This is a genomic window from Pseudonocardia spirodelae (assembly GCF_037727765.1).
GTDB lineage: Bacteria > Actinomycetota > Actinomycetes > Mycobacteriales > Pseudonocardiaceae > Pseudonocardia > Pseudonocardia spirodelae.
The window spans coordinates 57,075-108,173 of sequence record NZ_JBBJUP010000020.1 but is presented as its reverse complement, the minus strand read 5'-3'; the positions used below and the strand labels follow the sequence as shown (position 1 = coordinate 108,173).

Genomic DNA, 51,099 nt, shown 5'->3' with positions numbered 1-51,099 from the left:
AGGAGGCACCGGGGGCGGTGACCGCTCCGCCGCCCGGACCGGGGCCCGCCCCGGAGCCCGTGCCGGTGCCGGTGCCGGTGTCCACGGGGCCCGTGCCGTCCCCGGGGAGCCCGCCCCCGCCCGGTGCCGCGGTGCCCGGACCGCCGTCGGCACCGGCGGCAGCGGGGTGCCCGGGGGCCGCCGGGGCCACCGGCCGGGACCCGGCCGATCCCGCTCCGTCCGGTGCACCGTGCCCGCTGGGGGCCCGGGTCCCGCTGGTCGTCGCGTCGCCGGAGGGCGGCCGGTGCTCGGCGCCGCTGGTGGCGCCGGTGCTGTCGTCGGTGCTGTCGCCGGTGGTGCCGTCCGTCCCGTGGGGCCCGTCGCTGACGGGTGGGCCGTCGGGGACCCGCCCGCGCCGCCGCTCGCCGCGCACCGTCGCCCCGATCAGCACCCCGGACCCGAGCAGGGCCCCGCCCGCGAGCACCCCGGCCGTCACGGCGATCCCGGCGCCGTCCGGCCCGGAGCCCGTCGCGACGACCGCACCGACGCCGGCCCCGACGCCGCCGGGACCCGCGCCCGGCACCGGGCCGGGGTCCCCCGCCGGGGAGGGCCCGCCGGCTGCGGGTACGCCGGCACCGGGGTCGTCCGGCCCCGGCGGCGACCCGCCGGGGGCCCGCACGTCCGGCCCGCCGACGTCCACCGGGCGCGCCCCGGGCACCCCGGCCGGTCCGCCACCGCTCAGGACGGCCGCGGCGACCCCGCCGAGCCCGAGCCCGCCGAAGGCGACGACCGCGCCCGCACCCGTCGCCGCGCCGGGCGCGTCCCCGGCGGGGACCGGGCCGGGGCCGCCGGGTGGTGGCCCGCCGTCGCCGTCGCGGGTCACGACCGGCGCCGCGGCCCAGCCGGTCCACGGGGCACCCGTGGCGCGGGTGTCGTCGTCGTAGCGGGCCATCAGCTCGGCGGCCCGGCCGGCCGCGTTCCCTCCCGCGGCGTCGGCGGCGGCCCAGTCGTCGAGCAGCGCGGCCCCGGCCGGTGCGGTCTCCGGCGGCCCGGCCGCCGGCGCGGTGGGCATCCGCGCCCGCAGGTCCGCGGCGAGCCCGGCCTGCGCGGCCAGCGCGTCGGCGGTACGCCCGGCGTCGGCGGCGGCGCCGGCGACCCAGCCGCCGAGCGCGCCCAGCGCCCCCGCGACCCCGTCGGCGCCGGTCCCCGTCCAGCCGCCGGGCAGCGCGCGGACCTGCCCGGTGAGCTCGCGGTGGGCGTCGGTGAGGGCCGCGGCGGTGTCGCGCCAGGCCCGCTCCGCGCCCGCCGACGCCGACGGGCCCGGCCCCGCCGCCACCCTCGCGACGATCTCGGCGTGGCTGCGCCCCGCCCAGCGCGGCGTGCTCACCGGACGTCCAGCGACGCGGTGACCGACTCCTCGGTCCCGCGGTAGGCCCGCCCGGCGGCCCCGGCCGCGTCGCGCGCCCGCAGCAGCTCGGCGTGCAGGGCGCGCAGGCGTTCGATCGCGGCGTCCGGCCCGTCGGCGGCGTGCGCGGCGTAGCGGGCGGCGGCCTCGGCGCTGGCGGGGTCGCCGAGCCAGGGCTCGACCCGGCGGGCGTCGGCGTCGAGGGTGCGCAGCGCGGCCGCCAGCCGCGTCGCGGCGCGGTCGAGCGCCCCGGCCGCCCCGGGCGGTGCGGACGGGTCGACGCGCAGGTCCGGGTGGGTGTCGGGCACGGCGGCCTCCGGTGCGGCGGGCGGTCACGGACGCGCGCACGCTAGGACGGCCCCGCGCCGCCGCGCGGGCGTTCCGCGCGGGCCCGTCGCGATCGCGAACCTCCCCGACGACGACACCCCCGCCCGCGCCGGGCGTGCCGGTGCGGACGGGGGTGCGCGTCGCGGGTCAGGCCGCCGGGGCCCGGACCCCGGCCCCGGCCGGGGCGCACCCGCGGAGCGGGCACGGCGGCGGGGCCCAGGGCGTGGCTGCTCCGACGGTCGCGGGAACGGTCCCCGCGAACGGCCACCGGCCTGCGAAACGCTGCAGGTACCAGTAGCAGAACAGGTGGTCCGGCTCCTCCGGGTCGGCGACGAACAGCGTCCGCGGGCCCAGGTCGGTGACCCAGGCTGCGTAGTCGTTCGCGACCTGTCCGGGCGGGCGCGAGGCCCGCCGCGTCAGGAGCCAGTCCTCGGCCCGGGTGCGCCAGCCGGCCAGCGCGGTCGGGTGCAGGGTGGCCCCCGGGAGCTCCCGGAGGTTGGCGGAGAAGGTGCCGATCAGGACCCCGCCCGCGCCGTACGCGGAGGAGGTCAGGGTGAGCAGGGAGTGCGGGCCCGGGATCGGGCCGTCGGTGTGGACGTGCGTCGTGACGTGGATCGACGACGCGGTGTGGGACTCGGGGGGCATGACGGATCCTGTGACGTCTCGGTCGAACTGGGACGGCTCACGGCGCGGCAGGGCCGGCGTGGTGAGGGGATCCGCGGCGCGGTACTCCGCGTGGCGGCAGTTCCGGGCCCCGTGGATCGGGCACACGGGTCGGCTGTGGAGTTGTGACGTGCGTGCCGCGGGCGCCGTTCGACGTGCGCGACAGCACGAACGCTAGGCCGCCGGGGCCCGGCCGGTCAACGGTCCGTGAGCGGACCGCCGCCCGGAGCCACGGCGCGGACCGGGTCGGTCGCGAGCCGCCCCAGTACGAGGACGTCGACGCGGGTGCCGTCGACCGGCCAGGCCTGTCGCAGCCGTCCCTCCGGGGTGAACCCCAGCGCCGCGGCGACGGCGGCGGACGCCCGGTTCGGCTCGGCGTGCAGCCAGGTGACGCGGTGCAGCCCGAGCCCGCCGAACGCGAAGCGGACCACCGCCCCGGCCGCGGTGCCCGCCAGGCCGCGGCCCCGGGCCCCGGGCAGCGTCCAGCAGCGCAGCTCCGCGGTGCCGTGGACGAGGTCCAGCTGCTCCAGGGTGACCTCGCCGAGCATCTCGCCGGTCGTCGGCTCGGCGACGGCCCAGGCGCAGCGGGTGCCGCGGGCCCAGCCGTCGATCCGGTCCGCGACGTGCGCGCTCACCTGCTCGTCGAAGTCCGGGGCGGCCGGGTCCGGACGGTTGCGCCAGCGCCGGATCTCACCGTCCCGGCAGGACGCCGCGACGGCCGGGCGGTCGTCCACCCGGCCGTCGAGGCGCGGTCCGCGCAGGTACCAGGCCCCGGCGTTGATCTCGACGGGGTCCAGCGGGCTCAGTCCTTGATCTCGCAGATCACGGTGCCCTGGGTGACCGAGGCGCCCTGCTCGGCGTCCAGGCCGGTCACGGTGCCGGCCTTGGTCGCGGTGACCGGGTTCTCCATCTTCATCGCCTCCAGGACGACGATCAGGTCCCCGGCCTCGACCGTGTCGCCCTCGGAGACGGCGACCTTGATGATCGTGCCCTGCATGGGCGCGGTGACGGCGTCGCCGGAGGCCTTCGTCCCGCCGCCGCCCTTGCCGCCGCGCTTGCGCGGGGCCGCCTTGGCCGCGCCGCCGCCGGAGCCGCCCCCGCCGAGGGCGAGGTCACCGGGCAGCGAGACCTCCAGGCGTCGCCCGCCGACCTCGACGACGACGGTCTGCCGCTCGCCGGACTCCTCGTCCGCGCCCGCGCCGCCCTCGAACGGGGCGACGGTGTTGTCCCACTCGGTCTCGATCCAGCGGGTGTGCACGGTGAAGTCCTCGAGGGTCTCCGCGGCGTAGGCCGGGTCCTCGACGACCAGACGGTGGAACTCCAGGACGGTCGCCATGCCCTCGACCGTGAACTCGCCGAGCGCGCGCCGCGCCCGCTGCAGGGCCTGCTGCCGGTCGCTGCCCCACACGATCAGCTTCGCCAGCAGCGAGTCGAACTGCCCGCCGATGACCGAGCCGTCCTCGACGCCGGCGTCCATCCGGACACCCGGGCCGGCCGGGTACCAGATCCGCTCGACGGTGCCCGGGGCCGGCAGGAAGTTGCGCCCGGCGTCCTCGCCGTTGATCCGGAACTCGATCGCGTGGCCGCGCGGCTCCGGGTCGCCGTCGAAGTCCAGCTCCTGGCCCTCGGCGATGCGGAACATCTGGCGGACCAGGTCGATCCCGGTGGTCTCCTCCGAGACCGGGTGCTCGACCTGCAGGCGGGTGTTCACCTCGAGGAAGGTGATCATGCCGTCCTGGCCGATGAGGAACTCGACGGTGCCGGCGCCGTAGTAGCCGGCCTCCGTGCAGATGGCCTTCGACGCGTCGTACAGCGTCTTCTTCTGCTCGTCGGTCAGGAACGGCGCGGGCGCCTCCTCGACGAGCTTCTGGAAGCGGCGCTGCAGCGAGCAGTCCCGGGTGCCGACGACGACCACGTTGCCGTGCTGGTCGGCGAGCACCTGGGTCTCGACGTGACGCGGCTTGTCCAGGTAGCGCTCGACGAAGCACTCGCCGCGACCGAACGCGGCGGTGGCCTCGCGGACCGCGGACTCGTAGAGCTCGGCGATCTCCGAGCGCTCGCGGGCGACCTTCATGCCGCGCCCGCCACCGCCGAAGGCGGCCTTGATGGCGACCGGCAGGCCGTGCTCGTCGGCGAAGGCGATGACCTCGTCGGCGTCCTTCACCGGGTCCTTGGTGCCCGGGACCAGCGGGGCGCCGGCCTTCAGGGCGATGTGGCGGGCGGTCACCTTGTCGCCGAGGTCGCGGATCGACTGCGGGGACGGCCCGATCCAGGTGATGCCGGCGTCGATCACGGCCTGGGCGAAGTCGGCGTTCTCCGACAGGAAGCCGTAGCCGGGGTGGATCGCGTCGGCGCCGGCCTGCGTCGCGGCGCCGATGACCTTCTCGATGTCGAGGTAGGACTCGGCGGCGGTGGAGCCGCCCAGCGCGAAGGCCTCGTCGGCGAGCCGGACGAACATGGCGTCGCGGTCCGGGTCGGCGTAGACGGCGACGCTGGCGAGCCCCGCGTCCTTGGCCGCGCGGATCACGCGGACGGCGATCTCTCCCCGGTTGGCGACGAGCACTTTGCGCAGTGCGGGCACGGTGGAACTCCTCCGGTCGCGCGCGCCGGCCCGATGCTCCGGCGCAGGGTTACCGGGGAGTGTAGAAGTCGGGCCCGGCAGAAACCCGGGGAGGGACTGTGGCGATGGCAACGTCTGACCCCATCGGGTGCCGCATGATCGATTCGGAAACGAGACCGCCGTCACCGCGGACGTCCGCGCCACCACCGCGCGAGCACCGGTCGCGGCCGTGGGGCGGTGCGCCCGTCGTAGCGCGACGCGGCCTCGCGGGCGGCGAGCTCGCGCAGCGCCCCGGGGCCGAGCCGCCCGGCCGCGGCCAGCTCACGGGCCAGGTCCCAGCCCTCCCGCTCGGCCCCGTACGGCGCGACACCGGCGAATCGGGCGTCGAACAGCTCCTGCCAGGCCGGGCCCGCACCCGCGGCCAGCAGCGGCCAGGCCGCCGCGACCAGGCCGGCGCGCTTGCGCAGCAGCGCCCGCCGCGTCGCGGCCAGGCGCTGCGGGTCGAACCCGGCCGGGGTCGCGCCGCCCGCGACGAGCGCGGCGACCAGCGCCGCCTGCCGCCGGGCCAGGTCCCCGCCGGACGGGGGCGCGCTCACCGCGGACCGCCCGCCGGCAGCGGCGGGCGGTGCCCGGCCGCCGCCGCGACCGCGTCCAGCTCGGCGCGCAGCCGGGCGGCCGGCGGGTAGCGGCCGTCGCGCTCCAGCATCACCGCGGGCGGCCCGGGCAGTTGCGCGACGGTGTGCGCGAGCAGGTCCAGGACGGCGCCGGGCACCGGGTCGGTGTGGGTGTCGTGGAGCAGCCCGTCGTGCACGGCGCTGCCCGCGACGTGGCAGTACGCGACGGCGCCCGGCGGCAGCCCGGCCAGCAGCGCGTCGATCTCCGCGCGCGGGTCCCGGCCGCGGTTGACCGCGTTGACGTGCACGTTCGCCACGTCGAGCAGCAGCGGCGCGCCGGTGCGGTCGTGCAGCCGGTGCAGGAAGCCGGCCTCGTCGAACTCGTCGTCGGGCCAGTCGAACAGCGCCGCGATCGGCTCCAGTGCCAGCGGTACGGCCAGCTCGGCGCGGGTGCGGGCGACGTTGGCCGCGAGCACGTCGAGGGCCTCGCGGGTGCGCGGCAGCGGCAGCAGGTGCCCGGTCTCGATCCCGCCCGCGCGGGTGAAGGCGATGTGCTCGCTCACCAGCACCGCACCGGTCGCCTCGGCGCAGGCGGCCAGGTGCGCGACCCGGTCCGGGGCGACGCCGTCGGGCGAGCCCGGCGAGAGCCGCACCCCGTGCACGACGACCGGGCGGCGCCGCAGCGACCCCGGGACCGCGCCGGGGTGCAGCGACTCGGCGATCACCTCGTGGAAGCCGAGGCCGTCCAGGTCGTCGAGGACGGCGGCGATGCCCGTCCGCCACCCGACCCCGGTGCCCCGCGGGCCACCGTCCATGCCGACCTCCGGTGAGCGGGCCGTCCCCGCAGCTCTGCACCCCCCTCGGCGGAGCTGCGGGGACGGCGGCCCCGGATCCCCCCGGGGCAGTCCTGTTCCGGCCGTCCGGCCGGCTCTCAGCCGCCGCAGCCGCCCCCGCCGCCGCAGCCGCCGCCCCCGCCGCCGCAGCTGCTGCCGCCGTCGGCGGAGACGCTGCCGCCGGACCCGCCGGTGGCGGGCACCCCGCCGAGGGTGGCCGCCTTCTGCGCGGCGATCTCCTCGGCGAACGCGGGCTCCGCGGCGAGCAGGGCGCCGACCCCGAACGCGCCGACCGACAGCGCCGCCGCGGCCGGCCCGACCGCCGTCCAGTCCGGGCGCATCGACGGGGCGAGCGCGGCGTGCCGGTCGCGCACGACGCCCAGGGCGGCGTCCCCGGCGCGGGTCCGCGCCGGCACCCGGCCGGCGAGCACGACGGCCACCACCGCGGCGATCACGACCAGGACCAGCAGGAAGCCGACCGGGCGGTCGTTGCCGAGGCCGGCGACGACGCGGACCGCGCCCGCGGCGGCGACGAGCGCGATCGGCCAGGCGGCGGCCCGGTGGCGCGAGCGCTCGTCCGGGGACAGCAGCAGCCCCGCGGTCTCGAGCCGCTGCGCGATGCGCACCAGCTCGGTGCGGACCGGCTCGTGGGTGTGCAGCATCCGGCCGGGCGTCAGGCGCTGCGCGGCGCGGTGGATCGCCCGCTGCAGCGGTGTCGCCCCGTGGCCGGGCGGGCGGCCCGCGCGGACCTGGCCGGTCGTCCGGCCGGAGGTGAGCAGGCTGCCGTCGACGTGCATCGCCGACAGCGCGGCGTAGACGGCCAGCTCCGGTCCGCCGTTGAGGTACGCGACGTCCTCGGGGCGACCGTCGAGCGACTGGGCGCCGCGGGGGTCGCCGTGGGCGATCCGCGCGCGCCGGTGCACCCCGGCGGCCACCGTGACCGTCAGCACGACGACGTAGAGGACCAGGAACGTGGACCCCGGGATGCCCCAGGTGTCCCCGGTGAGGTTCGTGCCCATCTCGACCACCCCCTGCGGTGAGGCGACACTTCGTCGTTCGAAGCAGTGTGCGCCCCTTCACTCGTCCGAGTCCCCGATTTGAGCCGGACTTGAGGTTGGGGCGCACACGACGACGGCCGGGGTCACCCAGGGTGACCCCGGCCGTCGCGGGGAGTGGCGATCGGGGGTCAGGCCGTGGCGGCCCGGACCTGGTTCTTGATGCGCGCCAGCATCGCCGCGATGCCGCGCAGCCGCAGCGGGCTGACGGCCTCGGCGAGGCCGAGGTCGGTGTAGAAGTCGTCCGGCACGGCGAGCACGGTCGCGGCCGGCTGCCCGTCGAGCCCGGTCACCATGATCGAGGCGAACCCGCGCGTGGTGGGGGCCTCCTTCGGTGCCGAGAAGAACAGGTGCACCGGCCGGTCGTCGCCGTCCTCCACCTCGACGGCGAGGAACAGCGGCGACTGGCACTCGTGGACCTGCTCCATGGTGTCCGCCGCGTCGGCGTAGCGCTCCGGCAGGTCGGGCAGCTCCTGGGACAGCTCCAGCAGCAGCTGCAGCCGGTCCTTCGGCCCGACCGCGCCGAAGTCGTCGACGAGCTCGGCGAGCTCGGGCGGCAGGCTCACCCGCGCTCCTCGCCCTGGGCGATCGGCACGCGCACCGCGTTGCCCCACTCGGTCCAGCTGCCGTCGTAGTTGCGGACGTGGTCGAAGCCGAGCAGGTGGGTCAGGACGAACCAGGTGTGGCTGGAGCGCTCGCCGATGCGGCAGTACGCGACGACCTCGTCGGAGCCCGACAGGCCCTGCTCCTGCTCGTAGATGGCCGACAGCTCCGCGCGGGTCCGGAACGAGCCGTCCTCGGCGGCGGCACGGGCCCACGGCACGCTCGCGGCGCCGGGGATGTGCCCGCCGCGCACGGCGCCCTCCTGCGGATAGTCGGGCATGTGCAGCTTCTCGCCGGTGTACTCCTGCGGGGAGCGCACGTCGACCAGGGGCTTGCCCAGGTGGGCGAGCACGTCGTCCTTGAAGGCGCGGATCGCGGTGTCGTCGCGCTCGACGACGGGGTAGTCGGCCCGCTCCGGGGCCGGGGCGTCGGTCACCATCTCGCGGCCCTCGGCGACCCACTTGGAACGGCCGCCGTCGAGCAGGCGGACGTCGGCGTGGCCGAACAGGGAGAACACCCACAGCGCGTAGGCGGCCCACCAGTTGTTCTTGTCGCCGTAGACGACGATCGTGGTGTCCCGGCCGATGCCGCGCTCGGACATGATCTCGGCGAAGCGGGTGCCGTCGACGTAGTCGCGGGTGACGGGGTCGTTGAGCTCGGTGTGCCAGTCGACCTTCACCGCGCCGGGGACGTGCCCGGTCTCGTAGAGCAGCACGTCCTCGTCGGACTCCACGACCACCAGGCCGGGGTCCTTGAGATGGTCCGCCAGCCAGGCGGTGGTGACCAGGCGCTCCGGGTGGGCGTACTCGGCGAGCTTCGGGTCGGGGTCGTGTCCGACAGTCATGGCCGCAGGGTAACCACGCGGGCCGGCACTCACACGGGGATGTCGGTCGTGTCCCCGTCGGCGCGCGGTCCGTGGATCCGGCGCTCGGCCTCGGTGATCAGCAGGTCGTTGATGCTGGCCTCCCGGCGGCGCATGAGCCCGTTCTCCGCGAACTCCCAGTTCTCGTTGCCGTAGCTGCGCCACCACCGGCCGTCGGCGTCGCGGCACTCGTACTGGAAGCGGACCGCGATCCGGTCGCCGCCGAAGGTCCACAGCGACTTGCGCAGCGCGTAGTCGCGCTCGCGCTCCCACTTGGCGGTGAGGAAGGCGACGACCTCGGCGCGGCCGTGCAGCCAGGTGTCGCGGTTGCGCCACACGGTGTCCGGTGTGTACGCGAGCGCCACCTTCTCCGGGTCGCGGGTGTTCCAGGCGGCCTCGGCGGCGAGGACCTTGCGCCGGGCCGCGGCCTCGTCGAAGGGCGGGAACGGGGGACGGGACCCGTCAGGCACCGGGGCTCCTCCAGAGGTCGACCACGGACACGCCGACCCCGGCCAGCAGGCGGCGCAGCAGCGGGAGGCTGATCCCGATGACGTTCGACGGGTCGCCGTCGATGCCCTCCACGAACCAGCCGCCCAGCCCGTCGAGGGTGAACGCGCCGGCGACCTTCAGCGGCTCGCCGGTCGCGAGGTAGGCGTCGAGCTCGGCGTCGGTCGGCTCGGCGAAGCGCACCCCGGTGGCGGCGTGCCCCTCGGCCTCCGCCGCGACGGCGCCGCCGGACAGCCGCAGCACCGCGTGCCCGGTCAGCAGCTCACCGGTGCGCCCGGCCATCGCCTTCCAGCGGCGCCGCGCGGTCTCGGGGTCGTGCGGCTTGCCGACCAGCTCGCCGTCGACGAGCAGCATCGAGTCGCAGCCCACGACCACGTGGTCCCCGTCCAGCCGGGTGGCGACGGCCGCGGCCTTGGCCGCGGCCAGCAGGGTCACCTTCGAGGCCGGGTCGGCGTCGGGGTGGGCGTCGAGCAGGGCGTCCTCGTCGACGTCGGAGACCTCGACGGCCGGGTCGGCCCCGGCGGCGCGCAGCACGGACAGGCGGGCGGGGGAGGCGGACGCGAGAACCAGTCGCACGGTCCGACGCTACCGGCCCGTCGCGTGCTCCGGCGACACGCGGCCCGCGTCGGCCGTCGCGTCCCGGCTCACCCGGTGCAGGCGCAGGGCGAGGTGGAGGTGGAAGCGGCCCTCCGGCGTCCGCCACGCCCCACCGAGCAGGTCGTCGACCCGTTCGAGGCGCTGCCGCACGGTGTTCGGGTGCACCGAGAGCGCCTCGGCGGCCGGGGCGAGCAGCTCCCCGGCGGTGAACCAGTGCCAGAGCGTGTCGGCGAGACGGGTGCGCCGCCGCCGGTCGTAGTCGAGCACCGGGCCGAGGTGGCGGCGCACGATCTCCCGCGACGTCGTCCCGGTCCGGTCCCGCACGACCGCCCCGACCGCGCCGAGGGAGGCGAAGTCCGCGTGCCCGGTCCGCCTGCCCAGCGCCCGCGCCGCGGCGGCGACGTCGGCGGCCTCGGCGTGCGCGCGCCGCAGGTCCGACGGGCTCCCGCTCGCGCTGCGCGCGGAGCCGACCAGCGCGGGCGCCCCGGCCGCGGCCAGGCCGTCGGAGACCACGGCGGCCGGGTCGCCCCCGCGGGGACCCGCCGCGATCACGCACACGTGCCCGTCGTGCACCGAGACCAGCCAGCGGAGGGCCCCGTCCAGGGCCCGCACGGCGCGGGCGACCGTCACCGTGTCGACCGGCGGGGCGCCGTCGCGGCCGGTGCCCGGGTCGGTGTCGACGACCAGGACGGTCGCCGGCGCCACGGGGGAGACGCCGTAGGGGGCCAGCCGCGCGCCCAGCGTCGGCCGCGGTGGCACCCGGCTGTCGACGAGCTCCTCGACCAGCGAGGTCTGGGCGGCCTCGTCGGCCTCGGCCAGCGCGCGCTCGACGAGCAGCGCCACCGTCACGAACGCCGAGGCGTGCGCGAGCCGCGCGACGGCGTCGTCGTCGGCCCCCTCCATCACCAGGGTCGCGAGGTGCTCCCCGGCGGTGGTGATGGCGAGCAGGGCGTAGGTCCCGCCGTCGGGCAGGTGCGCGATCGCGACCCCGCCGCCCTGCTGGGAGGTGCGGACCGCGGCCCGCAGCCGGTCGCCGGACAGCTGGTCGGGGGTGAGCAGCCGCCGTCCGGTCCGCAGGGCGCCGGACGGGTCGTGCAGCGACAGCGGGTGGCCGAGCGACTCGGCCAGGACCGAGAACACCCCCGCGGCCTCGGCGGTGGACCCGGCCATGGCCCCCATCAGGCGCTCGTCGAGGTGGACGAGGTGCTCCAGGCGCAGCCGGGCGCCGGGGTCGGAGCCGTCGTCGCGGGTGGTCCGCAGCCGGCGGATCTCCTCGCCGCGCCGGGTCTGCTCGAGCGCGAGTGCGGCCTGCACGGCCATGTGCTCCAGGGCGGCGCGGGCGGCCGGGCCCAGGAGGCGGGGCGTGCGGTGCGCGACCAGCAGCGCGCCGACGACCCGCCCGCCGAGCCGCATGGGGGCGCCCGCGATCGCCCGGACGCCCTCGCCGCGCACGATCGTGTCGATCGCCGCGAGATGGTTCAGGGCCCGGTCGGCCAGGTAGTCCGCGGTCGCGACCGTCTCCGCGCCGGCGGCGGCCCGGCCGAGCACACCGGTGCCGAACGGCATCCGGATCGCCCGGTACTCCGGGGTGCGCACGCCGTCGGTCAGCTCGATCCAGGTGGTGCCGGAGTGCAGCTCGTTGAGGCTGAGGTAGGCCATGTCGGCGTCCAGCAGGGCCCGGGTGCGGCGCAGCACCGCGCCGAGCATGACCTCGCGTTCCCCGACGTTGGCCAGGTCCACCGCGGTGTCGCCGACGGCGGTGAGGACCGCGTCCGGGCTCGGCTCGGGGAACGACGGGACCTGCCGCATGGCGGTGATCCTATGTGTCCGGCTGCCATGTCCTGCGATCAAGACAGGCGCATACGACCATGGACGGTGGGCCCGGGCTTCCCGAGACTGGCCCGGCAACGAGCTGCCAGCACCCCTCCAGTGACGAAGGGACTCCTCATGGCCACGGCGAACAAGCTGAGCGTCATCCCCTGCGGGGCGATGCACGCCAACCTCCCGTTCCTGCTCCTCAAGCCCGGTGTCAGCATCAAGCCACGCGCGGAGAAGGACGCCCCGATCGACTGGGTCGAGGTGCCGACGCACTGCGTCCTGGTCGAGACCGACGAGGGCAAGCTGCTGTGGGACACCAGCTGCCCGTCGGACTGGGAGACCCGCTGGGCGCCGACGGGCCTGCAGGAGTTCTTCCCCTACGACCAGGTCGCCGACGACGAGTACCTCGACAAGCAGCTGCACAAGATGGGCGTGGGTCTCGACGAGATCGACTACGTCGTGCTGTCGCACCTGCACTTCGACCACGCCGGCAACGCCCAGATGTTCAAGAACACGAACGCGAAGATGATCTGCTCGGACAAGGAGAAGGAGTTCGCGCTCGGCTTCGAGGGCCCGTTCAACGGTGCCCACCTCAAGGCCGACTACGAGGGCATCGACTGGGAGATCGTCTCCGGCGACGTCGAGCTGCTCCCCGGGGTCAGCATGATCCAGACCCCGGGCCACACGCCCGGCTGCATGTCGATGCGCGTCGACCTCCCCGACACCGGGACGATGATCTTCACCTCCGACGCGGTGTACATGGGCGAGAGCTACGGCCCGCCCGCCGCGCCCGCCGCGATCGTCAACAACCTCGAGGACTGGTTCTCCTCGGTGGAGAAGCTGCGCGGCATCCAGGAGCAGACGAACGCGCAGATGGTCTTCGGCCACGACGCCGAGCAGATCCACCAGCTGCGCAAGGCACCGGAGGGGTCGTACACCTGATGACGTTCGAGGTTCCCGAGCTCACCGAGGAGACGATCTTCACCTGGGGCGCGCCCCCGCTGAAGTTCGGCGCCGGGGCGATCGACGAGGTCGGTTTCGAGATGTCGGCCTACGACGTGTCGCGGGTCCTGATCGTCACCGACCCGGGGGTGAACGCGCTCGGCGCCCCGCAGCGCCTGGCCGACAACCTGTCCCGCTACGGCATCGAGTCCGAGATCTTCGACGGCGTGCACGTCGAGCCGACCGACGACTCGATGAACAAGGCCACCGAGTACGCCCGCGCGCAGGGCCCGTGGGACGGCTTCGTCGCCGTCGGCGGCGGGTCGGCGATCGACACCGCCAAGGCCATCAACCTGCTCACCAGCCACCCGGGCGAGCTGATGGACTACATCAACAAGCCGATCGGCGGTGCGAAGGTGCCGCCCGGGCAGCTCAAGCCGCTGATCGCCGTCCCGACGACGGCGGGCACCGGCTCGGAGTCCACCGCGATGTGCGTGCTGGACATCCTGTCGATGAAGGTCAAGACCGGGATCAGCCACTGGCGGCTGCGCCCGACCCTGGCCGTCATCGACCCGCTGCTGACGATGACGCTGCCGCCGCAGGTCACCGCGGCGGCCGGGATGGACATCACCTGCCACGCGGTGGAGAGCTACACCGCGCGGTACTACACGACCTTCGACCGCAAGAAGCCCGAGGAGCGGGTGACCTACTGCGGGTCGAACCCGGTCTCGGACCTGTGGTGCGAGAAGGCGATGTCGCTGCTGGCGAAGTCGTTCCGGACGGCCGTCGAGCGCGGCGCCGAGGACGTCGGGGCCCGCTCGGACATGATGATGGCCGCGACGTTCGCCGGGATGGGCTTCGGCAACTCCGGCGTGCACATCCCGCACGCCAACGCCTACCCGATCGCCGGCATGGTCAAGGACTACCGGCCGCAGGGCTACCCGCAGGACGAGGCGATGGTCCCGCACGGGGAGTCGGTGTCGCTGACGGCGCCGGAGGCGTTCCGGTTCTCCTTCGACTCCGCCCCCGAGCGGCACCTGCGGGCGGCGGAGCTGATGGACCCGCGGGCGGACAAGGTGAACGACCCGCGCGAGCAGCTGCCGGGCGTGCTGACCCGGCTGATGCGCGACATCGGCATCCCGAACGGCATCGGCGGCGTCGGGTACACCGAGGCCGACGTCCCCGACCTGGTGCCGGGCACGATGAAGCAGCAGCGGCTGCTCGCGACGTGCCCGCGCACCCCCACCGAGGACGACATCGCCGACATCCTCACGAAGTCCGTCGAGAACTGGTGACCCCCGCGCCCGCCGGTGGACCCGTACGGGGCCACCGGCGGGCGCCGAGGAGAGAGCAGCAGATGCCGATCTACGTCTTCCGGTGCACGTGCGGATCCCGCTTCGAGCACCTCGCGTCCATGTCGGACGACCACACCCCGCCGTGCCCGGTCTGCGGGGGCGGCGAGACCACCAAGGTCCCGGCCGGGTTCGCGCTCGGCGGGCAGGCCAGCCCCGGCCTGTCCAAGGACGAGATGCCGCAGACCTGGAAGGGCGTCTACAACGGCAACAGCGAGTACATCGACTCGATGCGCCGCACCTGGGACCAGCGGCGCCGGCTGGAGGAGAAGTACCCGGAGATCGCCGGGGACCAGCGGCCGATCCTGGCGCACGAGGGCAAGTACCACGACGCCCCGCTGCGGGCCGGGGACATCCGGATCGGCGGCACCGCCCCCATGCCCGGCGCGGGCGTGGCGGCCAAGCAGGGCCACGGCCACGGCCACGGCCACGGCCACGGGCACGGGCACGGCCACACCTCCGCACCGACACCCCCCGCCACCGGCACCACCACCGACTGACCCGCCGGATCCACACCCCCCGGCCGGTCCCCACACCCGTCACGACAGGTGTGGGGACCGGCCAGGGGTGTGGACGCCGGGCCGCGCCGCGCGAGACGGCGTCAGCGGCCGGCGAGGCCGTGCCGGTAGGCGTAGCCGACGGCCTGGGCCCGGTCGCGCAGCCCGGTCTTGGCGAACAGGTGGTTGACGTGGGTCTTCACCGTCGCCTCGCCGACGACGAGCCGCCGGGCGATCTCGGTGTTGGACAGGCCCTCGGCGATCAGGCCGAGGACCTCCACCTCGCGCGGGGTGAGCCCGTCCGGGGGCTCGGCCGGGGTGGCCGGTGCGGACCCGGCGCGGGCGGCGACGAGCCGCGACAGCACGGCGGCGTCGACGGTGGACACGCCGTCCGCGGCCGAGCGCAGGGCGCGGGCGATGGCCTCGGCGTCGGCGTCCTTGGACAGCCAGCCCGAGGCCCCGGCGGCGATGGCGTCGACGACGGCGTCGTCGTCGACGTAGGTGGTGAGCACGACCACCGCGGTGCCCGGGTGCTCCGCGCGCACCCGGCGGGTGGCGGCGACGCCGTCCCCCGCGGGCATCCGCAGGTCGGTGAGCAGCACGTCCGGGGCCAGCCCGGCGACCAGGCCGACGGCCTCGTCACCGCCGGCGGCGGTGCCGACGACCTCGATGCCCTCGAGCAGGCCCAGGACGGTGGCCAGGCCGTCCCGGACGATCCGCTGGTCGTCGGCCAGCACCACCCGCAGCGCGCTCACGGTGCGATCCTGCCGTGTGCGGGCAGCAGCAGGCGCACCCGCCAGCCGTCCGGGGTGGGGCCGGTCTCCAGCTCGGCGCCGACGAGCGCGGCCCGCTCGGCCATCCCGGTCAGGCCGGACCCCGCGCCGTCGCCGGGCGGGGGCGGGGCGCCGGCGACGTCGACGACCTCCAGCTCGGCGCCGTCGCCGTCCTGGCGCAGGGACACCGTGACGGGCGCGCCGGGGGCGTGCTTGCGGGCGTTGGACAGCGCCTCCTGCGCGGTCCGCAGCACGGTCTCGCCCTCGCGGGCGCCCAGCCGCAGTCCCTCGTCGACGTCCACGGTCGCGCCCGGGTGGGCGCGGCCGAGCTCGCGCAGCTCCCCGGCGACGTCCACCGGGCCGGGTCCCTCGCGCAGCGCCCGCACGGCGCGGCGGGCCTCGGTGATGCCGTCGGAGGCGAGCCGCTGGGCCCGCTCGATCTGGGCGACGGTGTCGGGGGCGGCACCGTCGCGCAGCGCCATCAGCCGGGCGCCCTGCAGCTGCACGGCCAGCGCCGACAGCGAGTGGGCGAGCACGTCGTGGACGTCGCGGGCGACCCGGGCGCGGTCGGCGATCGCCTCGGCGCGGGCGTGCTCCTCGCGGGCCCGCGCGTCGGCGACCAGCGCCTTCTCGTGCTCCTCGGCGCGGCGGCGGGCGTCGCGCCGGCCGAAGCCGAACAGCACCATCGCGGTCAGCGCGGCCACCACGAGCAGGACGTCCCACACCGAGCCGTAGGGCCCGACGACGATCGTGGTCACCGCGATCAGCGGCACGTCGACGAGCAGCGCGGCCCGGTAGGGCAGCCGCATCGCCGCGACGAACACGGCCATCATCGGGAACGCCGCCGACGTCGTCCACCCGTCGGACCCGGCCAGCAGCACGATGCCCCCGCCGGCGAGGAACACGCTGGTCAGCACGGTCGCCGGCGGCGAGAGCTCGCGGCGCAGGGCGAACAGCAGCCAGCCGCCGACCGCGGGCACCAGCCCGGCCCAGAGCCAGGCCGGGGCCACGCCCTGCCCGGGTGTGAGGAACAGCAGGGCGAGCACGATCGGCAGCCAGATCAGCGAGACCAGCCGGCGCGGCACCCCGAACAGCGGGGACCGGTCGACGTCCGAGCGGGTGCTCACGGTGTCACTCTGGCACAGCGGGCGCGGTGGCCGGGGCGCTCAGACCGCGGCCCGGGCGCGACGCCCGCGGCCGGGGTGCAGGGGCAGCCCGGCGGCGGCCACCCGGTGGCGCAGCACCAGGCTCTGCACGAGCAGGCTGCCCCCGAAGACCAGCGCGGACGTCGTCGACAGCAGCAGACCGGCCCCGGCGGCCGCGCCGAGGAACCCGGCACCGAGCCGCACCGCGATCGTCAGGGCCCATGCGGCCAGCAGCGCGGCCGAGCCGCTGCGGTACGCCCAGCCGTCGCGGGTGCCGAGCCGGAAGGCGTAGCCGCGCACCGCGCCCAGCCCGGCGACGAGCACGAGCTCCGCGGCGAGCAGGGCGACCCCGGCCGTGGTGACGGCCGGGTGGGCCTGCGCGACGGTCAGCACCCCGATGCCCATGACGACGCACGGCAGCACGAGGTCGCGGCCGCCGACGAACCGCCCGCGGAACTGCTTGACCAGGACCAGGCCGACGATCGCGACCGTGACGACGAGGGAGATGGTGGTGTCCATGGCGACCACGATCGCCCGCGGGAGGGGGCCGTCGCGTCGGCGCCGGGACCGATCCGGGGTGGATCAGCGGGCTCCACCCGGGGGTGGAGACGCCGGCGCCGCGACCCCGTCCCGGCGGTCCCGCACGCGACGACGCCCGGCCGCGGCACGCGGGGTGCCGGGACCGGGCGTCGGTCTGCGGGGTGTCAGCGCGGCAGGCCGGATGCCCGCCAGGCGCCCGGGCCGGCGTGCAGCGGCGCGCGCAGCTGGGCCGCCGGGTGCGACCACGGGTCCGGCGTGCGCACCGGCTCCGGCGGACCGCCGGCGCTCGCCGCCGCCGCGACCACGGCGGTCAGCGCGGCCAGCTCGTGGTCGTCCGGGGCGCCGCGGACCACCCGGAACAGCGCGCGGCGCTGCTCCGGGGACTGCTCGGTGGCCTCGTCGGTGGGCTCCTCGGCGGCCATCAGAGCGGGATGTTCCCGTGCTTGCGGGTCGGGCCCTGCTCCCGCTTCGTGGACAGCATCCGCAGCGCCCGTCCCACGTAGCCGCGGGTGTGCGACGGCGGGACGACCGCGTCGATGTAGCCCCGGTCGGCGGCGATGTAGGGGTTGCAGAGGGTGTCCTCGTAGTCCTGCTGGAGCTCGGCGCGCTTGGTGGCGAGCTCGTCGCCGTCGAGGCCCTTGAGGTCCTTGCGGTACAGGATCGACACCGCACCCTGCGCGCCGGTGACGGCGATCTGCGCGGTCGGCCAGGCGATGTTGACGTCGGCGCCGAGGTGCTTGGAGCCCATGACGTCGTAGGCGCCGCCGTAGGCCTTGCGGGTGATCACGGTGACCTTCGGGACGGTCGCCTCGGCGTAGGCGTAGATCAGCTTCGCGCCGCGGCGGATGATGCCGTTCCACTCCTGGTCGGTGCCGGGCAGGAAGCCGGGCACGTCGACGAAGGTCAGCACCGGGATGTTGAACGCGTCGCAGGTCCGCACGAACCGGGCGGCCTTCTCCGAGGCGTCGATGTCCAGGCAGCCGGCGAACTGGGTCGGCTGGTTGGCGACGATGCCGACGCTGCGGCCCTCGACGCGGGCGTAGCCGATCACGATGTTCGGCGCCCACAGCTCCTGGACCTCGAGGAAGTCCTCGTCGTCGACGACGCGGTTGATGACCTCGCGGATGTCGTAGGGCGTGTTCGCCGAGTCCGGGATCAGCGTGTCGAGCTCGCGGTCGGAGTCGATGATCCCGTCCTCGATCGAGCCCTCGACGGGCTCGGAGGCGGGGAACGACGGCGGCTCGGACAGGTTGTTCGACGGCAGGAAGCTCAGGAGCTGCTTGACGTAGTCCAGCGCGTCGGCCTCGTCGCCGGCCAGGTAGTGCGCGACGCCGGACTTCGAGTTGTGGGCCCGGCCGCCGCCGAGCTCCTCCATGTCGACGTCCTCACCGGTGACGGTCTTGATGACGTCCGGGCCGGTGATGAACATGTGGCTGGTCTCGTCGACCATCACGGTGAAGTCGGTGATGGCGGGGGAGTACACCGCGCCGCCCGCGCACGGGCCCATGATCAGCGAGATCTGCGGGATCACGCCGGAGCTGCGGACGTTGCGGGTGAAGATCTCGCCGTAGAGGCCGAGGGCGACCACGCCCTCCTGGATGCGGGCGCCGCCGCCGTCGTTGATGCCGACGACCGGGCAGCCGATCTTGGCGGCCACGTCCATGACCTTGACGATCTTCTCGCCGTAGACCTCGCCCAGCGCGCCGCCGAACACCGTGGCGTCCTGGGAGAACACCGCGACCGGGCGGCCGTCGATGGTGCCGGTGCCGGTCACGACGCCGTCGCCGAACGGGCGCTTGGCGTCCATCCCGAAGTTCGTGGACCGGTGCCGGGTCAGCGCGTCCAGCTCGACGAACGAGCCGGGGTCGAGCAGCTGGTCGATCCGCTCGCGGGCGGTCTGCCGCCCCTTCGCGTGCTGCTTCTCGACCGCGGCCGCCGAACCGGCGTGGACCGCGTCGTCGAAACGCTGGTAGAGGTCGGCGAGCTTGCCCGCCGTGGTGTGGATGTCGGGCTCTGCCCCACCACTGTCCGGGGTCGCCATCGGCTCCGTTGCGGCGCTCATGAGAGCGGAGCCTAACCCGCGAGTAGCCCCGGCCCGGGGGTGACGTCCGCCGCAGCCGACCGGGGGTCCCCCCGTCGACACCGTTACCGATCCGTGCACGCGCCGCCGTCCGCCGCCGCGTGCCGGGCCGTTACGGTGCGCGGTGATGACGACCGGGACGAACGACGCGGCGGGTGGCCCGCTGGACCAGTACGCGCTGCGGACGGCCGTGCTGCGTCCCGCGGGCGGCTGGGCGGCGCTCGACGTGGTGGCCTCGACCGGCTCGACGAACGCCGACCTGCTCGCCGAGGCCGTCCGCGGTGCCCCCGACCGGTCGGTCCTGATCGCCGAGGACCAGGTCCGCGGCCGCGGCCGGCTGGACCGCACGTGGATCTCCCGGCCCGGGGCGGCGCTGACGATGTCGGTGCTCTGGCGGCCCGAGGGCGTGCCCGCCGACCGGCTGGGCTGGCTGCCGATGCTCGCCGGCGTCGCGCTGGCCGACGCGATCGCGGAGCTGGCCCCGGACCTGCCGGTGGCCCTGAAGTGGCCCAACGACCTGCTGGCCGGGTCGTCGCGGGGCAAGGCCGCGGGGATCCTGGCCGAGATGACCGCGCTGTCCGGCGGCGGGCCGGGGATCGTGCTCGGCATCGGGCTCAACATCTCCACGCCGGGCACCGACCTGCCGTGGGGCGCGACCGCGCTGGCCGTGCACGGGTTCACCGCGACCCGGGCCGAGACGGTCGTCGCGCTGCTCGCGCACCTGCACCGGCGCGAGTCCGCGTGGCGCGCCGCCGGCGGCGACGCCGACGCGTGCGGGCTGCGGCGCGACTACCGTTCCCGCTGCGCGAGCCTGGGGGCGCGGGTGCGCGTCGAGCGCCCGGCCGGGGACCACCTCGTCGGGATGGCCGAGGACGTCGACCCGCAGGGCCGGCTGCTGGTCCACGCCGACGGGGGCGAGCGGGTCGCGGTGGCCGCCGGCGACATCGTCCATCTGCGTCCCGCGGATCACCCGTAGCGCTGACCTGCACATTCGGCTCCGCGCGTCGCGGGCGCGGCACGGCGCGGCCGTCCTACCGTGGGGTCATGGCGTTCCCGGACGACGCTCTCGACGACGGCGAGCACGTCGTGCTGCACGGCCACCCGCACTGGCGCCTGGGCCTGCGCCCGGGCGCGGTGCTCGTCGCGGTCTGCGCGGGCGCCGGGTTCGCCGCGGCCGTCGTCCGGCTGCAGACCTGGGCGCCCGGGGCGTGGCTGGCGCTCGCGCTGCTGGCGGCCGTGGCGGCCGTGCGGTTCACCGTGCTGCCGCTGGCCCGCTGGCGCTCCACCCACCTGATCGTCACCAACCGGCGGATCATGGTCCGCGAGGGGCTGCTGGTGCGCGACGGGATCGACGTGCCGATCGACCGGATCGACGCGGTCCGGGTGCACGCCGGCGCCACGGAGCGCCTGCTCGGCTGCGGCACCCTGCTGCTCGACGTGGCGGGGGAGCGGCTGCGCTTCACCGACGTCCCGGCCGTCGAGCGGGTCCAGGCCCGGCTGCACCGCGAGATCGGGCGCCTCGCCGAGCGGCGCCGCACGGCGGATAAGGAGAGCGAGCACACGGCCCGGCGCGGGTACGCCGACGCCGCGGTCCGGGGCAGGATGGAGGACCCCGCACCGCAGCGAGAGAGGGCAGCCCTGTGAGCACCGGTCTCCCGGCCACGTTCCGCGACCCCGCGCTCCCCGATCGCGTGGAGATCTACGAGGTCGGCCCGCGCGACGGCCTGCAGAACGAGAAGGCCGTCGTCCCGGTGGCGGTCAAGGCGGAGTTCCTCGACCGGCTCGCCGACGCGGGCCTGCGCACGCTGGAGGCGACCAGCTTCGTGCACCCGCGGTGGGTGCCCCAGCTCGCCGACGCCGCCGACCTGCTCGCGGTGCTGGACCGCCGCGCCGGGCTGGACTACCCGGTGCTCACCCCCAACGAGCGCGGCCTGGACCGGGCGATCGAGGCGGGCTGCGACCACGTCGCCGTCTTCGCCTCGGCCACCGAGACCTTCGCGAAGCGCAACCTCAACCGCACCCTCGACGAGCAGTTCGCGATGTTCGAGCCCACCGTCACCCGCGCCGTGCGCGAGGGGCTGCGGGTGCGCGCCTACGTGTCGATGGTGTTCGGCGACCCGTGGGAGGGCGCTGTGGACCCGGACCAGGCGGCCGCGGTCGGCGCGCGGCTGATGGAGATGGGCTGCGACCAGCTCTCCCTCGGCGACACCATCGGCGTCGCGACCCCGGCGCACGTCGGCGCCGTCCTCGACGCCTGCGTCGCCCGCGGGGTCGGGGTGGACCGGCTCGCGGTGCACTTCCACGACACCTACGGCCAGGCGCTGTCCAACACCCTGGCCGCGCTGCGCCACGGCGTCACGACCGTGGACGCCAGCGCGGGCGGGCTCGGCGGCTGCCCCTACGCCGGGTCGGCGACCGGCAACCTCGCCACCGAGGACCTGGTGTGGATGCTCGACGGGCTCGGCATCGCCCACGGCGTCGACCTGCGCGCGCTCGTCGGGACCAGCGTGTGGATGGCCGGGCACCTGGGGCGGCCGTCGCCGTCGCGGGTGGTGACGGCGCTCGCCCCGGAGGACTGAGCGCGCCCGGGGCGGGGGTTCAGGGCTCCTGCGGCGCGCGGACCCCGAACATCCCGGTGAACCGGGACCGGAACACGCAGGTCCCGTCGCGCTCCAGCGTGCCGAGCAGGGTGACCAGCCCCATCGACGGGCGGCTGCGCGAGACGCGGGCGGCCAGCACCTCCATCCGGGCGTGCAGCTCGTCGCCGGCGAACACCGGCGCGGGCCAGGAGATCTCGTCGCCGCCCGGCGAGCCGAGCGAGTCCGCGCGCGACAGCAGGGTGTCGACGTAGGCGCGCATCCACAGCCCCGCGGTGAACCAGCCGGACGCGGCGAGCCCGCCGAACACCCGCTCGCCGGCCACCGGGTCCAGGTGGAACGGCTGCGGGTCGAAGCGGGCGGAGAACGCGACCATCTCGTCGTGGTCGACGACGGTGGTGCCGAGGTCGAACACGGCGCCCGCGGGCAGGTCCTCGAAGTGCAGCTCAGCCACGGAGCACCCCCAGCACCGCGTCGTGCAGCAGACCGTTGCTGGTCAGGCCGTGCCCGCCGGAGAACGTCGGGTTGCCGGCCAGGTCGGTCAGCCGCCCGCCCGCCTCGGCGACGACGGCGGCCGGCGCGGCCAGGTCCCACGGGTTCGCCGCGGGCTCCACGGCGGCGTCGATGACGCCCTCGGCGACGAGCACGTGCTGCCAGAAGTCGCCGAACGCGCGGGACTCCCAGCAGGCCTCGGTGAGCGCGATCCAGCCGTCGCGGGTGGCCGGGGACGGCTCGGCGCGGAAGGTGTCGGTGTTCGTGGTGGACACGTAGGCGTCGGCGACGTCGGCGACGCCGGACACCGCGATCCGCCGCGGCGTGCCCGAGGGCAGGTCCCGCGCCCACGCCCCGGCACCGGCCGAGCCCCACCAGCGGCGGTGCAGCGCCGGGGCGCTCACCACGCCGATCACCGGCACCCCGTCGACGACCAGCGCGATCAGCGTGGCCCACGCGGGCACGCCGCGGGAGAAGTTCTTGGTGCCGTCGATCGGGTCGATCACCCAGCCGCGCCCGCCCGCGTCGACGGTGCCGCCGCGCTCCTCGCCGAGGATCGCGTCGCCGGGGCGCTCGTGGCCCAGCGCGGCGCGGATCGCGTCCTCGGCCGCGGTGTCGGCGTCGGTGACCGGGGTGCGGTCGGGCTTGCGCTCGACCCTCAGGTCGGCCGCGCGGAACCGGGGCAGCGTGATCGCGTCGGCGAGGTCCGCCAGCCGCAGGGCGAGATCCAGATCACCGGGATCGGCGGGCACGCATCGCTCGGGCTTCACGTTGGGCGAGCATGCCAGTCCGTACAGCCGCCGCCCCAGGGGGCCGGAGCCCTATGCTCGGCGAGATGACCACCGTGGTTCTGGCCGAGGACGACGCGGCGATCGCCGAGCCGCTGTCGCGGGCCCTGCAGCGCGAGGGGTACGACGTCGAGGTGGTCGGCGACGGCGTCGGCGCCGTCGACCGCGTCACCGGCGCCCAGGTCGACCTGCTCGTGCTGGACCTCGGCCTGCCCGGCATGGACGGGCTGGAGGTGTGCCGGCGGGTCCGCACGACCCTGCCCGACCTGCCCGTCCTCATGCTCACCGCCCGCACCGACGAGGTCGACTTCGTCGTCGGCCTCGACGCGGGCGCCGACGACTACGTCTCCAAGCCGTTCCGCCTCGCCGAGCTGCTCGCCCGGGTGCGGGCGCTGCTGCGCCGTCGCACCCAGGACGTCGTCGAGGTCGGGGGGCTGCGGATGGAGCTGTCGGGCCGCCGGGTGCTGCTCGACGGCGACGAGGTCACCCTCGCCAACAAGGAGTTCGAGCTGCTGCGGGTGCTGATGACCCACGCCGGGCAGGTCGTGACCCGGGAGGAGATCCTGCACGCCGTGTGGGGCGACGCGGACATGAAGTCGTCGAAGACGCTGGACATGCACATGTCGTGGCTGCGCCGCAAGATCGGCGGCGAGAAGCGCATCGCGACCGTGCGCGGCGTCGGCTTCCGCTACAACGCCGACTGAGCCCGCCCGTGCGCCGCCGGATCCTGATCTCCACGCTGCTGACGGTGGCGCTGACCGCGCTGTTCCTGGGCGGCCCGCTGGCGCTGGCCACCTGGCAGCTGGTCGAGGACTTCACCCGCGCCGAGCTGACCCAGCGCCTGGAGCAGGTGACCGAGACCGTCGAGGAGTACGGCACCGGGGCGCAGTCGCGCCGCCTGGTGGAGGCGGCCATCCCGCCGAACAGCCGCCTGGTCGTGCTGCCGCCGGACGGGGTGCCGATCGCCTACGGCGTGGCCTCGGTCGACGACCCGGTGACCGAGACGCTCCCGTTCGGGCCCGGCGGGATCATGGAGCTGTCCCAGCCGACCTCGGTGATGCGCAGCCAGCAGACGCAGGTCGTCGCCGTCGTCGTGCTGCTGGTCGGGTTCTCGGTGACGGTCGGGACCGGCGTCGCCGTCTACACCGCGCGCCGGCTGTCGGACCCGCTGCGCGACCTGGCCGCCCGCGCGGCCCGGCTCGGCGCCGGGGACTTCCGGCGCTCCCCGGCCCGCTACGACATCGCCGAGCTGGACCGCGTCTCGGAGGTCCTCGACTCCTCGGCCACGGCCCTGTCGCAGCTGCTGCACCGCGAGCGCTCGCTGGTCGGGGACGTGTCGCACCAGCTGCGCAGCCGGATCACCGCGCTGCAGCTGCGCCTGGACGAGCTGGCCTGCCACCCCGACCCGGACGCCCGGCGCGAGGCCAACGCCGCGCTGGAGCAGACCGAGCGGCTCACCGCGGTCCTCGACGACCTGCTGGAGTCCGCGCGGGCCGCCCGCGCGGTCGGTGCCGAGCCGGTGGACCTGGCCGAGGCGGTCGCCGACGCCGAGCGCGAGTGGCGCGGCCCGCTCACCGCGGCCGGGCGCTCGCTGAAGGTCCGGGTGCCCGACGGGCTGCTCGCCCGGGTCACCGCGGCGCGGCTGCGGGAGGCGATCGGGGTGCTCGTCGACAACGCCCTGCAGCACGGCGACGGCCCCGTCACGATCGCGGCGCGGACGGGGGAGAACGCGCTGCTCGTCGAGGTCTCCGACACCGGGCCGGGGGTGCCGGAGGACCTGGTCCCGCACGTGTTCGACCGCGGGATCTCCGCGCAGTCCTCGACCGGTCTGGGCCTGGCGCTGGCCCGCACGCTCGTCGAGGCCGACGGCGGGCGCCTGGAGCTGTCCCGGGCGCGGCCGCCGGTGTTCCGGCTCTACCTTCCGGCCGCGCGCACCGACGACGTCGCGGCGGCGGCCCCGGTGCCCGACCGCACCGGCCCCCGGTAGCGGCCCCGGCTCAGTCCTGCGGGGCGGGCGCCGGGGGCGGCGGCTGGCGCCGCACGTGCTGGTCGGGCCACACGAACCGGCGGAACGCCCACCAGCGGAACGCCATCCCGACCAGGGTGCCGACGATCTGCCCGGCGACGAAGTCCGCGGACTCCTGGGCCACCAGCGACACCACCGGGACCTGCAGCTCGAACACGTAGCGCGAGACCCACAGCGGCGCCGAGTACACCGCGACACCGATCCCGCTGATGACGAAGAACAGCGCGGCCTCGTGGTGCCGCTCGCGCCCGCCGCGGGTCCGGAAGGACCACTCGCGGTTCAGCACGTAGGACACCATGGTCGCCACCAGCACCGCGATCACCTTGGCGGTCACCGGCTTGTCGGCGAGCACCGTGGCCTTGAGCACCAGGAACACCACGGTGTCGATCACCCAGGTGCTACCGCCGACCATCAGGAACTTGATCAGCTCGCGGTGCTTGATGGCCTTGTCGCGGTACGGCTGGGGGATCCGGGCGAGTGTCGCCTCCACCACCGTCACGCCGACGATCGTGCCAGATTAGGCTTCCCGTCTCGTGGAGAGGGTTGACACGCCAGACGCCGCGATGCCCGTCGTCGGGATGGTCGGCGGCGGCCAGCTGGCCCGGATGACCGCACAGGCCGCCGTCGCGCTCGGGCAGACGTTGCGGGTGCTCGCCGCGTCGCCGCAGGACCCGGCCGCGCGGGTGACGCCGGACGTCGTCCTCGGCGACCCGGACGACGCCGCGGCGCTGCGCGAGCTCGCGACCGGCTGCTCGGCCGTCACGTTCGACCACGAGGGCGTGCCGCAGGAGGTGCTGGTCCCGCTGGCCGAGGCCGGTGTCCCGCTGCGCCCGCCGCCCGCGGCGCTCGTGCACGCGCAGGACAAGCTCGTGATGCGACGGCGGCTGGCCGGCATGGGCCTGCCCGTCCCGGCGTTCGCCGAGGTGACCGCGCCCGGCGACGTCACCGCGTTCGGCGCCGAGCACGGCTGGCCGGTGGTGCTCAAGGCCACCCGCGGCGGCTACGACGGCCGCGGCGTCTGGTTCCTGCGTGCCGACGACCCCGGCCACGTCGCCGCGCTGCTCGACGCCGGCACCCCGCTGCTCGTCGAGTCCGCGGTCCCGATGACCCGGGAGCTGGCCGCGAGCGTCGCCCGGTCCCCGTACGGCCAGGCCGCGGCCTGGCCGGTCGTCGAGACCCTGCAGGTCGACGGCCAGTGCGCACGGGTCACCGCCCCCGCGCCGGGTCTGGGCCTTGCCGACACGGCGCGTGTCCAGGAGCTGGCGCTGCGGATCGCCGACGAGCTCGGCGTCGTCGGGCTGATGACGGTCGAGCTGTTCGAGACCGCGCCCGGGCAGGTGGTGGTCAACGAGCTCGCGATGCGCCCGCACAACTCCGGGCACTGGACGATCGAGGGCTCGGTCACCTCGCAGTTCGAGCAGCACCTGCGCGCGGTCCTGGACTACCCGCTCGGCTCGACCGCCCCGGTCGCGCCGGTCGCGGTGATGGCGAACGTCCTCGGTGCGGCGCAGGAGCCGTCGATGGGCATGGACGAGCGGCTGCACCACTGCTTCGCCCGCTTCCCCGAGGCGAAGGTGCACCTCTACGCCAAGGACGGCCGCCCGGCCCGGAAGATCGGCCACGTGACGGTGCTGGGCACCGACGAGGACGACGTGCGCACCCGCGCCGAGCTGGCCGCCGGCTGGCTGGCCACCGCGACCTGGGCCGACGGCTGGTCCGCCCACACCGGCGACGGCGGCACCGGTGCCGCCGGCGCCCACCCGGAAGGAACCCGATGACCCAGACCGGCTCCCCGCGCGTCGGCGTGATCATGGGCAGCGACTCCGACTGGCCGGTCATGGAGGCCGCCGGTGCCGCGCTCGACGAGTTCGGCGTGCCGTGGGAGGTGGGCGTCTACTCCGCGCACCGCACCCCGCAGCGGATGCTCGACTACGCCGCGTCGGCCGCCGACCGCGGGCTGCAGGCCATCGTCGCCGGGGCCGGCGGCGCCGCGCACCTGCCCGGCATGGTCGCCGCCGCGACGCCGCTGCCGGTGATCGGCGTGCCCGTGCCGCTGAAGTACCTCGACGGCCTGGACTCGCTGCTGTCGATCGTCCAGATGCCCGCCGGGGTGCCGGTCGCGACGGTCGCGGTGGGCAACGCCCGCAACGCCGGGCTGCTCGCGGTGCGCATCCTCGGCGCCGGCGACGAGCGGCTGCGCCAGGCGATGCTGGAGTACCAGTCCGACCTGGAGAACAGCGTGCTGGACAAGGACGCCGCGCTGCGCGCCGCGGCGCGCGAGCGGGACTGATTTTTTCCGCTGGCGCCCGCGCCGGACCCGTGCGTACGGTGGCGGTACACGGGAGAGGAGGTGGTCCAGCAGATGAGCTACAGCAGGACACGTGAGGTGGCCGTCAGCTAGCACCACGTTCTGCTCCGGGGCGGGAGAACCGGCCCGGAGAGACGGTCGTGGAAGCCGGTGTGGTGCCGGCGAGTTCCCGACGGTCACCCGTGATCCCCGGGTCCGAACCTTGTCCGGTTCGGTGACGCACGCCCGTGCGGCCCGGGGATCACGCATGTCCGGGGCCGTGCGGCCCGCACCCGGCCGTCAGCCGGTCCGGGACGACGCGCCCTGCTCCAGCGCGCGGGCGGCGCGCTCCAGCCGCCGCGTGACGCTCTCCAGGTCCGGCGCGGAGGCCTGCTCCGACGCGTCGTCCAGCGGCAGCATCGGCGCCACCCGCCGGAAGTGCTCCAGGGCCCCGGGCAGGTCGGCGTCGCGGGCGCCGTCGGCCAGCCAGCGGCGCAGGGCCTGGTTGTGCGCGGCGACCACGGCGGCGGCGGTCACCGTCGCGCGCAGCTCGCCGTCGGGCCGCCCACCCAGCCGGGCGGTGAGCTCGCGGGTGAACAGCCGCCGGTAGTGGTGCACCGAGGCCGCCTCGCGGTCGCGCAGGGCCGGCACCGCACCGACCAGCGCGAAGCGCATCCGGGCCACGTGGGCGTCCTCGGTGTAGAGCTCGAACACGGTCTCCGCGGCACGCAGTGCCAGTGACGGCAGCGGCTCGTCGGGGTGGGCGCCGTCGAACACCTCGGAGATCCGGGCGAGCCCCCGCTCGTGGTCGGGGGACAGCGCGTCCTCCTTGCCGCGGAAGTAGCGGAAGAACGTGCGGCGCCCGACGCCCGCGGCGGCGGCGATGTCGTCGACGGTCGTCTCGTCGTAGCCGCGGTCGGTGAACAGCTGCGCGGCGGCCGCCACGAGGTCCCGGCGCACCTCGGCGCGGCCCTCGGGGGAACGGCCGCGCCGAGTGCTGCTCGTCATGGCACGGAGGGTAGCAAGGTCCCGTGACATGTGGCACGGAGTGCCGTTAGCATGGGCGCCATGAACAGCGACTTCGACAGCTACCGGCTCAGCGACGAGCACGAGGCCCTCCGCGAGGCCGTCCGCGACCTGGCGGAGAAGGAGATCGCTCCGCACGCCGCCGACGTCGACGAGCAGGGCCGCTACCCGACCGAGGCCCGCGACGCGCTGACGAAGGCCGGTTTCCAGGCCGTGATCATCCCCGAGGAGTACGGCGGCCAGGGCGCCGACGAGCTCGCGGGCTGCATCGTCATCGAGGAGGTCGCCCGGGTCTGCGCGTCGTCGTCGCTGATCCCCGGCGTGAACGGGCTCGGGCTCACCCCGATCCTGCTGTCGGCCTCGGACGAGCTGAAGAAGCAGGTGCTGCCCTCGGTCGCGTCCGGCGAGGCCATGGTGAGCTACGCGCTGTCCGAGCGCGAGGCCGGCTCCGACGCCGCGTCGATGAAGACCCGCGCCCGCCGCGACGGCGACGAGTGGGTCCTCAACGGCACGAAGTGCTGGATCACCAACGCCGGAGAGTCCACCTGGTACACGGTCATGGCCGTCACCGACCCGGAGAAGAAGGCGAACGGGATCTCCGCGTTCGTCGTGCACGCCGACGACCCGGGCTTCGTGATCGGGACCAAGGAGCGCAAGCTCGGCATCCACGGCTCGCCGACCCGCGAGATCCACTTCGAGGACGCCCGGATCCCCGCCGACCGGATCATCGGCGCCGAGGGCACCGGCTTCAAGACCGCGCTGCGCACGCTCGACCACACCCGCCCGACGATCGGCGCGCAGGCCGTCGGCATCGCCCAGGGCGCGCTCGACGTCGCGACGCGCTACCTCAAGGAGCGCAAGCAGTTCGGCAGGCACCTGGCCGAGTTCCAGGGCCTGCAGTTCATGCTCGCCGACATGGCGATGAAGGTCGAGGCCGCCCGCCAGCTCTGCTACGTCGCCGCGTCGCGCGCCGAGCGCGGCGAGCCCGACCTGGGCTTCGTCTCCTCGGCCGCCAAGTGCTTCGCCTCCGACACCGCGATGCAGGTGACCACCGACGCCGTGCAGCTGCTGGGCGGGGCCGGTTACACCCGCGACTTCCCGGCCGAGCGGATGATGCGCGACGCGAAGATCACCCAGATCTACGAGGGCACCAACCAGATCCAGCGGATGGTGATGGCGCGCAACCTGCTGAAGTGACAGCCTGACGCCATGGTCGACCCGGCGTTGCTCGACTGGCTGCTCGACACCGACCCGGCGCTGCGCTGGCAGGTCGAACGCGACCTGGCCGGCGCGCCGCCGGCGGTGTGGGAGACGACGCGCGCCCGGGTCGCGACCGAGGGGATGGGCGCGCGGCTGCTCGCCCGTCAGGACCCCGGGGGCACGTGGGCGGGCGGCGCGTACTTCCCGGCGGACGGCTCGGCCGTGGCGGGCCAGCCCTGGACGGCGACGACCTGGTCGCTCAACGCCCTGCGCGAGTGGGGCCTCGACCCGGCGGTGCTGGCCGGCACGGCGGAGAAGCTCGAGTCCTGCCGCTGGGAGTACGACGACCTGCCCTACTGGGGCGGCGAGGTCGACGCCTGCATCAACGCGTTCACCGTCGCCAACGGGCTCTGGCTCGGCCGCGACATGGACGTCCTGGCCGCCTGGTTCGACGAGCACCGGCTCGCCGACGGCGGCTGGAACTGCTTCTGGGTGGACGGCGCGGTGCGGTCGTCGTTCCACTCGACGCTCAACGCGGTGGGCGGCCTGCTGGCCCACGAGCGGGCCACCGGCGGCACCCCCGCGACCCGGGGGGCGCGGCGCGCCGGCGAGGAGTACCTGCTGGTCCGGGGGCTGCTGTACCGGTTGTCGACCGGCGAGCCCGTCGAGCTGGAACGCGCCCCGGACGACCTGGCGTACCCGCTGCGCTGGCGCCACGACGTGCTGCGCGCCACCGACCACTTCCGGCGCGCCGCCGAGCTCGACGGCGCCGCCCCCGACCCGCGGCTCGCCGACGCGATCGCGCTGCTGCGGGCCCGGCGCGGCCCGGACGGCCGCTGGACGCAGGGCGAGCGCGACCCCGGGGAGATGTGGTTCGAGGTCGACGTCGCGCCCGGCGAGCCGTCGCCGTGGCTGACCCTGCACGCCACCCGCGTCCTGTCCTGGTGGGACTCCGCGGCCTGACGACCGGGCCGTGGCTAGGGTCGGCGGGTGGGTCGTTCCTGGGCACAGCCGGTGTCGGTCGGCGTGGTCTCCGCGGTCGTCGGGGTCACCAGCTCGTTCGCCGTCGTGCTGGCCGGGCTGCGCGGCGCCGGCGCCGACCCGGCGCAGGCCGCGTCCGGGCTGGTCGTACTCACCGCGCTCATGGGCGTGGCGACACTGTGGCTCTCACGCCGCTTCCGCCGCCCGCTGACCGTCGCGTGGTCCACCCCCGGCGCCGCGCTGCTGGCCTCGACCGGCGCCGTCGCGGGCGGCTGGCCCGCGGTGGTGGGGGCGTTCGTCGTGACCGGCGTGCTGATCGTGGCGACCGGGCTGGTGCGGCCGCTCGGACGGCTGGTCGCGGCCATCCCCGCGCCGATCGCGCAGGCGATGCTCGCGGGGGTGCTGCTGCCGCTGTGCCTGGCCCCGGTGCGCGCGCTGGTCGAGCAGCCGCTGCTCGTCGCGCCGATCGTCGTGCTGTGGGTGGTGCTGCAGCGGTTCGCGCCCCGCTGGGCGTCGCCCGCGGCGTTCGGGCTGGCGCTGGTCGTGGTGATCGTGCTCGCCGACGGCTGGGGCTGGCTGCGGGCCCCGGCGCTCGCGTTCACGGTACCCTCGTTCTCCGTCGCGGCGGTGGTCGGGGTGGCGCTGCCGCTGTGGGTGGTCACGATGGCCTCGCAGAACGTGCCCGGCGTCGCGGTCCTCGCGGCGGCCGGCTACACCGTGCCCTGGCGCTACGCGATGGTGCTCACCGGCGCCGGGACGGTGCTGGGCGCGCCCGCGGGGGCGCACGCGATCAACCTCGCCGCGATCACCGCCGCGCTGCCCGCGTCCCCGGAGTCCCACCCCGACCCGGCCCGCCGGTGGGTCGCCTGCCAGGCCAACGGGGTCACCTGCCTGGTGCTCGCCCCGCTCGCGACGACGCTGGCCGCGCTGGTCGCCGCGGCCCCGCCGGGCGTGGTCGAGTCCGTCGCGGGCCTGGCCCTGCTCGCGACGTTCGGGGCGGCGCTGGCCGGGGCGCTGACCGTCCCGGAGGGGGCGGGCGACGCGGCCGTCGCGCGGGTGCCCGCGGCGGCGGCGTTCCTGCTCAGCGCGGCCGGGGTGACGGTCGCCGGGATCGGGGCGGCGTTCTGGGGGCTGGTCGCCGGGGTCGTGCTGCACCTGGTGCTGGGCCGCCGGACCGGCTGAGGCCGCGGCTACAGGATGAAGCCGAACAGCGGGCTGTCCGGCGGGATCGGCTCGATGTGCGGGGGCGCCTCGTCCATCCGCTTGAGCAGCGCGGGCAGGTCGTCCGGGCTGCCCAGCTCGATGCCGACCAGCGCCGGGCCGGTCTCCCGGTTGGAGCGCTTGGTGTACTCGAACAGGGTGATGTCGTCGTCCGGGCCGAGGACGTCGTCGAGGAACCGGCGCAGCGCGCCCGGCTCCTGCGGGAACTCGACCAGGAAGTAGTGCTTGCGGCCCTCGAAGACCAGCGCGCGCTCGACGATGTCGGCGTAGCGCGAGACGTCGTTGTTGCCGCCGGAGAGCAGGCACACCGTCGTCGCGTCGCGGGGGATGTCGAGCCGGTCCAGCGCGGCGGGGGACAGCGCCCCGGCGGGCTCGGCGATGATGCCGTCGGACTGGTAGAGCGCGAGCATCTCCACGCAGATCCGGCCCTCGGGCACCGCGAGCAGCTCGACCCCGGCGTCGCGGACGACGTCGAAGGTGGCCGCGCCGACCCGGCGCACGGCGGCGCCGTCGACGAACGGGTCCAGCGACCCCAGCTCCACCGGCTCGCCCGCGGCGACCGCGGCGGCCATGCTCGCCGCCCCGGCCGGCTCGACGCCGACGATCCGGGTGCCCGGCGAGTGCTCGCGCAGGTAGGTGATCGCCCCGGCGAGCAGCCCGCCGCCGCCGACCGGCACGACCAGCACGTCCGGCGGGTCGGCCAGCTGGGACAGGATCTCGCGGGCGATGGTGCCCTGGCCGGCGACGGTGCGCGGGTCGTCGAACGCGGGCACCTGGGTGGCGCCGGTGGACTCGGCGTCGGCGCGGGCGGCCGCGGCGGCCTCGTCGTAGGTGTTGCCGACCACCCGCACCTCGACGGCGTCGCGGCCCAGGCGCGCGACGCGGTCGCGCTTCTGGCGCGGGGTCGTCCCGGGCAGGTACACCCGCCCGGTCACGCCGAGGCGCTGGCAGGCGAACGCGACGCCCTGGGCGTGGTTGCCCGCGCTGGCGCAGACCACCCCGGCGAGGCGGTCGGCCTCGGGCAGCTGGGCGATCAGGTTGTACGCGCCGCGGATCTTGTACGAACGGACCGGCTGCAGGTCCTCGCGCTTGACCCAGACCTCGCCGCCGAGCGCGTCGGACAGGCGCGGGTTGAGCTGCAGCGGGGTCGGGCCGATGACGGCGCGCAGCCGGGCCGCCGCGTCGTCGACGTCCCGGGCGCTCACAGAGGGGGTCACGGTCGTCCAGGGTGTCATGGACCGCGGCCGTGACCTGCGGCTACCCCAGGCGCAGCGTGACCCGCTCGGTCTCCGCGCGCCGGACGAGCGCGTCGGGGGCCGGGTTGACCGTCTGCACCAGCGACGCCCCGGCGGCCAGCACCGCGAGCAGCCCGTCGCGCAGCCCGTCGGCGGTGTCCCAGCCGGTCGTCGACAGCACCCGGTCGCCCGCGCCGATCCCCAGCGCGCCGGCCCGCTCGCGGGCGGCGGCCAGGACCTGCTCGCCGGTGGCGCCGTCCCAGGCGGGCGCGTCGCCGCCGACCGGGTCCCACGGGACGAAGTCGTCGCCGTGCACCCGGACCTCGGTCGCGAAGTCGACGACGCCCGCGGGCAGGCCGGGCAGCCCGCGCCCGAACGCGTCGAGCGAGAACGCCACGACGGTGCCCGCGCCCGCGCCGAGCGCCCGGTCCAGGCGGGCGGCGTCGGCGAGGACGACGTCGGCGCCGGACGGGTCGCCGGCCAGCTCCGCGCCGCACGCCCAGACGGCGAGCAGCACCGTGGCGGTCTGCCAGTGCGCGGGCAGCAGCGCGGAGACCCGCGAGCCCGGCTCGACGTCGAGCTCGTCGCGCAGCAGGTTCGCGGCCTTCGCCGTCCAGTTCGCCGCGGTGGTGCCCGACAGCTCCACGCGCTCGCCGGTGGCGTCGTCGTAGTGGGTGAACAGCGGGCGCGCGGCGGCGGCGCCCAGCGCCGGGCCGAGCAGCGCGTCGGGCAGGAACAGGCCGGAGCCGAAGACGGTGTCCATCGCAGGCCGACGCTACGTCAGTCGATGCAGGGCACCCCGCCCGCGGTGATCGGCGGGGTCGAGGGGCCGGCCGCGGCGGCGGGTGCGGCCGCCGCGGCGGTGGTGCGCGAGCCGGTCGCGCGGTCGGTGCCGAGCAGCACCTGCACCCGGCCCTGGGCGACGGCGTCGGACTGCTCGACGCCGATCCCGCCGAGCGCCTCGGCGACCCTGCGGGCCGCGGCGTCGCCGTCGGCCTGGCTGTAGCGGACCACCGAGGTGGTGCGGTCCGGGGCGTTGGCGACCTCGCCGGGGGTGAACCCGTCGCGGCCGAGGGTGTCGGCGACCTGCGCGGCGAGCCCGGTGACCCCGGACCCGTTGGCGACGTCGGCCACGACCGGCGCCGGTGCCTGCTCCGAGGTCGCGGCGGCCTCCTGCGGCTCGGGCTCGGGCGCGGTGTGGGTGCTGACGAACTCGCGCACCAGGACCGGGTCGACGACCAGCACGTCCTTGCCGCGGGTGGTCTCCGGGCCGCCGGTCGGGATGGTGAGGAAGTCCATCCGCCCGGCCGCGATCGACGACGCCTCGCGGGCGAAGGACAGCAGGTCCCAGCCGCTGTCGATGACGACCGACTGCTGCACCACGTCGATCAGCGACCCCAGCTTCGTCGGGTCGGTCAGCGTGCCCGAGGACAGCACCTTCGCGGCCACCGCGGCCAGGAACACCTGCTGGCGGTTGATCCGCGACAGGTCGCCCCCGGCGAGGCCGTGGCGCTGGCGGACGAAGGCGAGCGCGTCGGCGCCGGAGATCGTCTGCGGGCCGGCGGGGAAGTCGGCGCCGGAGAACGCGTCCTTGGCCGGCGCCGTGAGGCAGACCTCGACGCCGCCGATGGCGTTGGTGAGGTTGTAGAAGCCGAGCAGGTTGACCTCGGCGAAGTGGTCGATGCCCAGGCCGGTGAGGTCCTGCACGGTGGTGATCAGCGCCTGCCGGCCGGCCTGGGAGGACTCCTGGTCGACCCGCCGCGGGTCGGTGACGCCCTCGGCGACCAGCCGCGACGCGGTCTGCGCCTTGGTCTGCGGGTACGCCGCGTTGATCTTGTTGCGGCCGAGGCCCGGGATCGACACCTCGGAGTCGCGCGGGATGGAGAACGCGGTGGCGCTGCCGCCGTCGGCGGGCAGGTGCACCACGATGATCGTGTCGGAGTTGAGGACGCCGGACTCCGCGCCGCTGCGCAGCTGGGCGAGCACCTCGGCCGGCAGCGGGTCGCCCTGGGCGTCGGTGCGGCTGTCGACGCCGACGAGCAGGATGTTCTGCTCGCCGCCCGCCGAGCCGCCGAACAGCAGGTTCGTCGTCGTGATGCCGCCGGTGACGTCGCGGTAGAGGGTCCACACCGCGCCGGTCAGCAGCACCGTGAGCGCCGACAGCACCGCGACGGCGAGCCGCAGCCGGGCCAGCAGCCGGTGGCCGCGGCCGCGCCGCGCGGCCGGGGCCGTGCGGGTGGGGTGGGCCGGGTGGGCGTCGACGGCCCGGCCCGCGCCGGGGCGGGACCAGCCCGCGGGACCGGCGGGACGGTCCCGCCCGGCCGCCCCGGCGCGGACGGCGGGGGAGCGCGACCAGCTCTGCGGGGCGGCGGAGCGGCCGGCGCGGCGCGCGGCGGCGCGCTCGGCCGCCGAGGGCCGGGAGCGGTCGCGGCCGTCGCCCATGCTCGCTCCCCTCGCTCGGCCCCACCCGCACGGGTGACACCGGTCAACCGGGCCGGGTCCCGGACGTCCGTAGGACCGGACGGGCCGGCCGGGCACCAGGGTGCAGCATGCGGGCGGCCGGCGCGGGCCGTGACGGCCTGCGTGTCGGGCGGCTCGCCCGGTCGTCGTAGGGTCGGTGGACTTGAGAGTGACGGGCGGGTGTCACCCGTCGTCGCTGCTCGGGGCCGTCGCGGGGATGACGACAGGGTGTCGCGGACCCGGCGGTGATCACTCGGTGTGATCTTCGCGGGCGCGAACGGGCGTCCCGGCGGACCGCGGGCCGACGGGTCTGGTTGGGTTGCGGGCGTGCAGGAGAGGGGAGCAGCGGTGGGTGAGGGCGTGCCGGGGTACGGCGACGGGCTCGCCGTCGTCACGGTGACCTACTCGCCGGGCGCTCTGCTGGACACGTTCCTGGACTCGCTGCGCGGCGCGACCACCCGGACCGGGGTGCCGGTCGTGCTCGCCGACAACGGCTCGGTCGACGGCGCCCCCGAGCGCGCCGCCCGGGCACGGCCGGAGGTCACCTTCCTGCCGATCGGCGAGAACGTCGGCTACGGCGCCGCGGCGAACCGCGGGGTCGCGTCGCTGCCGCGCGAGATCGGGTGGGTCGTCGTCGCCAACCCGGACCTGGAGTGGGGCGCCGGCTCGCTGGACACCCTGCTCGACGCGGCCCGCCGCCACCCGCGCGCGGGGTCGCTGGGGCCGCTGATCCGCGAGCCCTCCGGCGAGGTCTACCCGTCGGCGCGGGAGCTGCCGTCGCTGGTCGCGGGGGCCGGGCACGCCGCGCTCGGGCCGGTCTGGCCCGCGAACCCGTGGACGGCGGCCTACCGGCGCAGCCGCGAGGACCTGACCGAACGGGCCGCGGGCTGGCTGTCCGGGTCGTGCCTGCTCCTGCGCCGCAGCGCCTTCGACTCCGTCGACGGTTTCGACCCGCGCTACTTCATGTACTTCGAGGACGTCGACCTGGGCGAACGCCTGGGTCTCGCCGGATGGCGAAACGTGTACGTCCCGTCCGCCGATGTCGTACACGTGGGCGGAGCGTCCACGGGCAAGCCGGAGGTGTCGGCGCGGATGCTCGCCGAGCACCACCGCAGCGCCTACCGCTACCTGGCCGACCGCCACCGCGGCCCGGCCCGCGCACCGCTGCGCGCCGCGTTCCGGGCGGGCCTGGCCGTGCGTTCGGCCCTGACGACCCGGTAGCCGACCGAGAGAAACACCAGAGGGAGAACCGTGCACGACGTCGAGGCGGTCGTACTGGTCGGGGGCAAGGGCACCCGGCTGCGGCCACTGACCCTGTCGGCACCCAAGCCGATGCTGCCGACCGCGGGCGTGCCGTTCCTGGCGCACCTGCTGTCCCGGATCCGCGAGGCGGGCATCCGCCGGGCCGTGCTGGGCACCAGCTACCTGGCCGAGACCTTCGAGGAGCACTTCGGCGACGGCTCGTCGCTGGGGCTGGACCTCACCTACGTGACCGAGACCGAGCCGCTGGGCACCGGCGGCGGGATCCGCAACGTCGCCGGGAAGCTGTCGGCCGAGCACGTCATGATCTTCAACGGCGACGTGCTCGCGGGCACCGACCTGCGCGCGGTCGTCGACACCCACAAGGACGCGCGGGCCGACGTGACCCTGCACCTGGTGCGGGTGCAGAACCCGCGGGCGTTCGGCTGCGTGCCGACCGACCCCAGCGGGCGGGTGCTGGAGTTCCTGGAGAAGACCGAGGACCCGCCCACCGACCAGATCAACGCCGGGTGCTACGTCTTCCGGCGCGAGGTCATCGACACCATCCCGGAGGGGCGGCCGGTGTCGGTCGAGCGCGAGACGTTCCCCGACCTGCTGGCCTCCGGCGCGCACGTGCAGGGCCACGTCGACGTCGCCTACTGGCGCGACATGGGCACCCCCGGCGACCTGGTCCACGGCTCGGCGGACCTGGTCCGCGGGGTGGCGCCGTCCGCGGCGCTGCCCGGCCCGACCGGCGAGTCGATGGTGCTCGAGGGCGCCGAGGTGGCCGCCGACGCGTTCGTGTTCGGTGGGACGACCGTCGGGCGCGGCGCCCGGATCGGCTCCGGCGCCCGCGTCGAGGGCTCGATGCTCTTCGACGGCGCCGTCGTCGAGGCGGGGGCGGTCGTGGAGAACTCCGTGATCGGGGCCGGCGCGGTGGTCGAGGAGGGCGCGAGCATCCGCGACACCGTCGTCGGCGACCGGGCCGTCATCGGCGCGCACTGCGAGCTGCGCAACAACATGCGGATCTGGCCCGACGTCACCCTCCCGCCCCACGGCGTCCGGTTCTCCCCGGACGTGTGACCATCGGGTCGTGACGACGGCCGCGGCGGTGGTGGACCGGGAGTGGCGCCCGCCCTTCCCGCTCGACCTGTACGGCGTGCTGGCCCCGCTGCGCCGCGGCCGGGGCGACCCCACCTGGCGCACCGCCGCCGACGGCGCGGTGATCTGGCGGGTGTCGACCACGCCCGCCGGGGCCGCGACGACCGCGATCCGCCGCCGGGCCGACGGCACCGTGCGGGCCACCGGCTGGGGCCCGGGCGCGGCCTGGGAGATCGACCGGCTGCCGTCGCTGCTGGGGGCCGACGACGACCCGTCGGCGTTCGTCGCGCACCACCCGCTGGTCGCCGACGCGCACCGCCGCCGCCCCGGGCTGCGGCTCGGCTCCACCGGCCGGGTCTGGGACGCGCTGCTGCCCGCGGTGCTGGAGCAGAAGGTCACCGGCACCGAGGCGCACCGCAGCCACCGCGAGCTCGCGTGGCGCTTCGGCGATCCGGCGCCCGGGCCGGCCGGGATCGTGCCCGCCGGGATGCGGGTGCCGCCGACCCCCGGCCAGGTCCGCGCGATCCCGGAATGGGAGTGGCACCGCGCCGGTGTCGACCACGCGCGGCGCACGGCGATCCTGCACGCGGCCGTCGTCGCGCACCGGCTGGAGCGGGCCGCGGAGCTGCGGGGCGAGGCGGGCCGGGTCCTGCTGCGCCGGGTCCGCGGCATCGGGGTGTGGACGGCGGCGGAGATCGCCCAGCGGGCGTGGGGCGACCCGGACGCGGTCAGCTTCGGCGACTTCCACGTGCCCAACACCGTCGGCTGGGCGCTGCTCGGCCACGACCTCGACGACGCCGGGATGGCGGAGGTGCTCGCCCCGTACGTCCCGCAGCGCCAGCGGGCGGTGCGCTACATCGAGTCCTCGGGGTTCCGGCGCCCCCGGTTCGGGCCCCGGTTCTCCCCGCGCGACTACCGGTCGCTCTGACGGACGTAGGGTCTGGCGCGTGAAGGTCACCGTTCTGGTCGGCGGGGTCGGCGGCGCCCGCTTCCTGCAAGGCGTCAAGCTCGCGCTCGGGCTGCCCCCGGTCGGGCCCGCCCCGGCCGCGGCGGAGCACGAGATCACCGCGGTGGTCAACGTCGGCGACGACATCTGGCTGCACGGCCTGCGCGTCTGCCCGGACCTCGACACCTGCATGTACACCCTCGGCGGCGGCATCGACGTCGAGAAGGGCTGGGGGCGGTCGGAGGAGACCTGGTCGGTCACGGCCGAGCTGGAGGCCTACGGCGCCGACGCGACCTGGTTCGGGCTCGGCGACCGCGACGTCGCCACCCACCTCGTCCGCACCCGGATGCTGCGCGCCGGCTACCCGCTCTCCCAGGTCACCGAGGCCCTGTGCCACCGCTGGCAGCCCGGCGTGACGCTGCTGCCCGCCTCCGACGACCGCGTCGAGACCCACGTCGTGATCGACAACCCGGACCCGGCCGCGGTGGAGGAGACCCCGCAGGTCGCGATCCACTTCCAGGAGTGGTGGATCCGCCACCGGGCCGCGCCGAAGGCGTACCGGTTCGCCTCGGTGGGGGCCGACCAGGCCGCGATCCTGCCCGAGGCGCGCGCCGCGATCGCCGGGGCCGACGTCGTGCTCGTCGCGCCGTCGAACCCGGTCGTCTCGATCGGCACGATCGTGTCGGTGCCCGGGGTCGCGCAGGCCCTCGCGGCGACGCCCGCGCCGGTCGTCGGGCTGTCGCCGATCGTCGGCGGCGCCCCGGTGCGCGGCATGGCCGACGCCTGCCTGAGCGCCATCGCCGTCGAGACCAGCGCCGAGGGCGTCGGGCGGCACTACGGCGGCCGCGGCGAGGGCGGTCTGCTCGACGGCTACCTGGTGCACACCGGCGACGCCGCGACCGTGCCCGGCGCGACCGTGCGCGAGGTCCCGCTGCTGATGACCGACCACGAGGCGACCGCCGCGATGGCGCGCGCCGCGTTCGACCTGGCGGGCGTGGGTGTCTGAGCCGGTCGGCGACCACGCCGCGGACCGGCTGGAGATCCTGCCGGTCACCGGGCTGCCGGAGTTCCGCCCCGGCGACGACCTCACCGCCGCGCTCGCCGACCGGCTGGGCTGGCTGCGCGACGGCGACGTCGTGGTCGTCACCTCGAAGGTGTTCTCCAAGGTCGAGGGACGGCTCGTGCCGGCCCCGGTCGACGACGAGGAGCGCGACGCGCTGCGCCGCAGGCTCGTCGACCAGGAGACCGAGCGCGTCGTCGCCCGGACCGGGAAGACGCTGATCGTCGCCGGGAAGCTCGGCATCGTGCAGGCCGCGGCCGGGATCGACGGATCCAACGTGCGGCGCGACGAGCTGGCCCTGCTGCCCGCCGACCCCGACGCCAGCGCCGCCGGGCTGCGCGCCGGGCTGCGGGAGCGGCTCGGGGTGGACGTGGGCGTCGTCGTCACCGACACGCTGGGCCGCAGCTGGCGGGTCGGGCAGACCGACATCGCGATCGGCGCGGCCGGGCTGACGGTCCTGCACGGCTACGGCGGCGCCGTCGACGGCCAGGGCAACGACCTGGTCGTCACCGAGATCGCGGTCGCCGACGAGATCGCCGCGGCCGCCGACCTGGTGAAGGGCAAGCTCGGCGCGCTGCCGGTCGCGGTGGTGCGCGGCATGACCCTGTCCGACGACGGGTCGACGGCCCGCGACCTGATCCGCCCGATCGAGAACGACCTGTTCCGGCTCGGGACCGCCGAGGCGATCGCCCGCGGCCGCGGCGAGGCGGTCCTGCTGCGCCGCAGCACCCGCGACTTCGCGCCCGACCCCGTCGACGCCGACGCCCTGCGCCGCGCCGTCGGCGTCGCGCTGACCGCGCCCGCCCCGCACCACAGCACGCCGTTCCGGTTCGTGTGGCTGCGCGACCCCGCGCGGCGCAGCGCCGTGCTCGACGCGCTGCGCGAGCGCTGGCGCGCCGACCTCGAGGCCGACGGCCGCCCCGCCGAGGAGGTCGCGCGCCGCCTCGCCCGCGGGGACCTGCTGCGCCGGGCGCCGGAGCTGGTGCTGGCGTTCCGGTCGCGCGCGGGGATGCACGCCTACGGCGACGCCCGCGACGCCGCCGAGCGGGACATGTTCACCGTCGCGGGCGGGGCGGCGGTGCAGTCGCTGCTCGTCGCGCTGGCCGCGGAGGGGCTCGCGTCCTGCTGGGTCGGGTCGACGATCTTCGCCGCCGACGTGGCCCGGGCGGCGCTGGGGCTGCCCGGCGACTGGGAGGCCCTCGGCGCCGTCGCCGTCGGGGTGCCGGTCGAGCCGCTCACCCCCCGCGCCCCGCGGGACCCCGGCGACGCGCTGGTGGAGCGGTGAGCCCCGGCCCGGCCGGCCGGCGGAGCGCGACGTGGTGACCGCGGCGGCGGCGGCCGGCGAGCTCGGCGCCTGGGAGCCCCCCGACGCGGGGCAGCGCGCGCTGCGCCACGCCCTGCTGGCGTTCCTCGACGCCCGCCCCGACGACGCGTGCGAGCGCTCCTGCGTGCCCGGGCACCTGACCGCGTCGGCGCTGCTGCTCGACGCGACCGGCGAGCACACGCTGCTGACCCTGCACCCGCGGGTGGGCCGCTGGATCCAGCTCGGCGGGCACTGCGAGCCCGGCGACGCGTCGCTGCGCGCCGCCGCCCTGCGCGAGGCCACCGAGGAGTCGGGGATGGACGGCCTGGAGATCGGCGAGCACCCGCTGCACGTCGACGTCCACCCGGTCACCTGCTCGCTGGGGGTGCCGACCCGCCACCTCGACGTCCGCTACCTGGTCCGGGCCCCCGCCGGGGCGACCCCGCGGATCAGCGACGAGTCGCTGGACCTGCGCTGGTGGCCGGTCGGCGCGCTCCCGGACGACGACGACACCGTCGCCACCATGGTCGCCGCCGCCCGCTGACGGGGGTCAGAGGCTCCGCCAGAAGAACAGGGCCGAGTACCCGACGGAGAGCAGCTCCCGGTCCCCGCCGGCCGCGCCGAACAGCAGCTGGGTCACGGCGAAGAAGATCGCGCTCACCCCCGGCACGAACAGCAGCAGGCCCAGCAGCACCAGCGGCGCCCACGGCCGCACCCGCTCGCCGAGCCGCTGCGCCGGCACCGACAGGTACGGCTCCAGCGCGCCCCAGCCGTCGAGGCCGGGGACCGGCAGCATGTTCAGCACGAACGCGATGATCTGGAAGAAGGCCAGCGCGCTGAGCCCGGCCGCGAGCGGCAGCGGCATCGCCGGCAGCGCGGCCACCGTGATGATCAACACGACGCCCAGGGCGAGGTTGGCGAACGGCCCGGCGAGGGAGACCGCGCTGCGCCGGGCCCGCGACCGCAGCGCCCACTGGTTGATCCACACCGCGCCGCCGGGCAGCGGCAGGCCGCCGACCAGCAGGATCACCAGCGGGAGCACCAGCGAGAGCCCGGGATCGGTGTAGCGGCGCACGTCGAGGGTGAGATAGCCCTTCGCCGCGACCGAGGTGTCGCCGCCGCGGTAGGCGGTGATCGCGTGCGCGTACTCGTGCAGGCACAGCGACACGACCCACCCGCCCAGGACCAGGACGAACACGCCGGCCGTCGCGAGCGCGGAGGAGCGGGCGGGCACGGCGGCGACCGCGAGGACACCTCCGGACAGGGTGATGCCGACGATCAGGAGGAACCACGGGCTGATCCGGCGCGTCAGAGCTGGCACGTACCCATACTCCACGTGGGAGGAAACGCCCGCGCGCGACCCTTCACTCAATCGGCAGAGCCGGCTTGCACACAGCGACTGTCAGCGCTGTACTTACAGCGGTGTCATTCGCCGGTGCGTTGCGGGGAGGTGGGCGAGTGGACGACGTCGAGGGTTTCATGCGGATGTTGCGGCCGGTGGGGGCCGACGCCGCGGTCACGAACGAGCGGTCCGGTCCGGAGATGGCCGACTACGACCAGGTGGCGCAGGTCCTGGACCTGAAGGGCCTGCTGGACGAGGGGCCCTCGGACGAGGTCCCGGACTGGCAGGAACGCGCGCTGTGCGCGCAGACCGACCCGGAGGCGTTCTTCCCCGAGAAGGGCGGCTCCACCCGCGAGGCCAAGCGCATCTGTTCCGGCTGCGAGGTCCGGGCCGAGTGCCTGGAGTACGCGCTGGCGCAGGACGAGCGCTTCGGCATCTGGGGCGGGCTGTCCGAGCGCGAGCGCCGGCGCCTGCGCCGCGCCGCGGTCTGAACCCGGTCCACGGAGCCACGAGGGGCCGGCCACCGCACGGTGGCCGGCCCCTCGTCCGTGTGACGGGTGCGTGCCCGGCTCAGCCGCCGTCGACGGCGTCGGGCTCGATGTTGAGGTACTCCGCGACCTGCTCCACGAGCACCTCGTGGACGAGGTCGGCGAGGTCCTCGCCGTTGCGCGCCCGCGCCTCCAGCGGACGGCGGTAGAGCACGATCCGCGCGCGCGTCGGGATCCCGGCGGAGTCGACCCCCGCCGGGACGAGGTGCGCCAGCGGCACGCCGACGTCGGCGAGCACCCCGGTGCCCCACACGACCTCGTCGGGCGAGGTGCGGTCGACCGACGGGACGTCGTCGACGGCCAGGTCGAGGTCGGCCAGCTCCGGTCCCCAGCGGGCCTCGATCGGCTCCAGCGCCTCGAGCACCTTCGCGTCGAAGCGTTCGGCGCGGGTGCGGAAGGCCGGCGTCGTCACCGGGTACATCAGCCCGCGCAGGCCGCGCCCGCGACGGTCCCGCCGGCGGGGGCTGCGCGGCGGCCGGCGGTCGGGGTCGGGACGGGTACCGGGCACGCGCCCAGTCTAGGACCCCGCCGCCCCCACCGGCGCCGACCCGCGAGCGCGGCGGGCGCACCGTCCGCCGAGCGGGGTGCGCGTCGCAGTGCGGCGGCGGGCCGGCGACGGGTTATCGTCCCCGTCGTGTTGAGTGTGCGGAGATGTTCACGGACGGGCTGCACCGAGCTCGCCGTCGCCACGCTCACCTACGTCTACGCCGACTCCACCGCCGTCGTCGGCCCGCTCGCCACGCAGGCCGAGCCGCACTCCTACGACCTGTGCACCGGGCACGCGCACAACCTGACCGCCCCGCGCGGGTGGGAGGTCGTCCGGTTCGAGGGGGAGTTCGCCCAGCCCCAGCACAGCGGCGAGGACCTGACCGCGCTCGCCGACGCCGTCCGCGAGGCGGGCCGGGTGGACCGGCCGGTCGAGGTGGTGGCCCGGCCCGGCGGCACCGGCCGGCGCGGCCACCTGCGGGTCCTGCCGACCCCCGAGGACGGCTGACGCACCCCACGGTGACCGGTCGTGCACGTCCCGTCGGCACGCCGCGGTGACGGGGTGGACCTGCGCGGACGGGTGACGGGCCTGCGCTAGGGTCGTGCGTCGTGCCCGACCTCTCGGCGATCGTGAAGGCCTACGACATCCGCGGTGTCGTCGGCGACCAGCTGGACGAGCCCACCGCCCGCGCGCTCGGCGCGGCCACCGCCCGGCTCGTGGCGGGCGACGACCCGGCCCCGTCCGCGGTCGTGGTCGGCCGCGACATGCGCGACAGCTCGCCCGCGCTGGCCGCGGCGTTCGCCGACGGCGTCACCGCGCAGGGGCTCGACGTCGTCGACATCGGACTGGCCAGCACCGACATGCTCTACTACGCCTCCGGCACGCTGGACCTGCCCGGCGCGATGTTCACCGCGAGCCACAACCCGGCCGCCTACAACGGCATCAAGCTGTGCCGCGCGGGCGCGGTGCCGATCGGGCAGGACAGCGGGCTCGCCACCCTCCGCGACGACGCCGCCCGCCTGCTGGACGAGGGCGTCCCGGCGGTGGCCGCGCCCGGCACCGTGCGCACCGAGGACATGCTCGCCGGCTACGCGGGCTACCTGCGCGGCCTGGTCGACCTGTCGTCGCTGGACGCCGGCCCGGAGCTGACCGTCGTCGTCGACGCCGGCAACGGGATGGGCGGGCACACCGTGCCGACCGTGTTCGACGGTCTGAACGTGCGCGTCGTGCCGCTGTACTTCGAGCTCGACGGCACGTTCCCGAACCACGAGGCCAACCCGCTGGACCCGGCCAACCTGGTGGACCTGCAGAAGCGGGTCGTCGCCGAGGGCGCGGACCTGGGCCTGGCCTTCGACGGCGACGCCGACCGCTGCTTCGCCGTCGACGAGCGCGGCGAGGCCGTCAGCCCCAGCGCGATCACCGGGCTGGTCGCCGCCCGTGAGATCGCCCGGGCCCGGGCCGCGGGGGAGACCGGGGTCGCAGTCATCCACAACCTCATCACCTCCCGGGCGGTGCCCGAGCTCGTCGCCGAGCACGGCGGGCGTGCCGTCCGGACCCGGGTCGGGCACTCGTTCATCAAGCAGACGATGGCCGAGACCGGCGCCGTGTTCGGCGGCGAGCACTCCGCGCACTACTACTTCCGCGACTTCTGGAAGGCCGACTCCGGCATGCTCGCGGCGCTGCACCTGCTCGCCGCGCTGGGCGAGCACCGGGCCGTGCCCGGGGCGACGCTGTCGGGCCTGATGGGCGGCTACGACCGCTACGCCGCCTCCGGGGAGATCAACTCCACGGTCGCGGACCAGGCCGCGAAGGTCGCCGAGATCGAGGGGATCTACGGCCCGCGCGACGGCGTGGACCTCGACCGGCTGGACGGCCTGACCGTCTCGCTGCCGGACGGCTCGTGGTTCAACCTGCGCGCGTCCAACACCGAGCCGCTGCTGCGGCTCAACGTCGAGGCCGCCGACGAGGCCGCGGTCCGCGCCCTGACCGACGAGGTCCTCGCGGTCGTCCGGGGCTGACCCGCGTACCTGCGGTGAGCACGGCGTACCCGGTCGGCTGCCGCGAACTGTCGGTACCGGGTGGCAGCATCGACGAGCGCGACACGACGACGAGGAGAACCGTGGCCCTACAGCTCGACCCCCAGCTGCTGGAGATCCTGGCGTGCCCGTGCGACGCGCACGCGGCCCTGAACCCGGGCGAGGACCGGCTGACCTGCACCGACTGCGGGCGTGCGTTCCCCGTGACCGACGGGATCCCGGTGCTGCTGCTCGACGAGGCCCTGCCGGGCACCGGACCGGCGGGAGACGGACGGGACGACGGGTGAACGGGGTGCTCGACGACACGCTGCTGGCGGACCCCGCGGAGCTGGCGGCGCGCGACACCACGGGTGTCCTGCGGGCGGCCGCGACCGCGGGCGCACAGGTCCGGTCCGCTCTGCACACCGCGGGCGACGCGGGGCTGGACCGGCTGCGGGGGCACCGCCCGCGCGCGCTGGTGCTGCTGCACCGTCCCGGCGTCTCCGGGGTGGTGGCCGACCTCGTCGGCGCCCTGCTCGGGGACCGCTGCCCGGTGCCGGTGGTGCCCGCCGAGCGGGTGCCCGGCTGGATCGGGCCGCTGGACGTCGTCGTCGCGCACACCGCCGACCCCGCCGACCACGAGTTGGCCGAGTCGGTCGCGGTCGCCGTGCACCGCGGCGCGGAGGTCGTGCTGTCCGCGCCGGACGCCGGGCCGGTCGCGCAGGCCGGTGCCGGACGCGCCCGGCTGGTCGAGCCCCGGATCCCGCTGCCCGAGGGGCTCGGGTTCGCGCAGGCGCTGACGGTGGCGCTGGTCGCCGTCGCCGAGCTGGACCTGCTGCCGGGGATGCGCAGCGAGGAGCTGCCGGCCCGGCTCGACGCGCTGGCCGACGCGCTCGACGCCGAGGCCGAGCGCTGCCAGCCGGGGCACGAGCCGTTCGTGAACCCGGCGAAGTCGCTGGCCCTGCGCCTGGCCGAGCGGACCCCGCTGCTGTGGGGCGTCGACCCGGCCGCGGCCGCGGTCGCCCGGCACGGGGCGCTCGCGCTGGCCACCCACGCCGGCGTCGTCGCGCACGCCGACACGCTCGCGCAGGCCGGCACCCTGGCCGGGCTGCGGGTCGCCGTGGACCTGTCCGAGCGCGGCGGCGGCGACATCTTCCACGACCCGTTCGACGACCCGGCCCCCGGCGGCGACGCACCGCCCCCGCGGCTGGTGCTGCTCGGCACGGGCGAGGAGGACCCGCAGTCGGTGAGCCGGCGCGTCCTCGGCCGCGAGTGGCCGAACGCCGACCTGGCGCACCCGGTCGACGAGGTGCCCCGCGGCACCCGCGACGCGGCGCTGCTGCGGGCGGGGGTGCTGGCCCTGCGGGCCGACATCGCCGCCGTCTACCTCGGCCTGGCCACCGGCGCCACCCTCATCACCTGACCCGGGAGACCCGTGGAACTGCTGGAGAACCCGATCCGCACCTACGCCTGGGGCTCGCGCACGGTCATCGCCGAGCTGCTCGGCCAGCCCGTCCCCGCCCCGCACCCGCAGGCGGAGATGTGGCTGGGAGCGCACCCGGCCGCCCCGTCGACGGTGGCCGGCGAGGCGCGCCCGCTGCACGAGCTCATCGGCGCCGACCCGGCCGCCGCGCTGGGCCGGGGCCGCGAGCGCTGGCAGGGGCGGCTGCCGTTCCTGCTGAAGGTGCTCGCGGCGGAGGAGCCGCTGAGCCTGCAGGCCCACCCCAGCCTGGAGCAGGCCCGTGAGGGGTGGGAGCGGGAGAACGCCGCCGGCATCGCCGTCGACGCGCCGCACCGCAACTACCGCGACGCGCACCACAAGCCCGAGCTCATCTGCGCGCTGACCGAGTTCGACGCGCTCGTCGGGTTCCGCGAGCCGACGCGGACGGTGGAGCTGCTGCGCGCGCTCGACGTCCCCGAGCTCGCCGCCTACACCGAGCTGCTGGCCGGACAGCCCTGCCCGGACGGGCTGCGCGCGCTGTTCACGACCTGGATCACGCTGCCGCAGTCGGTGCTCGACGGCCTCGTCCGCGCCCTGCAGGACGGCGCGGTCCGCCTCCTGGAGCGCGGCGACGCCCGCGGCTGGACCGCCGAGGCCCGGACCATCCTGGACCTGTCCGAGCGCTACCCCGACGACGCGGGCGTGCTGGCGGCGCTGCTGCTCAACCGGATCACGCTGCAGCCGGGCGAGGCGCTGTACCTGCCCGCCGGGAACCTGCACGCCTACCTCTCCGGGGCGGGCATCGAGGTCATGGCCAACTCCGACAACGTGCTGCGCGGCGGGCTGACGCCCAAGCACGTCGACGTGCCCGAGCTGCTGCGGGTGCTGGACTTCACGGCCCCGCCGCCCCCGGTGCGCACCCCGGCGCCCGATGCGGCCGCCGACGGCTGGCAGCGCTACGACGTGCCGGTCGAGGAGTTCCTGCTGCGCCGCGCGGTGAGCACCGGCCGCGACAAGCTCGACGTGCCCGGCGACGGCGCCCGGATCCTGCTCTGCACCGACGGGGAGCTCACCGTGGACGTCGGTGCCCGCTCGTGCGAGCTGTCCCGCGGCGGTGCGGTGTTCCTCGCGGCCGCCGACGCCGGCGCGATCCTGACGACCGGCGACGACGGCGCCACCGTCTTCCTGGCGGGCGACGCGCTGTAGCCCCGCCCGGCCGGGACCGGCACCGGCTCAGTAGGTGTCGGGCGCCCGGTGGTGCTCGAAGATCAGCGAGGTACGGGTGCCCGCGATCTCCGGCCAGGAGTTGAGCGCCCCGACCAGGTCGCGCAGCGCGACCGTGCCCGAGGTGGCGACGCGGATCATGTAGTCGTCCTCGCCGGCGAGGAAGTAGACGTCGCGGACCTCGGGACGGCGCGAGACGTGGCGGACGAACTCGTCGAGCCGGTCGCGAGCGTCGGCCTGCAGCCGGACCGAGATCATCGCCTGCAGCGGGTGCCCGATCGCGGCCGGGTCGACGTCGGCGTGGTACCCGCGGATGACCCCGGCGGCGCGCAGCGCCCGGACCCGGCCGAGGCAGGTCGAGGGCGCGATGCCCACCGCCGCGGCGAGTGCGTTGTTCGGTGTGCGGGCATCCCGCTCCAGCAGCCGCAGCAGCGCGCGGTCGGTGCCGTCGAGCCGAACAGGGTTCGGCGGGACCGGCCCCCGCGCCGCCGCGGACGAAGAATCGTCGGTCATCCTGCCCTCTGGAGAATCATCGTCGTTCCTGTTGGCATCCTACCGGCGCTTGTTCACCATTGACCGCAGCCGAGCGAAGGGGAACGACGATGCGCGTCGCAGTGCCGAAGGAGACCAAGGACAACGAGTTCCGGGTCGCGCTCACACCCGCCGGGGTGCACGAGCTCGTCTCCCGGGGGCACGAGGTCGTCGTCGAGCACGACGCCGGCGCCGGGTCCGCCATCTCCGACGCCGACTTCAAGGCGGCCGGCGCCCAGATCGTCGCCGACACCGGTGAGGTCTGGGGCTCCGCGGAGCTGCTGCTGAAGGTCAAGGAGCCGATCGAGTCCGAGTACGGCTACCTGCGCGAGGACCTGACGCTGTTCACCTACCTGCACCTGGCCGCGTCGCGGCCGTGCACGGACGCGCTGCTCGCCGCGGGCACCACCGCCATCGCCTACGAGACCGTCACCGACGCCCGCGGCCGGCTGCCGCTGCTCGCCCCGATGAGCGAGGTCGCGGGCCGGCTCGCGCCGCAGGCCGGTGCGTACCACCTGATGCGCTCGGCGGGCGGGCGCGGCGTGCTCATGGGCGGTGTGCCGGGCGCCCCGGGCGCCGACGTCGTCGTGCTGGGTGCCGGTGTCGCGGGGGCGAACGCCATCGCCATCGCCGCCGGCCTGCGCGCGAAGCTGACCGTCCTCGACGTCGACGTGGACAAGCTCCGCGCCATCGACGAGCAGTACGCGGGCGCGGTGCGCACCCAGTACTCCACCGCCCTGTCGGTGCACGAGGCGGTGACCAACGCCGACCTCGTGATCGGCGCGGTCCTGGTGCCGGGCGCGAAGGCGCCCACCCTGGTGTCCAACGAGCTCGTCGCGCAGATGCGTCCGGGCGCCGTGCTCGTCGACATCGCGATCGACCAGGGCGGATGCTTCGCCGACTCCCGGCCCACCACCCACGCCGACCCGACGTACCGGGTGCACGACGCGGTCTTCTACTGCGTCGCGAACATGCCGGGCGCGGTGCCGCACACCTCCACCCGGGCGCTGACCAACGCCACGCTGCCGCACGTGCTGCGCCTGGCCGACCAGGGCTGGCGCGCGGCCACCGAGGCCGACCCGCACCTGGCCGACGGCCTGTCGACCCACGCGGGGACGCTGCTCTCGGAGGAGGTCGCGCAGGCGCACGGGCTGCCGCACGGCACCGTCTGACCGCCCACCCGGGTGCGCCCCGGACGCCGGCCCGGCGTCCGGGGCGCACGCGTGCCCGGACGAGCGGGCCCGAAACGGACAAATCGTTGCGCAATCTCATCGTGACCCTAAATATCGCCCAGGGGGCGTGACGCAGGCCGCACCGCGGTCGTAGCTTCACCGGTCATGACGGTCACGAGCCGTGGTGGCGGCATGTTCCGCACCAAGACGGTCGAGCAATCCATCCGGGACACCGACGAACCGGACACCCGGCTGAAGAAGGACCTCGGGACGATCGACCTGATCGTCTTCGGGGTCGCGGTGGTCATCGGCGCCGGTATCTTCACCCTCGCCGCGAGCACGGCCGGCAACATCGCGGGCCCCGCGGTGTCGCTGTCGTTCGTGCTCGCCGCGGTCGCCTGCGGCCTCGCCGCGCTCTGCTACGCCGAGTTCGCCTCGACGGTGCCGGTCGCCGGCAGCGCCTACACCTTCTCCTACGCCACCTTCGGCGAGTTCCTGGCCTGGATCATCGGCTGGGACCTCGTGCTGGAGTTCGCGGTCGGGTCGGCCTACGTGGCCAAGGGCTGGTCGGAGTACCTGGCCCAGACGCTCGGCCTGATCGGCATCGACGTCTCGACCTCGTTCGAGCTGGGCAGCTTCTTCTCCTTCGACTGGGGCGCGCTGCTGCTCGTGGTGGTCCTGGCGTTCCTGCTCTACCGCGGCACCAAGCTCTCGAGCCGGGTCAGCCTGGTCATCACCACGATCAAGGTCGCGATCGTGCTGTTCGTGATCATCCTCGGCGCGTTCTTCATCAACGCCGCGAACTACACCCCGTTCGTCCCCGAGCCCACGCCCGGCTCGGTCGAGACCGGCACCGGCATCCAGCAGTCGCTGCTGTCGTTCTTCGGCGGCGCGTCGTCGAGCGTGTTCGGCACCTACGGCGTGTTCGCCGCCGCCGCGATCGTGTTCTTCGCCTTCATCGGTTTCGACGCCGTCGCCACGACGGCGGAGGAGACCAAGAACCCGTCGAAGGCGCTGCCGCGCGGCATCCTCGGCTCGCTCGCGATCGTCACCGTGCTCTACGTCGCGGTCGCCCTGGTGATCACCGGGATGGTGCCCTACACCGACCTGGCGACCAAGCCCGACGGCACCCGCGCCACCCTGGCCACCGCGTTCGCCTCGCTCGGCATCAACTGGGCCGCGACGATCATCGCGGTCGGCGCGCTGCTCGGCCTCACCACCGTGG

At 75.7% G+C, this 51,099-nt stretch carries 54 protein-coding genes and 1 pseudogene (1 of these 55 cut by a window edge); 27 read left to right on the top strand and 28 right to left on the bottom strand.

What is annotated here, in order from left to right; all coding sequences use genetic code 11:
- The 13 genes and pseudogenes from WJX68_RS21595 to WJX68_RS21535 form a co-directional block, all read right to left on the bottom strand.
- Positions 1-1,366, bottom strand: a pseudogene (locus WJX68_RS21595) (PPE domain-containing protein); the annotation flags it as partial.
- Entirely contained in the window at positions 1,363-1,692 is a 330-nt protein-coding gene (locus WJX68_RS21590) for a hypothetical protein (protein WP_340293988.1), read from the bottom strand. The gene WJX68_RS21590 and the pseudogene WJX68_RS21595, both read right to left, overlap by 4 nt.
- Positions 1,693-1,858: 166 nt before the next feature.
- Positions 1,859-2,356: a hypothetical protein gene (locus tag WJX68_RS21585; protein WP_340293986.1), complete on the bottom strand. Its 498-nt coding sequence runs from the start codon at positions 2,354-2,356 to the stop codon at positions 1,859-1,861.
- Positions 2,357-2,571: 215 nt separating this feature from the next.
- Positions 2,572-3,108 carry a GNAT family N-acetyltransferase gene (locus WJX68_RS21580; RefSeq protein ID WP_340293984.1) on the bottom strand — a complete coding sequence of 179 codons (537 nt, stop codon included), beginning with the start codon at positions 3,106-3,108 and terminating at the stop codon, positions 2,572-2,574.
- 68 nt (positions 3,109-3,176) lie between these two features.
- A complete protein-coding gene (locus tag WJX68_RS21575; protein WP_340293982.1) occupies positions 3,177-4,955 on the bottom strand; it encodes an acetyl/propionyl/methylcrotonyl-CoA carboxylase subunit alpha in 1,779 nt (592 codons plus the stop codon).
- 161 nt (positions 4,956-5,116) lie between these two features.
- Positions 5,117-5,530: an SCO6045 C-terminal-like domain-containing protein gene (locus WJX68_RS21570; RefSeq protein ID WP_340293980.1), complete on the bottom strand. Its 414-nt coding sequence runs from the start codon at positions 5,528-5,530 to the stop codon at positions 5,117-5,119.
- The gene (locus WJX68_RS21565) at positions 5,527-6,363 is read right to left on the bottom strand and encodes an MbnB/TglH/ChrH family RiPP precursor modification enzyme (protein ID WP_340293978.1); all 837 of its coding nucleotides are present in this window, start codon (positions 6,361-6,363) and stop codon (positions 5,527-5,529) included. The genes WJX68_RS21570 and WJX68_RS21565 overlap by 4 nt, the downstream gene beginning before the upstream one ends.
- 116 nt (positions 6,364-6,479) lie before the next feature.
- The gene (locus WJX68_RS21560; protein ID WP_340293976.1) at positions 6,480-7,400 is read right to left on the bottom strand and encodes a TIGR04222 domain-containing membrane protein; all 921 of its coding nucleotides are present in this window, start codon (positions 7,398-7,400) and stop codon (positions 6,480-6,482) included.
- Positions 7,401-7,567: 167 nt separating this feature from the next.
- Entirely contained in the window at positions 7,568-8,002 is a 435-nt protein-coding gene (locus WJX68_RS21555) for a SufE family protein (RefSeq protein ID WP_340293974.1), read from the bottom strand.
- Positions 7,999-8,883 (bottom strand): sulfurtransferase, encoded by an 885-nt coding sequence (locus tag WJX68_RS21550; protein WP_340293972.1) that lies wholly within the window; start codon positions 8,881-8,883, stop codon positions 7,999-8,001. Before WJX68_RS21550 ends, WJX68_RS21555 begins: the two co-directional genes overlap by 4 nt.
- A 29-nt stretch (positions 8,884-8,912) precedes the next feature.
- On the bottom strand, positions 8,913-9,371 hold the full coding sequence (locus tag WJX68_RS21545; protein WP_340293970.1) for a nuclear transport factor 2 family protein: 459 nt from the start codon (positions 9,369-9,371) through the stop codon (positions 8,913-8,915).
- Positions 9,364-9,984, bottom strand: a complete 621-nt coding sequence (locus tag WJX68_RS21540; protein ID WP_340293968.1) for a Maf family protein — start codon at positions 9,982-9,984, stop codon at positions 9,364-9,366. Before WJX68_RS21540 ends, WJX68_RS21545 begins: the two co-directional genes overlap by 8 nt.
- Before the next feature lie 9 nt (positions 9,985-9,993).
- Positions 9,994-11,814: a helix-turn-helix domain-containing protein gene (locus WJX68_RS21535; protein WP_340293966.1), complete on the bottom strand. Its 1,821-nt coding sequence runs from the start codon at positions 11,812-11,814 to the stop codon at positions 9,994-9,996.
- Between the two features lie 138 nt (positions 11,815-11,952).
- Between WJX68_RS21535 and WJX68_RS21530 the strand changes: the two genes are divergently transcribed.
- From WJX68_RS21530 to WJX68_RS21520, 3 genes are all read left to right on the top strand, one after another.
- Complete coding sequence (locus tag WJX68_RS21530) at positions 11,953-12,765, top strand: N-acyl homoserine lactonase family protein (RefSeq protein ID WP_340293964.1); 813 nt, start codon at positions 11,953-11,955, stop codon at positions 12,763-12,765.
- On the top strand, positions 12,765-14,060 hold the full coding sequence (locus WJX68_RS21525) for a hydroxyacid-oxoacid transhydrogenase (protein WP_340293962.1): 1,296 nt from the start codon (positions 12,765-12,767) through the stop codon (positions 14,058-14,060). Before WJX68_RS21530 ends, WJX68_RS21525 begins: the two co-directional genes overlap by 1 nt.
- Before the next feature lie 62 nt (positions 14,061-14,122).
- A complete protein-coding gene (locus WJX68_RS21520) occupies positions 14,123-14,617 on the top strand; it encodes an FmdB family zinc ribbon protein (RefSeq protein WP_340293960.1) in 495 nt (164 codons plus the stop codon).
- Between the two features lie 101 nt (positions 14,618-14,718).
- Here the strand turns inward: WJX68_RS21520 and WJX68_RS21515 are convergent, their stop codons facing one another.
- The 5 genes from WJX68_RS21515 to WJX68_RS21495 all read right to left on the bottom strand — a co-directional run bounded on the left by WJX68_RS21515 (position 14,719) and on the right by WJX68_RS21495 (position 19,134).
- Positions 14,719-15,369, bottom strand: a complete 651-nt coding sequence (locus WJX68_RS21515; protein ID WP_340293958.1) for a response regulator — start codon at positions 15,367-15,369, stop codon at positions 14,719-14,721.
- The gene (locus WJX68_RS21510; protein ID WP_340293956.1) at positions 15,366-16,514 is read right to left on the bottom strand and encodes a sensor histidine kinase; all 1,149 of its coding nucleotides are present in this window, start codon (positions 16,512-16,514) and stop codon (positions 15,366-15,368) included. The genes WJX68_RS21515 and WJX68_RS21510 overlap by 4 nt, the downstream gene beginning before the upstream one ends.
- A gap of 39 nt (positions 16,515-16,553) precedes the next feature.
- Positions 16,554-17,051 (bottom strand): hypothetical protein, encoded by a 498-nt coding sequence (locus WJX68_RS21505; RefSeq protein WP_340293954.1) that lies wholly within the window; start codon positions 17,049-17,051, stop codon positions 16,554-16,556.
- A gap of 185 nt (positions 17,052-17,236) precedes the next feature.
- Positions 17,237-17,494 (bottom strand): acyl-CoA carboxylase epsilon subunit, encoded by a 258-nt coding sequence (locus WJX68_RS21500; protein WP_340293952.1) that lies wholly within the window; start codon positions 17,492-17,494, stop codon positions 17,237-17,239.
- Complete coding sequence (locus WJX68_RS21495) at positions 17,494-19,134, bottom strand: acyl-CoA carboxylase subunit beta (RefSeq protein ID WP_340293950.1); 1,641 nt, start codon at positions 19,132-19,134, stop codon at positions 17,494-17,496. Before WJX68_RS21495 ends, WJX68_RS21500 begins: the two co-directional genes overlap by 1 nt.
- Positions 19,135-19,279: 145 nt before the next feature.
- Between WJX68_RS21495 and WJX68_RS21490 the strand changes: the two genes are divergently transcribed.
- The 3 genes from WJX68_RS21490 to WJX68_RS21480 all read left to right on the top strand — a co-directional run bounded on the left by WJX68_RS21490 (position 19,280) and on the right by WJX68_RS21480 (position 21,731).
- Positions 19,280-20,128, top strand: a complete 849-nt coding sequence (locus tag WJX68_RS21490; protein WP_340293948.1) for a biotin--[acetyl-CoA-carboxylase] ligase — start codon at positions 19,280-19,282, stop codon at positions 20,126-20,128.
- A 68-nt stretch (positions 20,129-20,196) separates the two neighbouring features.
- A complete protein-coding gene (locus WJX68_RS21485; RefSeq protein ID WP_340293946.1) occupies positions 20,197-20,796 on the top strand; it encodes a PH domain-containing protein in 600 nt (199 codons plus the stop codon).
- Positions 20,793-21,731 (top strand): hydroxymethylglutaryl-CoA lyase, encoded by a 939-nt coding sequence (locus WJX68_RS21480; protein ID WP_340293944.1) that lies wholly within the window; start codon positions 20,793-20,795, stop codon positions 21,729-21,731. The genes WJX68_RS21485 and WJX68_RS21480 overlap by 4 nt, the downstream gene beginning before the upstream one ends.
- Positions 21,732-21,750: 19 nt before the next feature.
- On the opposite strand, the gene WJX68_RS21475 is transcribed toward WJX68_RS21480, so the two are convergent.
- Positions 21,751-22,203 (bottom strand): MaoC/PaaZ C-terminal domain-containing protein, encoded by a 453-nt coding sequence (locus tag WJX68_RS21475; protein ID WP_340293942.1) that lies wholly within the window; start codon positions 22,201-22,203, stop codon positions 21,751-21,753.
- On the bottom strand, positions 22,196-23,011 hold the full coding sequence (locus WJX68_RS21470; protein WP_340293940.1) for an inositol monophosphatase family protein: 816 nt from the start codon (positions 23,009-23,011) through the stop codon (positions 22,196-22,198). Before WJX68_RS21470 ends, WJX68_RS21475 begins: the two co-directional genes overlap by 8 nt.
- A 65-nt stretch (positions 23,012-23,076) precedes the next feature.
- Here WJX68_RS21470 and WJX68_RS21465 point away from each other — a divergent pair, with 65 nt between their 5' ends.
- On the top strand, positions 23,077-23,733 hold the full coding sequence (locus WJX68_RS21465; RefSeq protein ID WP_340293938.1) for a response regulator transcription factor: 657 nt from the start codon (positions 23,077-23,079) through the stop codon (positions 23,731-23,733).
- An 8-nt stretch (positions 23,734-23,741) separates the two neighbouring features.
- Positions 23,742-25,016 carry a sensor histidine kinase gene (locus WJX68_RS21460; protein ID WP_340293936.1) on the top strand — a complete coding sequence of 425 codons (1,275 nt, stop codon included), beginning with the start codon at positions 23,742-23,744 and terminating at the stop codon, positions 25,014-25,016.
- A gap of 10 nt (positions 25,017-25,026) precedes the next feature.
- Here the strand turns inward: WJX68_RS21460 and WJX68_RS21455 are convergent, their stop codons facing one another.
- Positions 25,027-25,554: a GtrA family protein gene (locus WJX68_RS21455; protein ID WP_340293933.1), complete on the bottom strand. Its 528-nt coding sequence runs from the start codon at positions 25,552-25,554 to the stop codon at positions 25,027-25,029.
- Positions 25,555-25,588: 34 nt separating this feature from the next.
- Between WJX68_RS21455 and WJX68_RS21450 the strand changes: the two genes are divergently transcribed.
- A complete protein-coding gene (locus tag WJX68_RS21450) occupies positions 25,589-26,833 on the top strand; it encodes a 5-(carboxyamino)imidazole ribonucleotide synthase (protein ID WP_340293931.1) in 1,245 nt (414 codons plus the stop codon).
- Positions 26,830-27,345 (top strand): 5-(carboxyamino)imidazole ribonucleotide mutase, encoded by a 516-nt coding sequence (purE, locus tag WJX68_RS21445; RefSeq protein ID WP_340293929.1) that lies wholly within the window; start codon positions 26,830-26,832, stop codon positions 27,343-27,345. Before WJX68_RS21450 ends, purE begins: the two co-directional genes overlap by 4 nt.
- A gap of 297 nt (positions 27,346-27,642) precedes the next feature.
- Here purE and WJX68_RS21440 read toward each other — a convergent pair whose 3' ends face one another.
- On the bottom strand, positions 27,643-28,350 hold the full coding sequence (locus WJX68_RS21440; protein WP_340293927.1) for a TetR family transcriptional regulator: 708 nt from the start codon (positions 28,348-28,350) through the stop codon (positions 27,643-27,645).
- A gap of 60 nt (positions 28,351-28,410) precedes the next feature.
- Here WJX68_RS21440 and WJX68_RS21435 point away from each other — a divergent pair, with 60 nt between their 5' ends.
- From WJX68_RS21435 to WJX68_RS21425, 3 genes are read left to right on the top strand one after another with little or no spacing between them, the layout of a single operon-like run.
- Positions 28,411-29,565, top strand: coding sequence for an acyl-CoA dehydrogenase (locus WJX68_RS21435; protein ID WP_340293925.1), 1,155 nt, complete (start codon positions 28,411-28,413; stop codon positions 29,563-29,565).
- 12 nt (positions 29,566-29,577) lie between these two features.
- Positions 29,578-30,531: a squalene cyclase gene (locus WJX68_RS21430; protein ID WP_340293922.1), complete on the top strand. Its 954-nt coding sequence runs from the start codon at positions 29,578-29,580 to the stop codon at positions 30,529-30,531.
- Between the two features lie 27 nt (positions 30,532-30,558).
- Positions 30,559-31,731 (top strand): benzoate/H(+) symporter BenE family transporter, encoded by a 1,173-nt coding sequence (locus tag WJX68_RS21425; RefSeq protein WP_340293920.1) that lies wholly within the window; start codon positions 30,559-30,561, stop codon positions 31,729-31,731.
- A gap of 8 nt (positions 31,732-31,739) precedes the next feature.
- On the opposite strand, the gene ilvA is transcribed toward WJX68_RS21425, so the two are convergent.
- Genes ilvA through WJX68_RS21410 form a run of 3 tightly spaced genes read right to left on the bottom strand, consistent with a single transcriptional unit; the run spans position 31,740 to position 35,447 of the window.
- Entirely contained in the window at positions 31,740-33,005 is a 1,266-nt protein-coding gene (ilvA, locus tag WJX68_RS21420) for a threonine ammonia-lyase IlvA (protein WP_422785754.1), read from the bottom strand.
- A 22-nt stretch (positions 33,006-33,027) separates the two neighbouring features.
- Positions 33,028-33,768 (bottom strand): TIGR03089 family protein, encoded by a 741-nt coding sequence (locus tag WJX68_RS21415; protein ID WP_340293918.1) that lies wholly within the window; start codon positions 33,766-33,768, stop codon positions 33,028-33,030.
- A 17-nt stretch (positions 33,769-33,785) separates the two neighbouring features.
- Positions 33,786-35,447, bottom strand: a complete 1,662-nt coding sequence (locus tag WJX68_RS21410) for an LCP family protein (protein ID WP_340293915.1) — start codon at positions 35,445-35,447, stop codon at positions 33,786-33,788.
- 366 nt (positions 35,448-35,813) lie between these two features.
- On the opposite strand from WJX68_RS21410, the gene WJX68_RS21405 reads away from it, so the two are divergent.
- The 6 genes from WJX68_RS21405 to WJX68_RS21380 are packed head-to-tail and all read left to right on the top strand — an operon-like array spanning position 35,814 to position 41,658.
- The gene (locus WJX68_RS21405; RefSeq protein WP_340293913.1) at positions 35,814-36,686 is read left to right on the top strand and encodes a glycosyltransferase family 2 protein; all 873 of its coding nucleotides are present in this window, start codon (positions 35,814-35,816) and stop codon (positions 36,684-36,686) included.
- A 30-nt stretch (positions 36,687-36,716) separates the two neighbouring features.
- Positions 36,717-37,787 (top strand): mannose-1-phosphate guanylyltransferase, encoded by a 1,071-nt coding sequence (manB, locus tag WJX68_RS21400; protein WP_340293911.1) that lies wholly within the window; start codon positions 36,717-36,719, stop codon positions 37,785-37,787.
- Positions 37,788-37,797: 10 nt separating this feature from the next.
- Complete coding sequence (locus WJX68_RS21395; protein WP_340293909.1) at positions 37,798-38,733, top strand: DNA-3-methyladenine glycosylase family protein; 936 nt, start codon at positions 37,798-37,800, stop codon at positions 38,731-38,733.
- 19 nt (positions 38,734-38,752) lie between these two features.
- A complete protein-coding gene (cofD, locus tag WJX68_RS21390; RefSeq protein ID WP_340293906.1) occupies positions 38,753-39,757 on the top strand; it encodes a 2-phospho-L-lactate transferase in 1,005 nt (334 codons plus the stop codon).
- Positions 39,750-41,096: a coenzyme F420-0:L-glutamate ligase gene (locus WJX68_RS21385; protein WP_340293904.1), complete on the top strand. Its 1,347-nt coding sequence runs from the start codon at positions 39,750-39,752 to the stop codon at positions 41,094-41,096. Before cofD ends, WJX68_RS21385 begins: the two co-directional genes overlap by 8 nt.
- 31 nt (positions 41,097-41,127) lie before the next feature.
- A complete protein-coding gene (locus WJX68_RS21380) occupies positions 41,128-41,658 on the top strand; it encodes an NUDIX hydrolase (protein ID WP_340293902.1) in 531 nt (176 codons plus the stop codon).
- A gap of 6 nt (positions 41,659-41,664) precedes the next feature.
- Here WJX68_RS21380 and WJX68_RS21375 read toward each other — a convergent pair whose 3' ends face one another.
- Positions 41,665-42,435 (bottom strand): site-2 protease family protein, encoded by a 771-nt coding sequence (locus tag WJX68_RS21375; RefSeq protein ID WP_340293899.1) that lies wholly within the window; start codon positions 42,433-42,435, stop codon positions 41,665-41,667.
- Positions 42,436-42,656: 221 nt separating this feature from the next.
- Here WJX68_RS21375 and WJX68_RS21370 point away from each other — a divergent pair, with 221 nt between their 5' ends.
- Entirely contained in the window at positions 42,657-42,947 is a 291-nt protein-coding gene (locus WJX68_RS21370; protein ID WP_340294002.1) for a WhiB family transcriptional regulator, read from the top strand.
- A gap of 79 nt (positions 42,948-43,026) precedes the next feature.
- Here WJX68_RS21370 and WJX68_RS21365 read toward each other — a convergent pair whose 3' ends face one another.
- Positions 43,027-43,425 carry a metallopeptidase family protein gene (locus WJX68_RS21365; protein ID WP_340294000.1) on the bottom strand — a complete coding sequence of 133 codons (399 nt, stop codon included), beginning with the start codon at positions 43,423-43,425 and terminating at the stop codon, positions 43,027-43,029.
- Positions 43,426-43,647: 222 nt separating this feature from the next.
- On the opposite strand from WJX68_RS21365, the gene WJX68_RS21360 reads away from it, so the two are divergent.
- From WJX68_RS21360 to manA, 5 genes are all read left to right on the top strand, one after another.
- Positions 43,648-43,998 carry a DUF3499 domain-containing protein gene (locus WJX68_RS21360; RefSeq protein WP_340293998.1) on the top strand — a complete coding sequence of 117 codons (351 nt, stop codon included), beginning with the start codon at positions 43,648-43,650 and terminating at the stop codon, positions 43,996-43,998.
- 101 nt (positions 43,999-44,099) lie between these two features.
- A complete protein-coding gene (locus tag WJX68_RS21355) occupies positions 44,100-45,509 on the top strand; it encodes a phosphomannomutase/phosphoglucomutase (RefSeq protein ID WP_340293897.1) in 1,410 nt (469 codons plus the stop codon).
- Positions 45,510-45,610: 101 nt separating this feature from the next.
- Complete coding sequence (locus tag WJX68_RS21350; RefSeq protein WP_340293895.1) at positions 45,611-45,814, top strand: Trm112 family protein; 204 nt, start codon at positions 45,611-45,613, stop codon at positions 45,812-45,814.
- Positions 45,811-46,929 carry an SIS domain-containing protein gene (locus WJX68_RS21345; protein ID WP_340293893.1) on the top strand — a complete coding sequence of 373 codons (1,119 nt, stop codon included), beginning with the start codon at positions 45,811-45,813 and terminating at the stop codon, positions 46,927-46,929. The genes WJX68_RS21350 and WJX68_RS21345 overlap by 4 nt, the downstream gene beginning before the upstream one ends.
- A gap of 12 nt (positions 46,930-46,941) precedes the next feature.
- Entirely contained in the window at positions 46,942-48,153 is a 1,212-nt protein-coding gene (gene manA / locus WJX68_RS21340; RefSeq protein ID WP_340293890.1) for a mannose-6-phosphate isomerase, class I, read from the top strand.
- A 27-nt stretch (positions 48,154-48,180) separates the two neighbouring features.
- Here the strand turns inward: manA and WJX68_RS21335 are convergent, their stop codons facing one another.
- Positions 48,181-48,684 carry an Lrp/AsnC family transcriptional regulator gene (locus WJX68_RS21335; RefSeq protein ID WP_340293888.1) on the bottom strand — a complete coding sequence of 168 codons (504 nt, stop codon included), beginning with the start codon at positions 48,682-48,684 and terminating at the stop codon, positions 48,181-48,183.
- A gap of 89 nt (positions 48,685-48,773) precedes the next feature.
- Between WJX68_RS21335 and ald the strand changes: the two genes are divergently transcribed.
- Together ald and WJX68_RS21325 are read left to right on the top strand one after the other, a co-directional pair.
- Positions 48,774-49,874 carry an alanine dehydrogenase gene (gene ald, locus WJX68_RS21330; RefSeq protein ID WP_340293885.1) on the top strand — a complete coding sequence of 367 codons (1,101 nt, stop codon included), beginning with the start codon at positions 48,774-48,776 and terminating at the stop codon, positions 49,872-49,874.
- A 165-nt stretch (positions 49,875-50,039) separates the two neighbouring features.
- Positions 50,040-51,099, top strand: the 5' portion of a protein-coding gene (locus tag WJX68_RS21325; protein WP_340293883.1) for an amino acid permease. It continues 479 nt past the right edge of the window; only the first 1,060 of its 1,539 coding nucleotides appear in the window; its start codon is at positions 50,040-50,042; its stop codon lies off the right edge, out of view.

Excerpts from the sequence above, each read along its gene's own strand:
- WJX68_RS21440 (WP_340293927.1), bottom strand. The coding sequence starts at position 28,350 with ATGACGAGCAGCACTCGGCGCGGCCGTTCCCCCGAGGGCCGCGCCGAG.
- WJX68_RS21415 (WP_340293918.1), bottom strand. The coding sequence starts at position 33,768 with ATGGACACCGTCTTCGGCTCCGGCCTGTTCCTGCCCGACGCGCTGCTC.
- WJX68_RS21365 (WP_340294000.1), bottom strand. The coding sequence starts at position 43,425 with ATGTACCCGGTGACGACGCCGGCCTTCCGCACCCGCGCCGAACGCTTC.
- WJX68_RS21410 (WP_340293915.1), bottom strand. The coding sequence starts at position 35,447 with ATGGGCGACGGCCGCGACCGCTCCCGGCCCTCGGCGGCCGAGCGCGCC.
- purE (WP_340293929.1), top strand. The coding sequence starts at position 26,830 with ATGACCCAGACCGGCTCCCCGCGCGTCGGCGTGATCATGGGCAGCGAC.
- WJX68_RS21500 (WP_340293952.1), bottom strand. The coding sequence starts at position 17,494 with ATGGCCGCCGAGGAGCCCACCGACGAGGCCACCGAGCAGTCCCCGGAG.
- WJX68_RS21430 (WP_340293922.1), top strand. The coding sequence starts at position 29,578 with ATGGTCGACCCGGCGTTGCTCGACTGGCTGCTCGACACCGACCCGGCG.
- WJX68_RS21520 (WP_340293960.1), top strand. The coding sequence starts at position 14,123 with ATGCCGATCTACGTCTTCCGGTGCACGTGCGGATCCCGCTTCGAGCAC.
- WJX68_RS21490 (WP_340293948.1), top strand. The coding sequence starts at position 19,280 with ATGACGACCGGGACGAACGACGCGGCGGGTGGCCCGCTGGACCAGTAC.
- WJX68_RS21535 (WP_340293966.1), bottom strand. The coding sequence starts at position 11,814 with ATGCGGCAGGTCCCGTCGTTCCCCGAGCCGAGCCCGGACGCGGTCCTC.
- WJX68_RS21435 (WP_340293925.1), top strand. The coding sequence starts at position 28,411 with ATGAACAGCGACTTCGACAGCTACCGGCTCAGCGACGAGCACGAGGCC.
- WJX68_RS21565 (WP_340293978.1), bottom strand. The coding sequence starts at position 6,363 with ATGGACGGTGGCCCGCGGGGCACCGGGGTCGGGTGGCGGACGGGCATC.
- WJX68_RS21560 (WP_340293976.1), bottom strand. The coding sequence starts at position 7,400 with ATGGGCACGAACCTCACCGGGGACACCTGGGGCATCCCGGGGTCCACG.
- WJX68_RS21530 (WP_340293964.1), top strand. The coding sequence starts at position 11,953 with ATGGCCACGGCGAACAAGCTGAGCGTCATCCCCTGCGGGGCGATGCAC.
- WJX68_RS21485 (WP_340293946.1), top strand. The coding sequence starts at position 20,197 with ATGGCGTTCCCGGACGACGCTCTCGACGACGGCGAGCACGTCGTGCTG.
- WJX68_RS21370 (WP_340294002.1), top strand. The coding sequence starts at position 42,657 with ATGGCCGACTACGACCAGGTGGCGCAGGTCCTGGACCTGAAGGGCCTG.
- WJX68_RS21505 (WP_340293954.1), bottom strand. The coding sequence starts at position 17,051 with ATGGACACCACCATCTCCCTCGTCGTCACGGTCGCGATCGTCGGCCTG.
- ald (WP_340293885.1), top strand. The coding sequence starts at position 48,774 with ATGCGCGTCGCAGTGCCGAAGGAGACCAAGGACAACGAGTTCCGGGTC.
- WJX68_RS21585 (WP_340293986.1), bottom strand. The coding sequence starts at position 2,356 with ATGCCCCCCGAGTCCCACACCGCGTCGTCGATCCACGTCACGACGCAC.
- WJX68_RS21525 (WP_340293962.1), top strand. The coding sequence starts at position 12,765 with ATGACGTTCGAGGTTCCCGAGCTCACCGAGGAGACGATCTTCACCTGG.
- WJX68_RS21335 (WP_340293888.1), bottom strand. The coding sequence starts at position 48,684 with ATGACCGACGATTCTTCGTCCGCGGCGGCGCGGGGGCCGGTCCCGCCG.
- WJX68_RS21495 (WP_340293950.1), bottom strand. The coding sequence starts at position 19,134 with ATGAGCGCCGCAACGGAGCCGATGGCGACCCCGGACAGTGGTGGGGCA.
- WJX68_RS21465 (WP_340293938.1), top strand. The coding sequence starts at position 23,077 with ATGACCACCGTGGTTCTGGCCGAGGACGACGCGGCGATCGCCGAGCCG.
- ilvA (WP_422785754.1), bottom strand. The coding sequence starts at position 33,005 with ATGACACCCTGGACGACCGTGACCCCCTCTGTGAGCGCCCGGGACGTC.
- WJX68_RS21550 (WP_340293972.1), bottom strand. The coding sequence starts at position 8,883 with ATGACTGTCGGACACGACCCCGACCCGAAGCTCGCCGAGTACGCCCAC.